Origin of the sequence: uncultured Clostridium sp., from assembly GCF_900547735.1 — a bacterium.
Taxonomy (GTDB): Bacteria; Bacillota; Clostridia; order Lachnospirales; family Lachnospiraceae; genus Otoolea.
In genome coordinates, this window is record NZ_URHZ01000003.1 from 1 (window position 1) to 57,671 (window position 57,671).

General features: G+C 50.1%; 45 protein-coding genes, 1 tRNA gene and 1 pseudogene (1 of these 47 running past the window's edge). 6 read left to right on the plus strand and 41 right to left on the minus strand.

The window, feature by feature from the left end:
* Positions 1 to 160 precede the first annotated feature (160 nt).
* The 5 genes from QZT18_RS01305 to QZT18_RS01325 form a co-directional block, all read right to left on the minus strand.
* On the minus strand, positions 161 to 1,186 hold the full coding sequence (locus QZT18_RS01305; RefSeq protein WP_294143672.1) for an ABC transporter substrate-binding protein: 1,026 nt from the start codon (positions 1,184 to 1,186) through the stop codon (positions 161 to 163).
* Between the two features lie 3 nt (positions 1,187 to 1,189).
* Positions 1,190 to 1,936: an ABC transporter ATP-binding protein gene (locus QZT18_RS01310; protein WP_294143673.1), complete on the minus strand. Its 747-nt coding sequence runs from the start codon at positions 1,934 to 1,936 to the stop codon at positions 1,190 to 1,192.
* A complete protein-coding gene (locus tag QZT18_RS01315) occupies positions 1,923 to 2,693 on the minus strand; it encodes an ABC transporter permease (RefSeq protein WP_294143674.1) in 771 nt (256 codons plus the stop codon). Before QZT18_RS01315 ends, QZT18_RS01310 begins: the two co-directional genes overlap by 14 nt.
* Before the next feature lie 5 nt (positions 2,694 to 2,698).
* On the minus strand, positions 2,699 to 3,454 hold the full coding sequence (locus QZT18_RS01320) for a hypothetical protein (RefSeq protein ID WP_294143675.1): 756 nt from the start codon (positions 3,452 to 3,454) through the stop codon (positions 2,699 to 2,701).
* Between the two features lie 110 nt (positions 3,455 to 3,564).
* Entirely contained in the window at positions 3,565 to 3,693 is a 129-nt protein-coding gene (locus QZT18_RS01325; RefSeq protein WP_294143677.1) for a hypothetical protein, read from the minus strand.
* A gap of 251 nt (positions 3,694 to 3,944) precedes the next feature.
* On the opposite strand from QZT18_RS01325, the gene QZT18_RS01330 reads away from it, so the two are divergent.
* A complete protein-coding gene (locus QZT18_RS01330) occupies positions 3,945 to 4,859 on the plus strand; it encodes a LysR family transcriptional regulator (RefSeq protein WP_294143679.1) in 915 nt (304 codons plus the stop codon).
* Positions 4,860 to 4,947: 88 nt separating this feature from the next.
* Here QZT18_RS01330 and QZT18_RS01335 read toward each other — a convergent pair whose 3' ends face one another.
* The 19 genes from QZT18_RS01335 to QZT18_RS01425 all read right to left on the minus strand — a co-directional run bounded on the left by QZT18_RS01335 (position 4,948) and on the right by QZT18_RS01425 (position 30,505).
* Entirely contained in the window at positions 4,948 to 7,533 is a 2,586-nt protein-coding gene (locus QZT18_RS01335) for an ATP-dependent DNA helicase (protein ID WP_294143680.1), read from the minus strand.
* A gap of 165 nt (positions 7,534 to 7,698) precedes the next feature.
* Positions 7,699 to 7,941 (minus strand): HPr family phosphocarrier protein, encoded by a 243-nt coding sequence (locus tag QZT18_RS01340; RefSeq protein ID WP_294143681.1) that lies wholly within the window; start codon positions 7,939 to 7,941, stop codon positions 7,699 to 7,701.
* A gap of 493 nt (positions 7,942 to 8,434) precedes the next feature.
* Positions 8,435 to 8,818 carry a hypothetical protein gene (locus QZT18_RS01345; RefSeq protein WP_125140145.1) on the minus strand — a complete coding sequence of 128 codons (384 nt, stop codon included), beginning with the start codon at positions 8,816 to 8,818 and terminating at the stop codon, positions 8,435 to 8,437.
* Positions 8,819 to 8,898: 80 nt separating this feature from the next.
* Entirely contained in the window at positions 8,899 to 11,259 is a 2,361-nt protein-coding gene (locus QZT18_RS01350) for a diguanylate cyclase domain-containing protein (RefSeq protein WP_294143682.1), read from the minus strand.
* Between the two features lie 148 nt (positions 11,260 to 11,407).
* Complete coding sequence (locus QZT18_RS01355; RefSeq protein ID WP_294143683.1) at positions 11,408 to 12,253, minus strand: leucine-rich repeat domain-containing protein; 846 nt, start codon at positions 12,251 to 12,253, stop codon at positions 11,408 to 11,410.
* 124 nt (positions 12,254 to 12,377) lie between these two features.
* Positions 12,378 to 12,448: transfer RNA gene (locus QZT18_RS01360), tRNA-Trp, on the minus strand.
* A 150-nt stretch (positions 12,449 to 12,598) separates the two neighbouring features.
* Complete coding sequence (gene radA, locus QZT18_RS01365) at positions 12,599 to 13,975, minus strand: DNA repair protein RadA (RefSeq protein WP_294143684.1); 1,377 nt, start codon at positions 13,973 to 13,975, stop codon at positions 12,599 to 12,601.
* An 86-nt stretch (positions 13,976 to 14,061) separates the two neighbouring features.
* Positions 14,062 to 14,475, minus strand: a complete 414-nt coding sequence (locus QZT18_RS01370) for an endosialidase (RefSeq protein WP_125140142.1) — start codon at positions 14,473 to 14,475, stop codon at positions 14,062 to 14,064.
* Positions 14,476 to 14,540: 65 nt separating this feature from the next.
* Positions 14,541 to 17,015: an ATP-dependent Clp protease ATP-binding subunit gene (locus QZT18_RS01375; RefSeq protein WP_294143685.1), complete on the minus strand. Its 2,475-nt coding sequence runs from the start codon at positions 17,013 to 17,015 to the stop codon at positions 14,541 to 14,543.
* 49 nt (positions 17,016 to 17,064) lie between these two features.
* The gene (locus QZT18_RS01380) at positions 17,065 to 18,099 is read right to left on the minus strand and encodes an ATP--guanido phosphotransferase (protein WP_294143686.1); all 1,035 of its coding nucleotides are present in this window, start codon (positions 18,097 to 18,099) and stop codon (positions 17,065 to 17,067) included.
* The gene (locus tag QZT18_RS01385; RefSeq protein ID WP_294143687.1) at positions 18,083 to 18,652 is read right to left on the minus strand and encodes a UvrB/UvrC motif-containing protein; all 570 of its coding nucleotides are present in this window, start codon (positions 18,650 to 18,652) and stop codon (positions 18,083 to 18,085) included. Before QZT18_RS01385 ends, QZT18_RS01380 begins: the two co-directional genes overlap by 17 nt.
* A gap of 31 nt (positions 18,653 to 18,683) precedes the next feature.
* A complete protein-coding gene (locus QZT18_RS01390) occupies positions 18,684 to 19,055 on the minus strand; it encodes a GntR family transcriptional regulator (protein WP_294143688.1) in 372 nt (123 codons plus the stop codon).
* A gap of 208 nt (positions 19,056 to 19,263) precedes the next feature.
* Positions 19,264 to 21,777: a cadherin-like beta sandwich domain-containing protein gene (locus QZT18_RS01395; protein WP_294143689.1), complete on the minus strand. Its 2,514-nt coding sequence runs from the start codon at positions 21,775 to 21,777 to the stop codon at positions 19,264 to 19,266.
* Between the two features lie 12 nt (positions 21,778 to 21,789).
* Positions 21,790 to 24,429: an SH3 domain-containing protein gene (locus QZT18_RS01400; protein ID WP_294143690.1), complete on the minus strand. Its 2,640-nt coding sequence runs from the start codon at positions 24,427 to 24,429 to the stop codon at positions 21,790 to 21,792.
* A 629-nt stretch (positions 24,430 to 25,058) separates the two neighbouring features.
* On the minus strand, positions 25,059 to 26,471 hold the full coding sequence (locus QZT18_RS01405; RefSeq protein ID WP_294143691.1) for an oxaloacetate decarboxylase subunit alpha: 1,413 nt from the start codon (positions 26,469 to 26,471) through the stop codon (positions 25,059 to 25,061).
* A 24-nt stretch (positions 26,472 to 26,495) separates the two neighbouring features.
* Positions 26,496 to 27,647 (minus strand): sodium ion-translocating decarboxylase subunit beta, encoded by a 1,152-nt coding sequence (locus QZT18_RS01410; RefSeq protein WP_294143692.1) that lies wholly within the window; start codon positions 27,645 to 27,647, stop codon positions 26,496 to 26,498.
* A gap of 47 nt (positions 27,648 to 27,694) precedes the next feature.
* Positions 27,695 to 28,126: a biotin/lipoyl-containing protein gene (locus QZT18_RS01415; RefSeq protein WP_294143693.1), complete on the minus strand. Its 432-nt coding sequence runs from the start codon at positions 28,124 to 28,126 to the stop codon at positions 27,695 to 27,697.
* A gap of 21 nt (positions 28,127 to 28,147) precedes the next feature.
* Positions 28,148 to 29,032 carry an OadG family transporter subunit gene (locus QZT18_RS01420; RefSeq protein WP_294143694.1) on the minus strand — a complete coding sequence of 295 codons (885 nt, stop codon included), beginning with the start codon at positions 29,030 to 29,032 and terminating at the stop codon, positions 28,148 to 28,150.
* Between the two features lie 21 nt (positions 29,033 to 29,053).
* Entirely contained in the window at positions 29,054 to 30,505 is a 1,452-nt protein-coding gene (locus tag QZT18_RS01425) for an acyl-CoA carboxylase subunit beta (RefSeq protein ID WP_294143695.1), read from the minus strand.
* Positions 30,506 to 30,902: 397 nt separating this feature from the next.
* On the opposite strand from QZT18_RS01425, the gene QZT18_RS01430 reads away from it, so the two are divergent.
* The 3 genes from QZT18_RS01430 to QZT18_RS01440 are packed head-to-tail and all read left to right on the plus strand — an operon-like array spanning position 30,903 to position 31,950.
* Positions 30,903 to 31,079, plus strand: coding sequence for a spore coat associated protein CotJA (locus QZT18_RS01430; RefSeq protein ID WP_294143696.1), 177 nt, complete (start codon positions 30,903 to 30,905; stop codon positions 31,077 to 31,079).
* On the plus strand, positions 31,076 to 31,342 hold the full coding sequence (locus tag QZT18_RS01435) for a spore coat protein CotJB (protein WP_294143697.1): 267 nt from the start codon (positions 31,076 to 31,078) through the stop codon (positions 31,340 to 31,342). Before QZT18_RS01430 ends, QZT18_RS01435 begins: the two co-directional genes overlap by 4 nt.
* Complete coding sequence (locus QZT18_RS01440; protein WP_294143698.1) at positions 31,342 to 31,950, plus strand: manganese catalase family protein; 609 nt, start codon at positions 31,342 to 31,344, stop codon at positions 31,948 to 31,950. Before QZT18_RS01435 ends, QZT18_RS01440 begins: the two co-directional genes overlap by 1 nt.
* A gap of 138 nt (positions 31,951 to 32,088) precedes the next feature.
* Here the strand turns inward: QZT18_RS01440 and QZT18_RS01445 are convergent, their stop codons facing one another.
* Positions 32,089 to 32,760 carry an HD-GYP domain-containing protein gene (locus QZT18_RS01445; protein ID WP_366925775.1) on the minus strand — a complete coding sequence of 224 codons (672 nt, stop codon included), beginning with the start codon at positions 32,758 to 32,760 and terminating at the stop codon, positions 32,089 to 32,091.
* A gap of 12 nt (positions 32,761 to 32,772) precedes the next feature.
* A pseudogene (locus QZT18_RS23425) lies at positions 32,773 to 34,733 on the minus strand (GGDEF domain-containing protein); the annotation flags it as partial.
* A gap of 49 nt (positions 34,734 to 34,782) precedes the next feature.
* Here QZT18_RS23425 and QZT18_RS01455 point away from each other — a divergent pair.
* Positions 34,783 to 35,289 (plus strand): MarR family winged helix-turn-helix transcriptional regulator, encoded by a 507-nt coding sequence (locus QZT18_RS01455; RefSeq protein WP_294143699.1) that lies wholly within the window; start codon positions 34,783 to 34,785, stop codon positions 35,287 to 35,289.
* 48 nt (positions 35,290 to 35,337) lie between these two features.
* Here the strand turns inward: QZT18_RS01455 and QZT18_RS01460 are convergent, their stop codons facing one another.
* From QZT18_RS01460 to QZT18_RS01480, 5 genes are all read right to left on the minus strand, one after another.
* Positions 35,338 to 36,486 carry an AAA family ATPase gene (locus QZT18_RS01460; RefSeq protein ID WP_294143700.1) on the minus strand — a complete coding sequence of 383 codons (1,149 nt, stop codon included), beginning with the start codon at positions 36,484 to 36,486 and terminating at the stop codon, positions 35,338 to 35,340.
* Entirely contained in the window at positions 36,483 to 37,289 is an 807-nt protein-coding gene (locus tag QZT18_RS01465; RefSeq protein ID WP_294143701.1) for an RNA ligase family protein, read from the minus strand. The genes QZT18_RS01460 and QZT18_RS01465 overlap by 4 nt, the downstream gene beginning before the upstream one ends.
* A gap of 301 nt (positions 37,290 to 37,590) precedes the next feature.
* Complete coding sequence (locus QZT18_RS01470) at positions 37,591 to 39,441, minus strand: GH25 family lysozyme (protein WP_294143702.1); 1,851 nt, start codon at positions 39,439 to 39,441, stop codon at positions 37,591 to 37,593.
* A 334-nt stretch (positions 39,442 to 39,775) separates the two neighbouring features.
* Positions 39,776 to 40,183 (minus strand): MerR family transcriptional regulator, encoded by a 408-nt coding sequence (locus QZT18_RS01475; RefSeq protein WP_294143703.1) that lies wholly within the window; start codon positions 40,181 to 40,183, stop codon positions 39,776 to 39,778.
* 116 nt (positions 40,184 to 40,299) lie between these two features.
* Positions 40,300 to 41,340, minus strand: coding sequence for a YeiH family protein (locus tag QZT18_RS01480; protein ID WP_294143704.1), 1,041 nt, complete (start codon positions 41,338 to 41,340; stop codon positions 40,300 to 40,302).
* A gap of 302 nt (positions 41,341 to 41,642) precedes the next feature.
* Here QZT18_RS01480 and QZT18_RS01485 point away from each other — a divergent pair, with 302 nt between their 5' ends.
* Positions 41,643 to 42,533, plus strand: coding sequence for a LysR family transcriptional regulator (locus tag QZT18_RS01485; protein ID WP_294143705.1), 891 nt, complete (start codon positions 41,643 to 41,645; stop codon positions 42,531 to 42,533).
* Here QZT18_RS01485 and QZT18_RS01490 read toward each other — a convergent pair.
* The 10 genes from QZT18_RS01490 to QZT18_RS01535 form a co-directional block, all read right to left on the minus strand.
* Positions 42,530 to 43,459, minus strand: coding sequence for a DMT family transporter (locus QZT18_RS01490; RefSeq protein ID WP_366925773.1), 930 nt, complete (start codon positions 43,457 to 43,459; stop codon positions 42,530 to 42,532). The two genes, QZT18_RS01485 and QZT18_RS01490, sit on opposite strands and share 4 nt — an antisense overlap.
* Entirely contained in the window at positions 43,449 to 44,315 is an 867-nt protein-coding gene (locus tag QZT18_RS01495; RefSeq protein ID WP_294143707.1) for an AraC family transcriptional regulator, read from the minus strand. The genes QZT18_RS01490 and QZT18_RS01495 overlap by 11 nt, the downstream gene beginning before the upstream one ends.
* 335 nt (positions 44,316 to 44,650) lie before the next feature.
* On the minus strand, positions 44,651 to 45,361 hold the full coding sequence (locus QZT18_RS01500) for a Bax inhibitor-1/YccA family protein (protein WP_294143708.1): 711 nt from the start codon (positions 45,359 to 45,361) through the stop codon (positions 44,651 to 44,653).
* 131 nt (positions 45,362 to 45,492) lie between these two features.
* Entirely contained in the window at positions 45,493 to 46,923 is a 1,431-nt protein-coding gene (locus QZT18_RS01505) for an MATE family efflux transporter (protein ID WP_294143709.1), read from the minus strand.
* A 98-nt stretch (positions 46,924 to 47,021) separates the two neighbouring features.
* Complete coding sequence (locus tag QZT18_RS01510) at positions 47,022 to 48,305, minus strand: peptidoglycan-binding protein (protein ID WP_294143710.1); 1,284 nt, start codon at positions 48,303 to 48,305, stop codon at positions 47,022 to 47,024.
* 107 nt (positions 48,306 to 48,412) lie between these two features.
* Complete coding sequence (locus tag QZT18_RS01515; protein ID WP_294143711.1) at positions 48,413 to 50,209, minus strand: aminopeptidase P family protein; 1,797 nt, start codon at positions 50,207 to 50,209, stop codon at positions 48,413 to 48,415.
* A gap of 78 nt (positions 50,210 to 50,287) precedes the next feature.
* Positions 50,288 to 51,709 (minus strand): dihydrolipoyl dehydrogenase, encoded by a 1,422-nt coding sequence (lpdA, locus tag QZT18_RS01520; RefSeq protein ID WP_294143712.1) that lies wholly within the window; start codon positions 51,707 to 51,709, stop codon positions 50,288 to 50,290.
* Positions 51,710 to 51,871: 162 nt separating this feature from the next.
* Positions 51,872 to 52,882 carry an aspartate--ammonia ligase gene (asnA, locus tag QZT18_RS01525; protein ID WP_125140116.1) on the minus strand — a complete coding sequence of 337 codons (1,011 nt, stop codon included), beginning with the start codon at positions 52,880 to 52,882 and terminating at the stop codon, positions 51,872 to 51,874.
* Positions 52,883 to 53,317: 435 nt separating this feature from the next.
* Positions 53,318 to 55,588, minus strand: a complete 2,271-nt coding sequence (locus QZT18_RS01530) for a PTS transporter subunit IIABC (RefSeq protein WP_294143713.1) — start codon at positions 55,586 to 55,588, stop codon at positions 53,318 to 53,320.
* A gap of 127 nt (positions 55,589 to 55,715) precedes the next feature.
* On the minus strand, positions 55,716 to 57,671 hold the 3' portion of the coding sequence (locus QZT18_RS01535) for an EAL domain-containing protein (protein WP_294143714.1). The gene runs 234 nt beyond the window's last position; 1,956 of the gene's 2,190 nt are visible here — the last part of the coding sequence; the start codon falls outside the window, past its right edge — the gene reads right to left on this strand; its stop codon occupies positions 55,716 to 55,718.

The window sequence follows — 57,671 nt, forward strand, 5'->3', positions numbered from 1 at the left end:
AGTGCCGATGAACTCCCAGGTTCCCTCCGGAATCTTTTTCTCCCTCCTTCCCCACAGACAGGTTATGGCCGGGACTGAAGACGCGTTTGGGTATCGCCATTCCCAGCCCCGGCCTGCGGCCGCTGATTTGTTCTATTGATTCCGTGGTGTCCTTTCGTTATCACTGTAAAAATAACGTGCTCACATCCAGCGGTTCCTCTATCATGTCGGCTTCCAGCATGAAATCGGCTGTTTTCTGGAATCCTTCTCTGTCTTCGTCGCTGATTTCCATTGAGAAATCGTAGTATTCATACATTTCACGGGCCGCCTCTTCGTCCAGGTCCAGTTCCTGGGCCGCTATTTTAAGGGCCTCGTCCTGGTTTTCTGCGATGAATGCGGCTATTTTCTGCTGGGCCTCCATAAAGCGGTCGATGACATCCCTGTGCTGTTCGTAGAAGTCTGCCCTTACCGCTACGGCAATGATGGCTTTGATAAGGCCCTCGCCGTCGGTTACGAGATTGTATCCCTGCTGATCCGCCTGATAAGCCGCAGCGCCTGCAACCAGAGCCGCGTCGACGCTGCCTCCATCCAGGCCTGCCTTGGCGTCGGGGATGGACATGTTCACATAGTTGATATCGTCAATCGTCAGTCCTCCGGAAGCCAGGTAGGATACGAGAAGTTCATGCAGATTGGTTCCCGCAGGCCCCGCTACCGTCTTTCCCTTCAGGCTCTCCGGCGTGCTTATGTCCTCATCTTTTGAATAGAGACGGAAGGCCTCGGGCGAGCGGCTGTACATGTTGAGAACCTTGATATCGGCCCCGTTTGCGGCAGAGAGTACCACCGAGGTGGCACCCACCGCATAGAGAATCTGTACGTCGCCGGATGCCAGAGCCTGTGTCTGATCCGCGCCGGAATTAATCTCCGCATACTCCACCGTGATTCCCATATCTTTAAAACTGTCGGCAAAAATAGTTTCATGCTTCTCAACGATGGTAGGAATATTGAGAGGGGACGTCACATAGGTGAGCACCAGTTTGTCAAGTCCCGAGTCTGCCTTCGCCGCCTGGCTTTCCTCCGATGAGCTCTGATTTGCCTGTGTGCCGGCCTGTGCCGTTTCCTTTGCGGAGCCGGAATCTGCTTTTGCGCAGCCGGCCAGCCCCATCGCTCCCATGCATACTGCAAGTCCTAATGCCATAAATCGTCTCATAAATCAGTTTCCTCCTGTTTCTTCTGTGTTTAGGTTATTGATTGTGTTTAGGTTATTAATAATTTCTCTTTTCAGGGAAATAAATGAATCGTCTAAAAGGTTCCGTTCCCCTGCCGTTTCAGGGACCGTACACCGGGCCTTTACAAGTCCTTTTTCGATGATTACGATCTCGTCTCCCAGGATCAGGGCCTCATCGATGCTGTGGGTCACAAACAGAATACTGCTCTTCTTATTTTTCTGGACCCGCAGAAGCTCTTTCTGCATCTGTTCCCTGGTAAAGTAGTCAAGGGCCGCAAAGGGCTCGTCCATCATAATGAAGGACGGTTCATATGCGAGAGCCCTGGCAATCGCGGTCCTCTGCTGCATTCCTCCCGATAACTGGGCCGGATATGCCTTTTCAAATCCCGTAAGGCCGACCGAGGCGATGATGTCCGCCGTCTTTTTCCTGTCCTTTTCCTTCTTCGTAAGCCCAAACGTTATATTGTTCTGCACCGTAAGCCAGGGCATGAGCCTGGGTTCCTGAAAGACGAACGCCGTCCTGTGGGATTCCCCGTATCTTATCTCCCCCTGATCCGCCTCCTCCAGACCTCCTGTAAGGCGCAGAAGCGTCGTCTTTCCGCAGCCGCTCCGCCCCAGGATGACGGTAATCTTCTTTTCCGGTATTTTCAGGCTGACGCCGTTCAGGACCCGGACGGCCCTGTCTTCCACCAGATATTGTTTATGTACGTCAATCAGTTCAATTCCAGCCATTGTCACAGGATCCTTTCAAAAATTTACTGATTACAAGGGCAAAAAGCCGATCGGTCACATACCCCACCGCCCCGATCACCAGAATTCCCACAATCACCTTGTCCGTCCTGGACATCTGCTGGGCAAACAGGATCATATGCCCCAGCCCGGTGGAAGCCGCAACCATCTCCGCTCCGATAATGGCCCGCCAGCTATAGCCCAGGCCGACCCGCATGCCGACCAGAATATCGGCCGAAGCATGGGGAAGCACGATCCTCATAAATTTGCGTCCCCGGGAATAACCAAACATATCCCCGACCTCCAGGAGTTTCCTGTCACACCCGGTAAATCCCTTGACAATGCTTAAATACATCGGGAAAAAGGAGGCCAGTACGATAATAACGGTCTTCGTAGTTTCCCCGATTCCGCACCAGAGAATCAAAAGCGGTATCATGCTGAGCGGCGGCACATTGCGGAAAAACTGCACAATATACTCATAATACCTGCCGGAACCCGGCAGCATCGCCCGCACCATCCCAAGTAAAAAAGCCAGCAGAAATGCAATAGAAAAGCCCTTCATAACACGGATAAAACTGATCGCAATGTCCTCCCGCAGTTCCCCGTTTAAAAGCATCTTATAAAAGCTCTGCAATACCCTGGAAGGCGGAGGAAGCACGTAAGAGCTAAGCAGCCCTGTCCTGCACACGGCATCCCAGAGGAGCAGGACCGCTAAAATCCCCGCCGCCGCGGCCAGTGCATTTTTCGCCTTATCTTTCATGCATTTCACTCTCCTCTTGAAATCTCCGTATCCTCTTTTATATGTTCTTTTACATCTTCTTTCACATCTTTTTTTATATCTTCTACATCTTCTCTCATATCTTCTTTTTCACGCACTTTTCTTACCACGCCGTCCCCGTTGTGGCATCCCCTGTCACAATACAACATCTCCACGAGGGCAGTTTCCCCGCCGCCCGGGCGTTCCATATAATTCTCTATGATTTCCTTTCCCGTCAGGCTTTCAACGTTTCCCTCCAAACCGCTGAAAAATCCGAGCGGGATCGGACTTGCCTCCGGCAGCCGTCCTTCGGGCCGTTCTCCCATCTCCTCAAGAAATTCATTCCAAGTTACAAAACGTGTATGTTTAAGCCCCAGGAAATTTCCCATGTCCGCAAGAGAACGGCATGGAGTCGTAATAATCTTTTCTCCATCTCCAAACTCTTCACGGCCGCTGATTTCCCTGGCACAGTGAATCAGGATAGGCTCAATATCCGCCACCTTCACCCCTGTCTCTCCGCCCATTTTCTCCCCCTGCCTCCGCTTGCTCTGCGCTTCCCTTACCAGCCCGCAGGCCATCGGGCAGCGCGCGTCGGCTATCGTTACTTCGCTCACTTCCACAAGCCTTTTATACTTCTCTCTCACAATACTCCCCCAGTCCGTTGCGCACCTCACCCGGACCAGTCCCCTCCGTTCCAGAAAACGTTCCAGCACAGTCTCCTCATACATGCTCTCCGTCACCGGGTTAATCCAAATATACGCCAAACTCATCCTCCTTTCCTCTTCTCTTTCGCGCTCTTTTACTTTCTCCTGCACCGTACTCCGCGCAAAAGTTAGTTCATGCTAACTAACTTGTAAAGCATATCAAAGGACTGTTAAAAAGTCAACAATATATTTTTCTTCCCCTGCAGCCTCCTCCCGCCGCAGTCCCTTAAAAATCTCTCCTTCAAACTTAAGCTTCTCCACACTCTTTCTGGTTCCTGCATTTTCCTGTATTCTCCCATATCAAAATCCACCCCCGTCTGAAACCGACCCTCTGCTTTTATTCCACCATTTCACTCATCTTCCATAATTTCACAGTATCCACCTGCCGCCCCTCTGTGCTATCATAAAGTATTCCTTCCTCAAGTTTTTCTTCCCAGGTATTCCTTCCCCTCACAACACCTCAACCGGGACAGAAAGCTCCCCCCTTCCCCCTTTACTTCCCCCTGAACCTGTGCTAAACTCTATACAGCATTATAAGGGGGACTAATAAATGGATATCAATTATGAATTATATAAGGTTTTTTACCACGTTGCTTCCACTCTCAGCTTTTCGGAAGCCTCAAAGCAGCTCTTCATCTCTCAGTCTGCGGTCAGCCAGTCCATCAAGGTTTTGGAAAAGAAACTGAACCAGACGCTTTTTATCAGAAGCACAAAGCGTGTCCAGCTGACACCCGAGGGTGAGATCCTGTTAAAACATATAGAACCTGCGATGAATCTGATTAAAAAAGGGGAAACCCAGCTTCTGGAAGCAAACACCCTGAACGGCGGACAGCTCCGTATCGGCGCCAGCGACACAATCTGCCGCTATTTTCTGGTACCGTTTTTAAATGAATTTCACAAAATGTATCCAAATATCCATATCAAGGTCACAAACCGCACCTCCATTGAATGCGCCCGTCTCCTTGAAAACGGACAGGTAGATTTCATTATCACCAATTACCCGAACTCCGGTCTGTCCAACACGCAGAATATTCAGGTCATCCATGAATTTTCAGACGTGTTTGTGGCAAATGAGGACTACTTCCCGCTGAAAGACAGAATTATCACGCTGAAAGAGCTTCAGTCCTATCCCATTCTGATGCTGGATCGAAAAAGTACCACCAGTGAATTTCTCCACAGCATGTTCCAGAAGCATCAGCTTGATCTCGTTCCCGAGATAGAGCTCAGCAGCAACGACCTGCTCATCGATCTGGCTAAAATCGGGCTTGGAATTGCCTTTGTTCCCGATTTCTGCATTCCACAGCAGGATGACAATTTCTTTATCTTGAACCTGGAGGAAATCCTCCCCGTACGGCAGCTCGTTGTCGTGCATAATGAGACGCTGCCTATTTCCCAGGCCGCCAGGCAGTTTATCGAACTGCTGGAAGAGCATGCGGACGCAGACAAAGAAAAACCGATTGAGTAATCACTTAACCCAATCGGCTTTTTTCTGACGCACCTCCGCCGCCGGCCTGCTGCTTAGCAGACGCTTTGTGCAGAGCCGGTTTTCCCATTCATTGGCGGGACCAGAATTCCTCCAGTTTTTTTCTGACCGTTCGAAGCGTCACCCTGCTGCAGTCGCTCCATTCCCTGGGAAACAGTTCCCGGTAGTCATTCCTCAGGAACCTGTCGTCCAGAAGCAGGATAATTCCCTTATCGGCTACCGTCCGGATCACGCGGCCCGCCGCCTGCATGACTTTATTCATGCCCGGATACTGATAGGAGAAGGCAAATCCTTCCTGTTCCTCCTCATCAAAATACCCTTTTAATATCTCCTGCTCCGTACATACCATTGGAAGTCCCGTCCCGACAATGACTGCCCCGATCAATCTCTCTTCTTTCAGATCAATTCCTTCGGAAAACAGGCCTCCCATGACACAGCACGCCACCAGGGAATGATCCCGTTCTTTCTCAAATTCCTTTAAAAAATCCTCACGCTCCGAATCGCTCATCCTGCTTCCCTGTACCAGCCACTCAATCCCGTCTTCCATTAGTTTGTCCGATGATGTCGATTGGTCCGGCTCATCCGTCTGTTCCGAAATTAAGACGGCTTCCTGTTCGCCCGCATCCTGTGTCTCCTCCACTTCGGATCCTTTTTCCGTATCAAAAACGGATTGCTCCACCTGGACAAAATCCGCAAAATCCAAGGATTTCCATCCGTTTTCCACCGTTAATCCGGCTTCCGCCATCAATTCATCGTCTCCGTCCGGACGCAGGATCCGTCCGCTGTCCACCAGCTCCAGGACACGGTTCATATATTGGTAGGATGGAAAAAACACGATATAGTTTCCCTTCTTCACTTCCGCCGCCTGGCGGATATAATCCAGTATCTTTTTGTATTCGGCCCGGTTTCTCCTCGTATAGCGGCTCGTCACATCGGTAGCCGCCAGCAGAAGGCGGTTCTCCTGCGGAAACGGCGAATTGACGTAAACCGTATAGTCTTCCTCATCATTGCTTAAAAGCTGTCTGTAATATTTGATGGGAAGGAGGGTTGCCGAGAAAAACACCGTGCTGTTTCCCTGTGCAAGGCATTCTCCGATATGGACGATGGGATTTACACAGAGCAGTTTGATCATAAAGTTCCCGTACTCCGTCAGTTCCGTATAAATACGGTAATGCTCGTCCACCCTCTCATAAATATTGAGGAAGTTTCTCACGCAAAAATAGAAATCCAGCAGCTCCTCCCGCCCGTCATTCCCCTTATAGTCGTCCATAAACTTTTCCAGTACCGAGAACAGGGAGGTCAGCGCCGTCACCAGATGATCCGCATCGGGCAGAATTTGCCAGCCCTCACTGTCGCGTTTCATCTCAAGCAGAATTTTATTGACGCGCTCCAACTGCTTTGTAAGGCCGGCGGACCTCTCCTTCACAAGGCGCTTTGCCGCCAGCACGTCTTCCTTTATCAGAGCGGCGCTGTACATCTCCCGCGCCCTCGGCACCAGGTTATGGGCCTCGTCAATCAGAAAAATATATTCCCCCTTGGCCCCGTCTGCAAAGTAACGTTTGAGCCGCACATCGGGATCAAAAACGTAATTGTAATCACAGATGATGCCGTCCACAAAACTGCTGATATCGAGACAGAATTCAAAGGGGCAGACCTGAAATTTTTCCGCATACCGTAGTATCACGTCTCTCGTTATCCCGAATTCCTTGTGGACGATCTCGTAAACCGCATCATTCACCCTGTCAAAATGGCCTTTTGCATAAGGACAGGCATCCGGGTTGCATTCCGGTTTGTCCAGAAAACAGAGCTTATCCTTGGCCGTTATGGTGACGGAACGGAAATAAAGGCCGCGCTCCCTCAAAATGGCAAAGGCCTCCTCCGCCACCCCTCTCGTGATTGTCTTGGCCGTCAGGTAAAAAAGCTTATCTCCGTGGCCCTCACCAATTGCTTTTAAGCTGGGGAATACGGTGGAAAGCGTCTTTCCAATTCCGGTCGGAGCCTGGATAAAGAGTTTCCGCCTTCTCGCTTCGGTCCTGTACACGCTGACCGCCAGCTCCCTCTGCCCTTCCCTGTAGGGAAACGGAAATTCCAGCTCTTTCAGGGATTCATCGCGGCGTTCCGCATTGTGGTGCAGATATCTGGCCCATTTGACATACTCGTGAATCAGACCCATAAACCATTCCTTCAGTTCCTCCGTGGTCTTAATCACCTGGAACCGTTTGATCTCTTCGGTATCCAGATTACAGTACGTCACCTGTATCGTCAGCTCGTCCAGGTTCTCCTCCGAACCGTAAAAATAGCCGTAACACATGGCCTGGGCCAGATGGATTTCCACCGCCTCTTCCAGCTCTCCAATATCCATGTAAACGCCCTTTATCTCATCGATCGTCGCGCGGTTTCCCTCCCGGATAATGCCGTCGGCTCTTCCTTCTACCAGAATTTCAAAGCCGTCCTCCTCCACGGTGCACTTTAACACCACCTCGGACTGATAACCGGAGCCCATCTTTTTCTGGATCTTCCGGTGGATGCGGCCTCCCGCCAGCATGGCCTCTTTCTGGTCAATTGCGGTCCTTCTGTTATCTATATCGCCGGAGCGCAGGACAAATTCCACCAGGTTCCGCACAGAAACCCGTATCTGTTTCCCTTTCATCTCCATCTGTCCTTCTCCCTCCCGACTGCGTCAATACAAAATCATACCTCTGCGCGGCATGAGCATCCTCGCGGAGCATTTTTGATTCATAGGACGTAATTTCCCGTAAATCAAGAAAAAGAGACTGCAGTCTCCTGCAATCCCTTTTCTCAAATTGTATGCAAAAATCAATTAAGCAGCTGTGACGGCTTTTACCGCCGTCCTATCAAGAAATGCTTCAAAATCTTTATTCTCTCCGTCATATTCTACTGTCAGTACTCTCGTCATATCAAGGCTCATTACGCCCAAAAGAGATTTGGCGTCAATCACGACGCGGTTATAAAATACATCAATATCGAAATCGCATTTCGTTGCAGCTGCTACAAAATTTTTTGCATCTTCTACAGTTCCTAACATAATTCTTCTCTGTTTCATAATCAAAACTCCTTTAACTGGTGCAACTTATTGCTGATTCAATTAATACTTATAGCATCAATCGCGAATTTTGTCAAATTATATTTGATGGAAAATCGTTTTTTTCCTTTGTACATTATTGACAAAACCTTCCATGTTATACAGGAATTTATAACTAATTTCACAATTCTATTCTCTTTTGTAACTTTTGTTCGCGGAAACCGTTGTGAAGATTATTTTTGATAAGGTTTGCAGTTTGCCAAAATTTATAAGATTACATAAAATTTCCAGCTAAACATATGTTCTTATTATAGTCTATTACACAGACAAGCGCAATCCTTTCCGCAGATTTTCCCTTTTCTTTTGATCTGTCTCCGTATTTTTCTGCCGTAAGCCTATGGTATTCCCCTTCCCCACTCCCCGTCCAAAGCACAGGGAGCCTGCGGACATATTACATCCACAGGCTCCCTGTATTTTCCGTTCGGGGCAGCATCATCGTATGATGTCTCCCCTCTTATTTCATTCTTACAATATGCTGACAGTAAATATAAAGATTCTTGATCTTTACCGCCTGCTGTCCTTCCTCCCCCAGAACGATCGGCTGGGTGCCGGACGGGGTGACATACAGCTTAAATGCAATCGCATCCTGGCCGACATGCAGATGTGCCTCGGGTTCATAATTAAATTTCATCTCTTCAAGCCCGAGATAGGCATACATCACCTTCTCCAGCTCAGGATTTCTGAACACCTGGACTACCTCTTCTTCCGCTTCCCCCTTCATCTCAATAATTGCTTTCGCTTCATCAAACTTCAGATTTGTAAAGCGATACTCGCCATCCCCCAAAATATAAGCTAATGTACCATTGTCAAGCAATAATAAAGGATCTGATTTCTCCATAAGTCTACCTCCTCTGCCCTGTATGTAACAAGTTGTATCTAACTATAATATAGAGATTACCAGATATTGTCAAATCACTGTCAAGAACGTGTCAATATCAGCTTTTTTATCTTCTTTTCCATCCGAAGCTGCGTCAGAAACACCCCGACCGCCCCTGAAACGGTGCTGAGCACATTAATCTGCTCCCGGGTCCAAATGCGTTTTTCCCAGCACTGGTCAAAACCGATGAAACCGCTCCTTTTCTTTCTGTCCTTTAAAAGACATTGCAGCATGGAAATGATTTCCTGTGATGCAAGCACATCCTTTGTCCTGCCGGTGAGACCGTTGATGTCGCGGCAGTAGAAAATTCCGTTCTCATCGAACAGTTCATCATACCGGTTGCCATCCGTATATTCCGTGTCCTGAAGGAAATCCTTCTGCGGCTTCACCCCTTCATTGCACCATTCAAATGTATTGGAACAGGTCGCGCCGTCCTCAGAATCTTCAAATATATAAACGCGGCTGACCCCAAACTGCCTGCCCACAATCTCCAGAACCTGTGATATGGCTTTAGAAATGTCTTCCTCCTGCTGCAGCACGGTAAATACATACTCGCCCAGCGTCTGGTTCCTGTAATCTTCCTGCCCCCTTGACTCTGCCGGAAGCTGGGCGGCGCTGCGTCTGATGCTGTTCTCCGCCTGCAGGATCGAATGATAAAATGAACACTGGTTTTTGCCCTTTTCCTTCGCCTTATACAGCGCCAAATCGGCATTTTTATAAAGCGTCTGGTAATCACAGCCATCCAGAGGCGCAAAGGCCGCTCCGGCGCTGCAGGATAGCATGTAGCCGTCGCGCTCAAGGAACTCTTCCATCCGCTCCCGGATCTGCTCAAATTTATCCAATATCACATCCTGGGAACGCGCTCCCGGCATAATCACCACGAACTCATCCCCGCCAATCCGCCCGATAATATCTCCCGAACGGAAGGTACGCTTCAGCAGCAGGGCAATATCGGAGAGCAGAACGTCTCCGCTCAAATGACCATAAACATCATTAATATATTTAAAATTATCCAAATCGATAATGACAAATGCACAGGGATAATCTGCGGTGGCTTTCTCAATATATTTGCCTCCGAGTTCCGCCGTCGCCGCCTTGTTATAAAGGCCGGTCAGCGCATCATGAAGCGCCTTCTCCACCAGCATATCCACATTTCTCTTCTCTTTGTCTATATCCGAGATGACGCCGATTGCCTTTTTTCTGCCGGCCTGTCTGGTCTCCTGCAGGGCAATCTTAATTCTGCACCAAAGATAGGCCCCATCATTCTTCGCGATCCGGATTTCTATCTCCCTGACCGCCACATCCCTTCTCATATCACGGACCGCATTCATCAGAATCGGCAGATCGTCGGGATGGACATGGCTGACGGCAGCCATCGAGCTGACATTCTCTGAAATCGGGTAATAACCGAATTTCTTCACCCAGTTGTCGGAAAAGGAAATAGAATCGTCGGCCATGTTCCACTCAAAAATTATATCATTGGTCTGTTCCATGATGATCCGATGTCTTTCCAGGCTCAGCCGAAGCTCCTCCAGGACCTTACGGTTTTCGGTGATATCGGTCAGAATGCAGTAAAATACTTCCTTTCCTTCCCGCTCCACCAACTGGCCGTGATCTAAGACCGCCATCAGGCTGCCGTCCCGGCAGATGACCCGGTACTCTATCTTCTTTGTCTTCCCCCTGGCAAGCTGTTCACAGACGGATTTCCATGTCGCTTCCAGATCATCGGGATAAATCAGACGCTTGAACTGATTTTTAAATTCCTGCTCCATCTCTTCCCTGGTATATCCAAACATATCAAGAAAGCCACGGCTGTACTGCAGCAAATCCAGATTCTCATTAAATTCGCAGCACATAACGCCGCCCGGCACATTTTCCATCAGTGCATTCAGGTTTTCGTTCTGTTCTCTCAGTAAAATCGCCTGCTCGTCCAGAAGACGTATCAAACTTCCCGTGTTATTCTCCTGCACCGTTCTCGGGAAAAATTCATTTTCCTTCTGGTTATCGCTGCCGGCAGACATATGTATCTGCAGGATCCTGAGCTCTCCGTCCTCTTCCCGGCACAGCAGGGTCATACGGATTCTCTGGCTCTCAAAAATCTCTTCTCTTCCCGTCTCCTGCACCACCAGCACGCCAAATATTGAGGCCGTATGCCCGTCCAGGATTCTCACATCATACTCTTCTTCCACAATGGCAAATGAGCCTGGAAACAACCGGTATTCCTGTTCCAGAAATTCTCCCGCGTTTCCGATTCCGCGTCCAATCTCCTGTTCTCCGGTCCCTATCCATTCCACATCTTCATCCATGCAGGATAAAACCTTCTGCACATCACGCTCCACCAGGTAGGCTCTCTGAAGCCGGCAGACAAATTCTTTTGCTTTCGTCTCAAGTAATATGTCCATGCCCCCCTTTCCCCCATTGTTTCTGTTATAACAAGCATACTGGAAAATTGGGGGCGTGTCAAGAAAGCAATGAGGGGGAAAATCGCATCATTTAGAAACAAGTTACCGTTCACGCTGCGCCCTGTAACACGCTGCGCAATATACCAGATTAGTAATCTCTTTCTCTTCCACAATTTTTACATTTCTGAGTAATAAATCCCTTAAAATCTCCTCCACAATATTGGCATAATGAATTTCTTTTCCATCTCATGATTTGTTCGTTTTGACTATACAAAAAATTCTTGACACCCAGCGCATCAGAGAATATTTTTATAAAATCATCAAAATCCACTTTTTTATCGTCTACATAAACTTCTTCAATAAAAGCATCAGGCGAAGGATGGGATAAAGAATATAAATAATCGTCAAATAATTTTAATCCATATCTTTCAGCACCTAGTCTGGTCACATATAAACGCTTGGCGCTTAAAAACACTACATCTTCAGGTACAATTTTATCAGGTATATGTAATTCATCTACGCGCGGTATAAATGCCCACTGACTGATACTCTCTAAATTTTTTGACAAAACTATTTTTTGTAGTCTGGTACAGCCGTAAAATGCATAACTACCAATTTTAACTACACTGTCGGGCATTATCACACTTTCAATCATAGTATTTAAAAATGCATAATTTTCCCTGTGTTGACTCCCCCACTGATCCCCATACTTATCCCCTATACTTGTTACTCCGTCAGGAATTATGACATTAACGGCACTTCCAAGATATTTAGTCAAAACGCCCGCTATAATTTCAAAATCATCATTTGATTTTTGAACGAAAACATTTTGAGCTGTAATATTATTCGTTATATTATATGTATTATTAAAGTTTTGAATGGCCTTTTCTACAATAAAAGGAGTATTACAATATGGACAGACCATAGCATCATTTTCTTTGTTAACCGATAAAGTTGCTCCACATTTTGTACAAATACCCGGTATCAATTTCATAACGTCCCTCCACATTGTCATTTTTACGTAAATTAATTATACCATACCCAAACAAAACAAAAAAGCTCAGATTCCCTTCTAAAATCAAAGGTTTCTGAGCTTTTCTTAATTCCTTAATCATTAGCAGGGGAAGAGGGATTCGAACCCCCATTAACGGTTTTGGAGACCGTTGCTCTGCCATTGAACTATTCCCCTAAAATTGCCTGCGCAAGTATAATACCACAGGACAGGCAGTATGTCAATCGGTTTTTCTAAAGTTGTCGAAAATTGTTTTAATTAAATAAATTGTTTTAATTATTCCTTTCAGAATAACAATATCCCCATTTTCTCATCTTCATAACGGGCCTAAATCAGGTTAATCGCTTCCCTCACATTGCTGACTCCGGCAAGCTCGATATCTTTCCTCTTTTTCAGTTTATCCAGGCTCACCTGCGGCATGATGCAGCGTGTAAAGCCAAGTTTTACCGCCTCATTCACCCTCTGTTCCGACATGGACACGGCCCTCACTTCACCCGAGAGGCCGACCTCCCCGAATATCACCGTCTTTTCATCCACCGGCCGGTCTTTGTAGCTCGAAATGAGCGCCATCACGATAGCCAGGTCAAGAGCCGGTTCATTCATTTTCATTCCTCCGGCGATATTGACATAGGCGTCGAACTGGGACAGCTCATACCGGCACCGTTTTTCCAGCACTGCCATCAGGAGATTAACGCGGTTGTAGTCCGTACCGGCCGCTGTTCTTCTGGGCATTCCGAAATTCGTCTTTGTCACAAGGGCCTGGACCTCCAGCATAATCGGTCTTGTTCCCTCCAGGGAACAGGCCGCCACCGCGCCCGACGCGCCGGCGGGGCGTCCGTCCAGCATGAATTCCGAAGGATTCTTCACCTCGGCAAGTCCTTCCTCCCTCATCTCAAATACGCCTATCTCATTGGTGGAGCCGAAACGGTTCTTAATCCCTCTCAGAATGCGGTAGGAGGCATGACGGTCCCCCTCAAAATAAAGCACCGTATCCACCATATGTTCCAGCACTCTCGGACCGGCCACCACGCCCTCCTTGGTCACATGTCCAATAATAAAGACCATAACGCCCAGGCCCTTTGCAATCTGCATCAGAATATTGGTACACTCCCGCACCTGGCTCACGCTGCCCGGAGCGGAGGTTACCTCCTCCATATACATCGTCTGTATCGAATCGATGACAACGGCATCGGGCATGGTTCTCTTAATCACTTCCTCAATTGTGCCCAGATTTGTCTCACAGAGAAATGAAAGAGGCCCGTCCACAGTTCCAATCCGGTTAGCCCGGAGCTTGATCTGCTTTAATGACTCCTCACCCGAAATATAGAGAACTTTCTGCTTCTGCCCTGCCAGATTTCTGCAAACCTGTAAAAGCAGCGTGGACTTTCCAATACCCGGATCGCCGCCCACCAGGACTAGGGAACCCCTCACGATTCCGGAACCGAGCACGCGGTCCAGCTCCTCAAATCCTGTTCTGATTCTGTCTTCCTCATCCAGCACAATCTCCGCCAACGTCACCGGCCTGGCGTCCGAGGACGCCCGCCTGGTTCCTGACGTTCCGCCCTTTCCCACTGTCTTTACCTGGGAAACGGGCTCCTCCACCATCGTATTCCACGCCTTGCAGGCCGGACACTGTCCGGTCCACTTCGCCGACTCAAAACCGCACTCACTGCAAAAAAACATGCTTGTCTTCGCTTTCGCCATTCAATTCTCCCTTTTAGTCTTAAACCGTTATCAAAAGAATGGAGGCCGATCCGCCGATCGCCTCCATTCTGTTAAATCAGTTATCTCTATCTTCCTGCAATCTTAATCTCTGTCGTTACGCCTTCGTTCAGTTCCACGCTTAAAACAAGTTTTCCGCTTACGTTAGTCGTCATACCGCCGACTGCAACACCGTCGATAAATACTTCATATTCGTGTTCGTCTTCCAGCTGTACCGTAATCTGTGCATCCTGGTTTCCCTCCACGGTGAAGGTTATCTCGGAATCATCAACTGCAAAATGGTTCACTGCCGTTCCCGGTACGGATTCATAAACGAACATTCCGTTCCTCTCCAGTTTTGTTATCTCATGAAAAGTTTTAACTTTATATAAGTCCCCTTTGTATTCAAAATCCTGCAATTTGGACTTTGCAGCTAATTCATAATTGCCAAAACTGATTGTACCGTCATCCTCGATGCGGATTAACTCGTTAACTACTGGCATAAATCTATCCTCCTGGTATTCTTCTGTGTGTTTCTTCCTGTAAACTCATTCTATCACAGTTTCTTTTACTTGACCAGTATTTTATTCTCTTTCAGAGCCTCTTTGAGCGTGAACTCCAGCCCCTCTTTTCCTTTGGTCACAAGTACTTCATCGTCCTTTTTAATGCGGCCTTCCAGCAGTTCTTCTGACAGCTTATCCTCTATCTGGTTCTGGATTGTCCGACGGAGCGGCCTGGCTCCGTACTTCTCATCGTAGCCTTTCTCGGCCAGATATTCTACGGCTCCGTCATCCACATTCAGGTTCATGCCAATCTGTGCCTTAGTCCGTTTGATAATCGTTTTCAGCATAATACCAGCAATCTCTTTGATATTTTCACGGTTCAGCGGATGGAACACCATAATCTCGTCGATACGGTTTAAGAACTCCGGTTTAAACATTTTTTTAACCTCGTCCATAACCCGGTTTTTCATAAATTCATAGTCCGTTTTCGCATCCGAATCGGACGAGAATCCAAGGCGCTTCGGTGAAATAATATTCTCCGCTCCCGCATTGGAGGTCATGATGAGAACCGTATTCTTAAAGTCAATCTTTCTGCCCTGGGCATCGGTGATATGGCCGTCGTCCAGAATCTGGAGCAGAATATTAAAGACGTCCGGATGCGCTTTCTCGATCTCGTCGAACAGGATGACGGTATACGGATTGCGGCGCACCTTCTCACTGAGCTGTCCGCCCTCCTCATATCCCACATATCCCGGCGGTGAGCCAATCATCTTGGATACACTGTGTTTCTCCATATATTCGGACATGTCAACCCGGATCATCGCATTCTCCGTACCGAACATGGCCTCGGAGAGCGCCTTGGAAAGCTCCGTCTTGCCGACACCGGTAGGTCCAAGGAACAGGAAGGAGCCAATCGGCCGTTTCGGATCCTTAAGGCCCACGCGGCCTCTCCGGATGGCTCTTGAGACGGCCGTCACCGCCTCCTCCTGGCCCACTACCCTCTCATGGAGAATTGATTCCAGTTTCAGAAGGCGCTCAGATTCCTCCTCGGCCAGCTTGCGCACCGGAATACGGGTCCAGTCGGATACAATATCCGCTATCTCATTCTCCCCGACAATCAGCTTTCTGGAATTCTTCTCCTTCTGCCACTTATCGCGGATTTTATCTATCTTTTCATGCTTCTTTACCTGTTTTTTCTTGATCTCTCCGGCTTTTTCGTACGCCTCCGCCTTGATCGCCTCTTCTTTCTGGCGTTCCAGCTTTTTGATCTCCTCCTCCAGAACCTTAATCTCCTCCGGCTCCGTATACACGGTCAGACGCAGCTTGGAAGACGCCTCGTCAATCAGGTCAATCGCCTTATCGGGAAGAAAACGGTCGTTGATATAGCGGGCCGACAGCTTGACAGCGGCCTCCAGGGCCTCATCCGTGATTGTCACCTTATGGTGCTCCTCGTACCGGCTTCTGAGTCCTCTCAGAATCGCGACGGAATCTTCCTCCGTCGGTTCTTCCACCATAACCGGCTGGAAACGGCGTTCCAGAGCGGCATCTTTCTCAATATATTTGCGGTATTCCTCCACCGTCGTTGCGCCGATCAACTGGATTTCTCCTCTTGCAAGGGACGGTTTCAGGATATTGGATGCGTCAATCGCCCCCTCCGCACCTCCGGCGCCGATGATTGTATGGATTTCATCGATAAACAGCAGCACATCTCCGTCGTCTTTGACTTCGGAGAGAACCTTCTTGATGCGCTCCTCGAATTCACCCCTGTATTTGGAACCTGCCACCATGCCGGAAAGATCCAGGCTGACAACTCGCTTTTTCGCAATTGTCTCCGGAACATTGCCGGAGATAATGAGCTGCGCCAGTCCTTCCACAACCGCGGTTTTTCCGACTCCCGGCTCACCGATCAGACAGGGGTTGTTCTTCCCTCTTCTGCTCAGGATCTGGATGACTCTTTTCATCTCAATTTCGCGCCCTATCACCGGGTCCAGCTTTCCCTCTTTCGCGAGTTCGGTCAGATCGCGGCTGAAACTGTCCAGATTCGGCGTGTTGCCCTTCTCTTTCCTCAGGCGGCCCGCCGCTTCCTCACGGCCCGCGGGAGCGTCGTCCCCCATGGCCGCCATTAAATCAATATACAGCTTCTGGATATTGACATTCATCGTGTTGAGAAGGCGCGATGCCGTGCACTTCCCCTCTTTAATCATCGCAATGAGTATATGCTCCGTCCCAATCAGAGGCGCTTTAAAAAATACGGCCTCCTCATAGCTGGCCTGAAGTACGGCCCTGGCTCCCGGCGTATATTCCGCCTGTTCCGCAATTCTGGTGGGCGCCGCCGGTGATATCAGGCGTTCCATCAGCTCCAGCACTTTTTCTTCCGTTACATCATATCGTCCGAGGATGGCGGCAGCCACGCCGCTTCCCTCCTTAATCAGCCCCAGAAGGAGATGTTCTGTTCCCACGTACCCGTGTTCCAGCTCCTCCGCGGTGTCCACGGCCAGGCGGATTGCCTCCCTGGCCTTCTGTGTAAAACGATCTATCATAAATTGATCCTCCTGCAAATTACCCTGTTTGGTTTACTTTATGCTTAGTTTATTTCAGTTCCGGAAGGTGCTCCCTGATATATCTTCCCCTCGCCACTTCCAGTTCATCCTTGCCGAGCGGCTGCCTGGAATACTTCTGAAGGTTCGCCGGCTGGATGCCTATCATGATATTGTAAATGCTGACAAATTCCTTTGTCTCCACGAGGCCGTCCGCAATGCCCGCCCGTAAATGGGAGAGAAACGTCATCGCCTCTTTCATTGAAAGCTTTCTCGCGTATTTCAGAACACCGTATGATTTGTACACCTCATCCTCACGGAGCAGCCGGTGTTTTGCGAGGGATGCCTCCCTCACCTCCCGCTCCTGGCCGGAAAGCTGGACGGCCACATTGCTCACCAGTTCCATAATTTCCTGCTCATTCACTCCCAGAGTTTTCTGGTTATATATCTCATAGAGATCGCCGCTGTTCTCCGAACCTCGTCCGTAAACTCCCCTCACCGTCGTTCCGAACCGGCTCATATCCCCCAGAAGCTCCTGAAACCGCTTGCTTGTTGAAAGGGACGGCAGGTGTACAACAACGGACGCCTTCATTCCCGTTCCCACATTAGTAGGATAGGATGTCAGATAGCCGTACTTGCTGCTGAATGCATAAGGGAACTTTTCGTTGATATAGTCATCCAGCCGGTCGGCCTCCTCATAGCATTCTTTCAGTCTCAGTCCCGGCGCAAGCACCTGCAGGCGGATGTGATCATCGCCGTTTAATACCAGGCTCACCGCCTCATCCTCCGAATAAACAATGCTGCCCGGAGTCGTTTTCTCCATCAGTGTTTTATTGAGCAGGCGGCGCTCCCGCAGTTCCATGCGGTCCAGCTCCTCCATCTTTTCCAGTGTCCTGCACTCATACCTGCGGCCGTCCGTCTCCTTCAGATTCTTCAGTTCCTGGGTCATCAGGCCTACCATATATCTGGCTTCATCCTCCTCAAGCCTGGAGGGGAACTTGTATTCTTCCCAGTTTCTTGAAAGACGAATCCGGCTGGATACGATATTGGACGGATCATTTTTCACTTTTTCAAACCATCTCGTCATTCTTTTCTTTCTCCTCTTTTAAGGCTTTTATTTTATCCCGGCACACGGCCGCTTCCTCGTAATCTTCATTCCTGATTGCTGCCTGCAAATGTCTCTCCAGTTGTTTTATCTGCTCATCCGCAGAGAACTCCATCACGCCACCGCTAGTGACCTCTGCCGACGTCTTCCCCATCCGGCGTATCTTCGGCTGTTTGCCGGTGTGGCTTGCACTCTCCTGGAGCTTCTTAATCTTCTCTCCAATCAGCAGATCAAACACATGGTAACAGTCCGCACAGCCGAAACGGCTGTTTTCCACGAATTCCTCGTATGTGGTCCCACATGTGGGACAGGCCACCTCATCCATCTTCTGCTGTCTGGCCGCGGAAGACTGCAGTCCCAAAAGACTCGACAGAAGCTTGCCAAGGGGGAATTCCCCCTCAATAATTGCGGAATAAGGCCCAAAGTCCATTTCCTGCGCACATTGGGAGCAGAGGTTATGCTCTGTCTTTACCCCATTGATTACTTCTGTGTATTTAATATTTGCTTCGCGAATTCTGCATTTCTCACATAACATTATCTAACCCTCCATTAAAGGATACCCGGTTTTATCCGGAAAAAGCGTCAAAAATAGAATCTACCAGCCGGTGTACTTCTTCGCGGCTCACATTCTTGCAGGCTCCCCTGGCAAGAATGACGCTTAAGTCGCGTTCCAGTTCCTGTATCGCCCTGATCTTATCTGCATCCAGAGAGATAACGGCGCCCCTGCGGCGGTCCAGTTTGACAAAGCCTTCCTGTTTTAATACAGAATATGCTTTGTTTACCGTATGCATGTTAATCCCTATATCATCGGCCAGTTGGCGCACCGATGGGAGCGTCTCTCCCTCGCGGAGCCGCTCCGTCGCTATTCCTATAATAATCTGGTTCCTAAGCTGAATATAAATCGCTTCATCGCTGTTAAAGTCGATCTCTACAATCATAATCCACCATCTTTCGTCATTTTGTTATAGCGATTATATAACAAAGTGAACATGAAGTCAACCTGCAAGTGGAATACGCAAAATTTCAACTTCCAGGGAAAATATACAGGCGGACCGGACATGCACACTGCAGTTCTCCCTGCTTTCGTGCATGTCCGGTCCGTATGCCGGTGTTAAGGAAATCTCAGCGAGACTTCCACCGTATCATTTAGTTCAAATCAAGAAATTCAAAATCGTCGTCATCGCGCGGAGCGGGTTTTCTGGTTCTTTCCCCGGTTCTGGCGGCGCGGGCGCGCCTCTCGTCTTCCTGGCGTTCCCTCTCTAATCGTTCCCTGGTTCTTCTGGCCCGCTCGGCGCGTTCCATCTCCCTCTGGCGGATGGCCTCTTCCATTCCCGTATCCTGGCTTCTGACGGGCTTTGCCGCATATCGCTGCTCGGGATAACCCTGGGCGCTCCGACCGGATTCCTGACTTCTTCTTTCCGGATAACCCTGGGTGCTCCGGCCCGGCTCCGGATTTCTTCTCTCAGGATAGCCCTGGGCGCCTCGCCCCGGCTCCGGATTTCTTCTCTCAGGATAGCCCTGGGCGCCTCGGCCCGGCTCCGGATTTCTTCTCTCGGGATAGCCCTGGGCGCCTCGGCCCGGCTCCGGACTTCGTCTTTCAGGATAGCCCTGGGCGCTTCGGCCCGGCTCTGGATTTCTTCTTTCAGGATAGCCCTGGGCGCTTCGGCCCGGCTCCGGATTTCTTCTCTCAGGATAGCCCTGGGCGCTTCGGCCCGGCTCTGGATTTCTTCTTTCAGGATAGCCCTGGGTGCTTCGGCCTGGTTCCGGGTTTCTTCTCTCAGGATAGTTCTGAGCGTTCCGGCCTGATTCCGGATTTCTTCTTTCAGGGTAACCCTGGGTGCTCCGCCCTGATTCCGGATTTCTCCCCGCCGGATTTCTCCCCGCCGGATTTACCTGCTCCGGACGTCTCTGGGATGTGCGGTTCTGCTCGGAACTTCTCGGTTCCGGGCGTCTCTGAGCCGGATAGCCCGGTTCTGCCGTTCCCGCCATTCTGCGCACTGCAGCATCCTGATATCCCGCATTCTGGCCATATTTCGCCGCCCTTGCAGGCTCCTGTCCTCTTCTTTGCTCTGCCTGAAGACGTTCGTCTCCGGCAAGGCGTCTTCTCTGTTCCATGCCGTCCTCGGCAATTCTGCCCGTCCTGGCTGCCTGTCCCTGTCTCTTCCTGTCTTCCTCTTCCTGCATCGCCCTGCGCTTTACCGGTGTCGGCGCTTCATCGCGCTCCGATCTTCCCGCATGTTCTCTCCTGCGCATCAGCAGGTTAATCACCATAAAGAAAAGAATCAGGCAGACTACAATCAGAACCACAATAACAATAAATCTGAGATCGTAATCCTTGCAGAGTGCATTATAATCATCCAGAAGCTTTGTAACCTGTGCTTCGTCAAACTGACTCTCCAGTGCAGGGTCTTCAAAGTAACGCTGGAATGTTTTTTCTGCTATATCGTAACGGTAAAGTCCCTTTTCACCGCTCTCATTCATACCGTAAATAACACAGTACTTTTGTTCCTCATCGGTCTTCCATACCCATCCCTTGACTTTTGCGTCTCCATTCAACTGGATGGCGGTCTGGGCAAATCCTTCCGGAACTTCGATGGTATCATCAATCGGCAGGACCACGATTGCCCTTGCCACACTGTCGATCGTCACATAAGGCGACAATGCCCCCGATTCCGGCACATAGATATAGAATGAACCGTTTCCGTCGCTTCCCTGGAGATAAATCAGGGTAAGTCCGTTGCCTGTCCCTGCCATAATCTCCGTACCGTTATAAGTGCAGGTAGACTGGGTATATCCCGCCGGAAGAGCCGCAGGGTCAAACGACGACGCCACGCTGTATTCCACTCCGTCAATATCGGCCTTCAGTTCACCGACCACAGCACTGCCCGTAACCATGGCCTCTCCGGCCTCCGTGGCCGGTACTTCCGAAGATTCAGATTTATTGACTGTAATCGTATAGGATTTTACAGTCTGGCCGTCCTCCGCGGTAACTTTACATACCACGGTGTTGGCTCCCGTCTTGAGGCCGGAACCTCCGGTGACCTTTGTTTTTGCCTTGGCATCCTTGGCATCGGCGCTGACTGCGATTTTATCCACATCGCCGCCGACATTTACCGTATAGGACATTACGTCCGGTGAAAAAGCCGGTGACAGCTGTCCCGGCGATACTTTCAGTGAGGCAAGGGCCGCTTCGCTGGAATACGTCGCAGGAGCCTTGACTTTTACCGCCGATGAACCCACCTTTGTAACATTGACGGCCTGGGTATCCGCATCGTAAACCTCATGGCTTGCTACGGATATCGACGTGTCGCCCGCCTGTACCGCCTTGAATTTAAGCGTATAGGCAAATTCCTTTGTCGTATTGGAATCCATCGTTCCCACAAGGCGCACGGAACCGGCGCCTCCATTGGCATTATTCCCGCTGACAAACTCAATATGCGACTGATCATAAGATAAAACCAGATCGGAAGCCCCGAGGTTTCCGTCTGTGGCCGTAACCTTGACCGTCACATTAAATTCCTGTCCCACCGTCGTACTCGGATCGGAAAATGATATCTTTGCGCTGGCTGCAAAAGCCTCAAAGCCTCCAAACGGCATGGCCAGACAAAGGGCACATGCAGCAATCAGGCTGGTAACTATATTTCTTACTCTTCTGTTCATAATCTCTCCCACCTAGTTCAGTTTCTGACTCCCCAGAATATCCTTCTGCATTGCCAGGATATCCATGATGTCGACTTTCCCGTTGCCATTGACATCGGTGGCCTTCTCAAACGAGCCCGTAAGGGTTTCAAGCCCGAGGATATGCCTCTGTGCTTTCAGCACATCCAGAATATTTAATTTACCGTCACCGTTATTATCCCCCTTCACGATCACTTCATAGCGGACCGTGGGAGAACCGTCGGAACCGAAAGCCTGGACAAGGTTGCCCGTGCCCACGCCTCCGGTGACTTCTCCGCCCGATGAGTTATAAACCTTTACAATACTTCCCGCTCCCGCCGCGGTCAGGGATGCTGCAAGCTGTGCCGCAGTTACGCCGGCGCTGACGGTCTGTGTTCCGCCGCTTCCCGTGCCTGAAGAACCGCTCCCGCCGGGCGTAGAGCCGGGTGTTGTTCCTGACGTTGGGCCGGATGTTGAGCCCGGTGTTCCTGAGCTTCCCCCGGGACCCACCAGATTGGAGGGATCCGACGAGGTGCCGAAGCCGGATACATTGCTGCCCGGAGCCATCGGCCCATTCGTATTGCCCGACTCTATCCCGGAACCGGAGCCGTCCGGAGCAATAATCTGTACATCCGATCCGCCTCCCGAATTGCCGGAAGAACTGCCGCCCGGACTACTTACCGTACCGCCTCCCGGGCCTGTTCCAGGTCCGCCCCCGGGGCCGGAACCCGAACTGCCTCCCGAACCGGAGTTCACTCCGCTGCCGATAGAATTAGAATAGGTCGGACCATTGTCCTGACGCACAACATGAATCACATAATTTCTGATGCTTCCGTTCTGTGCCTTGACAGCCACGGTAATATCATTGTTGCCGCTCTGCAGATTAATATTTCCCGTTCCGCTGACGGTTGATTTGGAATCGATCACGGAAGCCGCCACCGTCACACTGCTGACGGAATGGTCCACAATCAGATCATAGGATTCCGTATCCCTGTTAAAAGTAGGGGTAAGGGCAAATCCGTCCACTCCAAGGCCGGACAGCTTATTGTTCGGGCTGCCGTCAATCGTTGGCTTTACACATGCCGTAGCCGGCATATTCTTATAAACCGGAATGGAGAACTCCAGAGCCGTTGTCTTGAGCGCACTGATTTTAGCCAGGGTGAGCCCCTCCGCCGCCGCTGCGAGGACGTTGGTCATATACTGGTGTTTATAGAGGTTGTCCCCCTGTACGTTGAATTTTTTCAGATAAAGAGTATCCTGTCCGCGTTTTACATAATTATTTCCATAGTAAATAGATCCGCCGAGTATGGACTTTTCCACGCTGTTCCATGGACGTTCATAGCTGCCGGACTGTGATGCCCACCAGAGTCCTCTCTCGACTGCTCCCATGGAGCCGGACTGATAGGCTTCAATGTTAAAAAAGTTATAATATCCCTGATATCCTGAAACGGTACCCGATATACTGCGGCCGGTTCCCTGGCTGCCCTGCTCCTGGATAATCATCGAGGCCAGGATATAAGGATTTACGCCCGACTGGGCTGCCGCATTCATGATAATATCAATATAGGAACTGCTGCCCGACACCGGAGCCGTACCGCCGGAATTACCGGAATTACTGCCGGAATCGGAAAATCCCGAGTTTCCGCCCATTCCCGGTCCGTAAGCCGTCATAACACGGTCCACCTGATGGTCGCTGATCGAGGCAAGCGGTGAAATCGGAGAAACAACCTGACCGTTATCCCCTGAACCGGAACTGCCTCCCGGGCCGGAACCCGACTCCGAGCCGGGGCCTGAACCAGGTCCTGAGCCGGGACCGCCCCCGGAACTGCCGGAGCCGGAGGAATCCCCGGAAGAACTTCCTCCGGACGGCGCCGTGCCTCCTCCTGCGCTGCCTGCGAGGAAAGTACCGGCCACCATGCTTTCCAGTCCTTCTCTCGTATGGATAGAGCTGTCATAGGACTGCTTCATGAACTGGAAAATATATTTTTCATTTAAAAAATTTCTCGGATCCATATAGTAGCGGATGATATCCTCCGACGCCTGGACCCAGGAATTGCCGTCAAAACCTGGCCATGAACCGGTATCCCAGTCATAGGCTCCCGTTGCGGTCGATTTCCAGGAAGAAATATTCTCTCTTCCCACCAGGTTTCTTCCGATTACGCTCTCGTTCTCTACCGCGGTATTCCAGTCCAGGTTGGTCTGAAGGGCCGTAAACGTCCATTTGGGATACATGGCGTGAAGTTCACGCAGTCCCGGCTTGTAGCTTTCCGGAAATCCCTGGCTGTTCATATAGCTCTCAAAGTCACCGTCGGATGTAATTACCGTTGGAAATTTTATGTAGTCACTGGATGCATATCCGACTGTCTCGGCTCCGCCGCCTCCGCTGAACCGTATCTGATACCACAGTTTCCCGTCTGTCCCGGTCTGCTCACCGATTACGGTAACCGCCGCCCCATGAGACAGTTTGGCCACTGCCTGATAGGAAGTGCCCGGTCCGCTTCGCACATTCAGATTCGTCGCATTGACCGAGGCAGTCCGCTCACTTGCCATGCTGACCATACCGGATAATCCCGTATGTCCCGCCTGCCATGGGCTGAAGGCCATAATACAGCCAAGCAGCAGAGCAACCACCCTCTTATATCCCTTTTTTTTCATTCGTGTCTCTCCCCGTAATGCCTGAAACGGCATTTTCCTCTATATTTTCAAAACCTGCGAATTCTTTTCAATCCCTTCCGGGTCAAAAAAGCGATTTGCCTGATTAGGCATTATGTACATTATAATGAAAACTACCATTATATGTCAACCTCATGAACAAAAGTTCACAGAATATCCAGTAATTTACAGGAATTGTAAGATTTTCTTAACAAATTCTGCCTAACAGGATTGTGATGAGCATCAGAAGGATTAACACGGCCTGTCTTACCGTATCCTTCCTGCACCACTTAAGCACTCTGACTGTCATATCCTCCTCCGTCTCCGGATCTGTTTTGGTATTTTTGCAAAACAGTCCCATTATCTATAGTATTATATGCAGACAAGGGGGAGATGTTGACAGAAATTTTGAAAAAGTTGAGCGCGGACGGGAAGGGGAGGGGTGGAATAAGGGGGAAAAGGTGAGTCTTCAGTCCCGGACGGGGATGGCTGGCGGGGTGAAACTCCGGAAGAAAGAAATCTGCTGCGGGGACCGCTTTCGCTGATGGAGTGCGGAGCGGCTGCCAGGACGCCATATTTATAGGCAAAAAAAGAGCAAAGACTCCTGTCCCTGCTCTTTTCCAAACTACCTTTTATACAGGATATGCCCTGTTCAGCCTGTCGGCCTTTGCAGGATCAATCCCGGTTGACTGTGCCTCACGGTACTCGAAGAATTCCTTCGCTACCTGTGGGAATAATGCATAGGTCAGCACATCTTCATCCTGTTTCTTCCACTGGGACATCTCTGCTTCCAGTTTCTGAAGCTGCGGCTCGATCTTGTCGGCCGGGCGGCAGGTGATTGGTGTTGTGTCTCCGATTGCTTTCTTCTGGACCTCGGCGTTGAACGGTTTAACGGTCTGGCCGAATTCGCCCATAAGAAGTTTCTTGGACTCTTTTGTAAACATCTTGTAGCGCTGTCCCATCAGTACGTTTAATACGGCCTGCGTTCCCACAATCTGGGAGGACGGTGTAACAAGCGGCGGCTCTCCGAAATCCTTGCGGACTCTCGGGATCTCCTGAAGTACGGCATAATATTTGTCTTCGGCATGAGCCTCTTTTAACTGGGATACCAGGTTGGAAAGCATTCCGCCCGGCACCTGGTAACGGAGGGTATTGATATCCACTCCCAGAACCTTTGTATTCATCAGTCCGCTTGCGAGAGCTTCCTCGCGCAGAGGTCTGAAGTATTCGGCAATCTCGGCCAGGGCTTCTTTGTTGAGTCCCGTGTCGTAACGTGTGCCGCTGAATGTCTCAACCATAACCTCTGTTGCAGGCTGGCTGGTTCCAAGTGCAAACGGTGACATAGCGGTATCAATGATATCGCAGCCTGCCTCTACCGCCTTTAAATATGTCATGGAAGCTACACCGGAGGTGTAGTGTGTGTGAAGATCGATCGGAAGCTTCACGGATTCTTTCAGGGCTGTAACAAGCTCCTCTGCCGCATATGGGGTCAGAAGTCCGGCCATATCCTTGATACATAAGGAATTGGCACCCATGTCCTCGATCTCTTTCGCAATATTTTTCCAGTAGTCAAGGGTGTAGGCATCTCCCAGAGTATAGCTCAAAGCTACCTGTGCATGGCCTTTTTCCCTGTTGGCTGCTTTCACGGCCGTCTGAAGGTTTCTGATATCGTTTAAGCAGTCAAAGATTCGGATAATGTCAATACCGTTGGCAATTGACTTCTGTACAAAATATTCTACAACGTCATCCGCATAGTGGTTGTAACCGAGGATATTCTGTCCGCGGAACAGCATCTGCAGTTTTGTGTGTTTGAATCCGGCTCTCAGTTTTCTCAGTCTGTCCCACGGATCTTCTTTTAAGAAACGTAAGGAAGCGTCAAAGGTAGCGCCGCCCCAGCACTCTACGGCATGATAACCCACCTGATCCATCTTGTCGATAATCGGGAGCATCTGCTCTGTTGTCATTCTGGTTGCGATTAAGGACTGGTGAGCGTCACGAAGGACGGTCTCCACAATCTTAACCGGCTTTTTCTCTATATTAGCCATTTTGTGACCTCCTGAATTTTTCTATTATTTCACTCCAAAGATTGCCATGAATGTTCCGGCTGCTACTGCGGTACCGATAACACCAGCAACGTTTGGTCCCATTGCATGCATCAGAAGGAAGTTGGTCGGATCTGCTTCCGCTCCCACCTTCTGGGATACACGGGCTGCCATAGGAACTGCGGATACGCCGGCGGAACCAATCAGCGGGTTAACCTTTCCATGGGTTACCTTACACATAATCTTACCGAAAATAACGCCTGCTGCAGTACCAAGGGCGAATGCAACCAGACCCAGAATAACGATCTTAATTGTATTCATGTTCAGGAACGCTTCTGCACTCGTCGTAGCTCCCACGGACGTACCGAGCAGGATAACTACAATATACATAAGAGCATTCGAAGCTGTCTCTGTAAGCTGTTTTACAACACCTGATTCGCGGAACAGGTTTCCAAGCATCAGCATACCAACCAGGGGAGCTGTGGTAGGAAGAATCAGGCAGACAACAATTGTAACAATGATTGGGAAAAGAATTTTCTCCAGTCTTGATACAGGACGAAGCTGTTCCATCCTGATCTTTCTTTCTTCCTCTGTAGTAAGAAGTTTCATAATCGGCGGCTGGATAATCGGAACCAGCGCCATGTATGAATATGCGGCTACCGCGATCGGACCCATCAGTCCCGTCTGTCCAAGCTTACCAGCCAGGAAAATGGAAGTAGGGCCGTCTGCTCCGCCGATGATGGAAATAGCAGCGGCTGCCTTATCATTAAATCCAAGAAAAATAGCCATAAAGTAAGCGCCGTAAATACCGAACTGGGCGGCTGCCCCCAGCAGGAAGCTCTTCGGGTTGGCAATTAACGGACCAAAGTCGGTCATTGCACCTACGCCCATGAAAATAAGCGACGGCAGGATACTCCATTCATCCAATAAATAGAAGTAGTGTAAAAGTCCGCCGACACCACTCGACGACTCTTCAACAGTTTTCATAATATCCGGATAGATATTAACGAGCAGCATACCAAATGCAATCGGAAGCAATAAGAGCGGTTCAAACCCCTTCTGGATAGCCAGATAGAGGAAAACAAGCGCTACGATAATCATAACCATGTTTCCGATAGTAAGATTCAGAAATGCCGTCTGTTGAAGAAGATTAGACAATGTAGTTGTAATGTATTCCATATTAATCCCTCCAAACGGAATCTTTCATGACCCGTATTTACCAGTTTTTAGTTTAATGTTGCAAGTGTTGCGCCTGGTTCTACCATATCGCCTACCGCTACATTAATGCTGGCAATTGTTCCGTCCTGAGGTGCTACGATTTCGTTCTCCATCTTCATTGCTTCCAGAATCAGGATAACCTGGCCGCGTTTTACTGCTGCGCCGGCCTGCATTTTAACACCGAGGATTTTGCCCGGCATTGGAGCTGTTACAGGTACGGAACCTGCTGCCTGTGCCGCCGGGGCTGGCGCTGGTGCCGGAGCCGGAGCTGCCGGGGCTGGTGCTGCTGCTCTTGGTGCTGGAGCTGGTGCTGCCGCTCTTGGTGCCGGTGCCGGTGCTGCTGCTCTTGGTGCCGGTGCTGCCTTAGCTGCTCCTGTAAATCCTTCTTCTACCGTTACTTCATATGCATTGCCATTTACTGTAATTGTATAATTCTTCATCTGATTTTCCTCCTGATTCAATTAAGCGTTTTTCCATTTTGAGCCAGACTTCCGTCTGATTGAGCGTACTACCAATCCTTCCACCGGAACACAGGCGGCAGCCGAAATTGCTGCTGTAATTACCGCCACCAATTCCATATCATCCGCCAGGTTTTCTTCCTCGCAGAGAACAGGTTCTGGATCAGGTGCGGGAGCAACGAGCGCCGGAACCGGGGCCGGAACTGGAGCTGCAGGCGCTGGAGCCGGGGCAATGGATGCCGGGGCCGGGGCCGCGGGCGCCGGTTCTGCTGCTGCTTTCGCCGCCTCTTTCTTTGCCTTATAATTCGCTTCCAGTGTGTTTACATTCTTCAGGCTTGCAATAATAAAGCTGATAAAAATAAGTACCAGGAACACGGTTCCCATACCCATCAGAGTATTCATTGCCGCTCTCTCAAGCTTTTCGCCTGTAGTAAAAATTGGAGTAAAGACCATCTCGGTCGCTGCAAGAGAAGTGCCGCCGTAATTATCACTGACCACCTCTTCCGCAGTGAGGGCAAAATCCAGTTCCCTCTTTTCATAACTTGCTCTGACTGTTACTTTGTAGCTGTCCTCGCTCACACGCTCAACATCCTCAGAAAGAATGGATACCAGTCTTCCTAAATCAGGTTTTGAGCTCTGCCAGGAAGAAATTGCACTTTCCATGACAGTATTCTTTTGTTTCTGTACTCTCTTTAATGTAGTTGCCAGCGCTTCATCGTCGTAGCTGTCAAACTCCTTCAGATAATTCTCAGCCCCCGTCTTCATCGTAGACACAATCGTCTCGGGAACCGGCTCTGAATCCTTATTGCTGCCGGAGCAGGCGGTAAGGGCAAAGAAGCTGACTGCCATACATAACACAAGCAATACCTTTTTAATATTCTGTTTCATATATGCGTCACCTCATCATAATCAGACCGTTCCATGCTTTTTAGACGGACGATCCTCTCTCTTTGTGAATAACATCTCAAATGCGGCGATAACACGTTTTCTGGTCTCGCCGGCCTCGATAATATCGTCCACATATCCTCTTCCTGCCGCTGCCTGAGCAGAGCTCTGAAGTTTTTCATACTCGGCAGCCTTCTCACTGATGAGAGCTGCTGCATTCTCTGATTTGCCAATCTCTTCCGCGTACATAATCTTAACGGCGCTCTGGGCATCCATCATTCCGATCTTTGCCTGCGGCCATGCATAGACAATGTCTGCTCCGATGGACTTGCTGTTCATCGTCACATAAGCGCTTCCGAATGCGTCGCCAACCACTACCGTTACCTTCGGCACATCGGCGTTTGCAAATGCATACGTAAGGCGGCCTGCCGCTCTGGCAATCTTCTTCTCCGTGCATTTGCACTGTTTGTATCCTTTTACATTTACAAGTGTAAGGAGCGGGATATTAAATGCATCACAGAAGTTTACGAATTCCGCAGCTTTCTCACAGCCTCTGGCTGAAAGCGCCGCTTCGAATTCTTCTGTCTTCTCGTTCTCTTCATTATAAATCTCAGTACGGTTTGCAACACAGCCGACCGTAGATCCGTTCAGGCGGATAAAACCGGTTACCATAGAAGGATCGTACTCTTTCTTCACTTCCATAAAGAAATAGCCGTCTGAAATCTCGGCAAGCGCTTTGGCCGTATCGCCGGTCCATCCCGCAAGCTCTTCAGAAACCCTGTTTAAATCGTCTTCACACTCGTCGTAGGACATATCATCCTCGTTGTTTGCCGGAAGGATGGATACAAGAGTCCTGATCTGTGATAAGATCTCCTCCTCGCTTCCAACTGCATCAACAAGCCCTGTCTCTTCACTCTGGAATGCCGCCGATGCCGTATCGCATTTTGTGACATCGTTGCCTGCCAGTGCGTTGGGAGAATTAACAAATAATTTTCCGTTATCTGCCATGAATACAAAGTCTGCGATTGCAGAAGATACTGCCATTCCTCCGCCGCAATTTCCAAATACCGCACAAATCTGCGGAACGACGCCGGATGCCATGGTCTGCTCCAGGTACATCTGGCCAAAACCGTCAAGCGCGTCTGTCGCCTCCTGAAGGCGAAGGCCTGAACAGTCTAAAAGCCCGATGACCGGCGCTCCCATCTTCATCGCCATCTTATAGATATTGGAAATTTTCTTTGCGTGCATTTCGCCGATGGAGCCGCCCATTACAGACGCATCCTGGCTGTACACATACACAAGATTGCCTTCGATGGTACCATATCCGGTAATCACACCATCAGCCGCAGTCTCCTGTGCCGTCATGTTGAAATTTGTGCTCCTTGCCGTGATATAAGAACCTACTTCAACAAAACTGTTATCGTCAAGCAGGGAATCAATTCTCTTGCCTGACAATGTTTGTGCAGAATTACTCATTTTGCTGTCCTCCATTTGAATTATTTCGACAACGGATACTACCTACCGTGACCCCATAAAAGTTCACTTTTTAGTAAGTCCAACTTTTGCCTAGTGCCATTGTATAATGGGTTTTGTCAAATTGCAAGTTCTTTCAGAGAGTTTTTATTCACCTTTTCTAAATTATAACAACTTTTTTTCACGGATTTTTATTTTTTCTTATAATTATGTGTGAATTGCTCTGCCGCCTCTTTCATTTTTTATTCCCGTTTTTTTCTTCCTCTTCACATTCTCCCTGATTTAGCAATATTTTTGCAATTTATTATCCGGCTCAATGTCCAATACTAAATAGTGAACTTCATCAGAAAATCAACTTCCTATGAATTTCATCAATTCAATCATGAAAGGAGGACTTATCATGAGCCCGGCAAACGACTATAAGGCAAAAGAATGCAACTGTCAACAGATACTGGCCATCGCATCCGTTCCAATGCAGCCCTGGATTCAGCCGAGGGAAATTTCCCTTGCCCTGGAACGCGGAACCATTTTTGAAAACCTGGATTTTCCTTTTTATATAGGAGGTGAGCAGAAATGACCGACAGAACCACACTCTTAAAACAAATCGACGAAGTCAGCTTCGCCATCAACGATGTCACGCTCTACCTGGATACCCATCCGGACTGTGCGGACGCCATCTCCTATTTTAATGAAATGGCTCCGAAACGCGCCGGCCTGATGCAGGAATTTGCCGCTAATTATGAGCCGCTTACAATCGACTGTATCAGCAAAAACGGCGGACTTACCGATCATTTCACCTGGCTTGACGGCCCGGCGCCCTGGGAAGGAGGTGCTCTCTAATGTGGAATTATGAAAAACGGCTTCAGTTTCCTGTCAGCATAAAGACCTGCTGTCCGAAAACGGCACAGCTTATCATCAGCCAGTTCGGCGGACCCGACGGCGAGCTTGCCGCATCCATGCGTTATCTGTCCCAGCGTTACTCCATGCCATGTAAAAAGACGGCCGGACTGCTGACCGACATCGGTACGGAAGAGCTGGCCCATATGGAAATGATCTGCGCCATGATTTACCAGCTTACAAAAAATATGACAACCGCAGACGCCAAAACGGCCGGTTTTGACGCCTACTATGTCGACCATACCAGTGCCCTGTGGCCAACAGCGGCAGCCGGTGTGCCGTTTAATGCATGTGAATTCCAGAGTAAGGGAGACGCCATCACCGACTTGACGGAGGATCTGGCCGCCGAACAGAAGGCCAGAACGACCTATGATAACCTGCTGCGGATTATCACGGATCCCGACGTACGCGCTCCGCTCCAGTTCTTACGCGCCAGGGAGCTCGTCCACTTCCAGCGTTTTGGAGAAGCTCTGGAAAACTTAAAAACTACGATGGATTCCAAAAACTATTACTATTTTAACCCGGAATTCGATAAAAAATTTGTCCAGTAGCAATCAGTTAAATAAATAACCGGCGGCAGCCAGTTATCTCACCCGGCAGATCGAAAAAATACTCACGGAAGCCGCTTCTGCATCAGGACATTTCTGTCCGCGCTGCGGTTACCGTGAGTATTTCTTCGCTGCTTTTATTTATTGAACCATGATGTTCCCCAATCTGACGCCTTCCACAAAGACATCGGCCAGTTCCGGATCGAACTGCGCTCCCTTTTCTTCTATTAATATAGAGATTGCTTTCTCAAGCGGATACGGTTCTTTGTAGGAACGTCTGGAAACCATCGCATCAAAGCTGTCGGCAATGCAGAGGATACGCCCCGACAGCGGAATGTCCGTTCCCGCAACCCGCCTTGGATATCCTTTTCCGTCATATCTCTCATGGTGGCAGATGACCGCGGGAATCACATAGTTCAGGGACGGGAGATATCGGATAATGCCGATGGAACTCTCCACATGAGACTGCATCACCGCATACTCCTCATCGGTCAGCCGTCCCGGCTTGTTCAGGATATTCTCCGGTATTCCGATTTTCCCTATGTCATGCAGCAGAGCCGCCTCGCGGATCACTTCAATAAAATCGGTATTCTTATTCAATAGCTGTGCCAGTCTCGTGGCATAATAGGCCACATTCTTAGAATGGTTGAAGGTGTAATGATCTTTCGTATCAATGGCAGCGGTCAGTGCAAATATAGCGGAGGCATAGGAGGAATATATCTCCTCTTTGCCTTTTTCTTCAATTACGGTTTTGCCTTCCCGGTAAATCATCACATCATTTTTTCCATGCTGTTTTACATGGTACACCGCCATCTCCGCATGGGTCAGCAGCGTTTCCGCCGTATCCGCCCCATCTGGAAAGGAACAGATACCGCAGCTTGCCGTCAGGATATTGAGTTCCTGCCCGCCGCGTCCCGTATTTACCTTTCCGAGGCTGAACATCAGGCTGCGTGCCATTCGTTCCGCTTCCTCCGCCGCCTTTTCCGGCAGGATCACCGCAAATTCTTTTCCGCCGTATCTGGCAACCTGACTTTCTTTCCCCGCTTTTTCGGCTAAAAGCTGTGCATGGCCCGGATGGCCGTGTCTCCGCTTGACACTCCGTAGAGCTGGTTATACAGTTTAAAGTCGTCCAGATTAATGAGAAGCAGGGAAAACATTGCTTTCTTCTCCGCACATTTTTCATCAAGAATCTCATAAAATGCCCTTCTGTTCAGAATTCCGGTCGTCATATCGGTTCTGGCCTCAATCCTGGCTTTTTCGTATAATTCGGCGTTTTTAAGGGCCATGGATGCGATGGATTCCACCGATTCCAAAAATGCAATTTCCTCATACCGGTAGTATCTGAAATCCGTTCCCACTGATTTTGTGCAGAGTGCCAGGAAACCGGCATACTCATCATTGCCCAGCGGCACCAGACAGCCGATCTTCTTTTCCTTCAGTGACCGCTTCTCCTCTTCGCTTATCTTATAAAAGGCGTTCATGCGCTCCAGTTCCCTGACGGACATGCATCCCGGATGATTTTGAAGATCCGTTACCAGTCTTCCCGAAAACTTTATCCCTTTCTTAATCTCTCCCGTCCCGCTGTCATAGATATGGTATCCGTCCTCTTTCAGCATACATGCGTATACGCGCTCCGTCGGCGTATTATTGAGAATAATTCTGAAAATATGCCCCAGTATTTCGGTCTCATTGAATGACTGTGATACATCAAAGCAAAATTCCCTCAGCTTTTCTGCACGCACCGACTCATCCCAGACAAACGTCCTGTCGATCACGAATCTGGTAAGCTCATAGATAATAAGCGTCATAAGCACCGATGATGCACTGATTAAAAGCGTCATATTCCCCGCCTGAGGGAAAAACCGTAAAAGTGTTTCTTCTATCGCCTCAAACCAGGTAAACAGCGCCAGCATCGTCAGCCCGGTAGCCAGAAGATAACAGTTGTTCCTGGACAGAAGCAGAGTCAGACGCACCAGATGTTTTCTCCGGAATACCCAGAAAATACAAAGCGCATTCAATATGCCGGACAGGATATCCAGCGGAATTCCTGCGAATACGGGAAGACAGATTAAAAGATGTCCCACCAGCATGGCTCCGTATCCGGCAAAAAGCGGAATAAGCTGTTTCTTCACCCTGCGGTCGGCATGGCTTTGATAATACAGTCTGAGCGCATCCCCGATTATAAAAAGACAAAGCAGGAAAAGCAAAATAACGGCCGGAGACATCACATAAATAAAGCTCCTCCCTCCATCCGGTAAAAACTGCACCGTGGGAGCAGGCACAAAACAGCCGGTAGCCGCATTGGAGATGCCGGCCGCCAGTATGACGGCTAACCACAGCCACAAATGCGGCGGCTTCTCTATCCCAACCAGAACGCTGACACAGTAATAGAATGAATATACCGTGAAAAGAAGGCCGAATACAGAAGCATGATACCAGAATTCATATCCCGGCCAGGACATAAGACGCATCATTAGAGAGCCTTCCGTCCAGCATGTCATTGCACAAAGTAAAATAATAAATGATTGGATTGCCCTGTTTTTCTTTGCTGCCAGCAGGGACAGCAATAAGTACAGGTAACATCCCAATGCCGTATACGGCACCCAAATCCAGTTGCCTGTCATCACGCAGCTCCTTCTTCGACAATTTTCGACCCCAGATTTTCCATTATAAATGTAATTTTCCATTTTTTCAATAAAAAACTGGTGAATCCTGGGAAATTGGATTCTGAGAAATGATGAATTGTATCTGAAAAATACATTGCAAATTTGACAAACCGGTGTCATTCATATTATACTTGCAGAAACAGAATCTATAATGTGAGGACAAATTACAATGGATGAGCGATGCAAAATTTACCATGAAATGATTGACGAGCTGGATGAATCATATCGCCTGATGCATGAATATGATTCGATGATTCACGATTACGGGACGGCCGTACTCTATCAGGCGGAATCCAAGATCATTCATCTTGTCGGTGAAAAGCCGGGAGTGACAGCCGTTGAACTGTCTGCGATCCTCAGGAAAACTCCCAGCGCCTGTTCCCAAATCCTGCGCAAGCTCCGCCGCAAAGGCTGGATCGAACAGACGAGAAACGTCGATAACAACCGCGAGTATAACTTAAACCTCACCCCGGAAGGCTGGGCCATCTACGAGGGACATAACCAGTTTGAACAGCGCTGCTATAAGCGCACCTATCACAATCTCGGTTCCTTCAGCGATGAGCAGCTTCAGACCTACGTGGAGATCCAGAAGAAACTGAACGAAACCTTTATCCAGGATGTCGAAGAGAGCCGTGAGACATCCGCCAATAAAAAACCGGAAAGCAGCCATAACTGATGCTGCTTTCCGGTTTTTTACCGCTTCGGCGGCCGCCTTTCATGAAACTCAGACTCCAACGGAATAGATAACCCCGTAACCCTCCGACGGCTCCACCATATCCATCTTTTCAAGCATCCGGTCAATCACCGCCTCGGGCACGCTTCTGTCCCGCTTCTTATTTCTCCTTAAAAGCTCCTCATACGGAGCCTCCACGTAGACCGTGATTACTCTGGCGCCGTAATCCTCAAAAAGGCGGCGCAGCTTCTGCCTTGTACTCAGCACGGTATTTGTGGCATCCCATACAAAGGATTCTTTTCTGCGCAGGAATACCCTGGCCCTCTTCCGCGCCTCATCGGCCACCGCGCCGGAACCGTCCGCGGGGCTTACTCCCCACTCCTGTCTGATATCATCCAGCGAGATAATGGGAATTTCCTTTAGATGCTCCCCGATATAGGTATCCTTTCCCGCGAGGGGCAGACCGGCCATCAGGAAAACGGTAAATTCCGTCTCGTCAAATAGCGGTGTGCCGCGGCCGATCCGGCTGCTCCCTTCGTCAAAACCGGCATTATAGTATTTAAATCTGGTGTAATCACACGCAAACTCCGGTTTTCCTTCATAGCAGTTAATTTCCCTGCCGTATTCCCGGAAACACTCCACATTGCAGAGCAGATCCTCCGTATCCTCACAGATCCGGCCCAGGATATCGGCCTTGGACAGCATATAAAGAAGCGGCAGACGCACGCTCTCGGCAGCCCGGCACAGCCTGGCCTCCGCCCTGTCCCGGTCCCAGAAATGAAGGGGCAGGCCATGATACCGTATCAGCCAGGCAATTTCCTCTCTCTCACGGAAGGCCGCCTCATATTGGGAGGCGTATTTTTTATAAATCATCCGCCGGAATATTTTGGAACCCGTGACCGTGTGCTTCGGGGAGACAAAAACTCCGTTCTCAAGCTTTGTACAAACCGGCTTTCCAATGTCGTGGAACAGGGCGGAGAGATAAAGAATTCCCCGCTCCTCCCTTCCCAGTCCGGCCCATTCCGGAAGTTCCGTCACAGCCCGGCACACGAGCCTGGTATGTATTTCGGCATTCCCCTCCCCGTGGTAGGCCGGGTTTTGTTCCGCCTCTTTCATTGCCTCAAGTTCCGGAAACAGGGTTTTCATCCTGTCGTAATCGTAATCATTTTCCTCCGGGAGGTCAATCAAACGTTTCTTCATCGTTCCCGCACCTCCTCTGCAAAGAGATCGGCTCCGTCTCTCAGGCCGTTTGGAATAATCGGGCGGTCTGCCCAGTGGGTTTCGGAATCCAGGATGGTATTTAAAAAGGAACTCCTGACATATTTTAATCGGCCGGTTGTCTCCTCCCCCTCCTCGATTTTAATATAGATTCCCTCCATCAGGTCGCTTGCGTCCGTCTGGCGGGCCGCCAGCTCAAAAGATAAATTCCTTTTTCCGCACTCTTCCCGCAGTGACGCAAGACAGTCCTCAGACTTGAATGCAGACCTTCCAAGACGTGAGGTAAGCTCCTCCGCCCTGTCGAGACACCCCTCAAAGAGCACCGGAACCTGTTTAATAAACGGGTAAGGCAAAAGCCGTCTGCGGCGCTCTTTTGTACTGAGGAACACCTTCCTCTCCTTGTCGTAAATATCAAACTCCATAAAATAGTGGGACAGCCTGTCATAGTACACCGTATGTTTGGCGTAGAGCCACTCCCCGTACATAATATATCTGTTTCCTAAAAGGCCGTAAAGCTTCTCCTGAAAACAGCCCGCCCATGTTTTAAGAAGGGCAAACTGCCGCTCGCCATATCCTCCGTTCAGGTAATGGCCCCTGCTCTGCAGGAGCAGTTTCCCATTCCCGTCAAAGGAAATGCCGCAGTTGGCGCCGTCGACTTTCTCTTCCAGCACCACAAAACGTCCCCTGATTTCGGAAAACGGCACACTGTTTAAATCTTCATCCCCGGCCTGAATCCTCGATCCTTCTATGTGCCGGGTTCTTGGGTATTTTATAATATCTTCCATATGATATCATCCTCACTTTCTGAGGTGATACGGATAAGGCGGCTCCCCGGAAATGCCGAGGCACTCCAAAACACCATCAAAGAGGCTGCGGGGTATAGAACTCCCCGCAGCCTCTGCACCGAGCCCCATGCCTTATGTATCACAGTTGTCGGGTAACAGCGCGGCAGAAAGGTATACGTTGTAAACCTTCCATCACTTTTACATGATAGAAGAGATACGCTTCCTTTTGCTGCGGTCCGTTTTACTGCGATACGATTACATGGTTCTCATTCCCTTCTGTTTGATTTATCTATCCTGGCAATCAGTGTCCAGGTCCCTGTTGTGATGGTGTCTCTTCCGTCTGCTGCGCCGCCTGCTGTGTGGCAGCGTCTGCGCCGTCCGCGGCGATCTGGTTGCAGATTCCGTCGGCTCCGGCCTGATAGGAAACTCCGTTAAAATCCAGAACCGCATTCACGGCCATGGCTCCGCTCGTCTGGTCAAAGTAATATTTGGCTCCGCCAATATCCTGCCAGCCCGTCAGCACGGCTCCGCTGTCGCTTAAGTAATACCGGGTTCCGCCGATATCCTGCCAGCCGGTCTGCATGGCCCCGCTGTCGTTCAGATAGTACCGGGCTCCGCCGATATCCTGCCAGCCCGTCAGCATGGCTCCGCTGTCGTTCAGATAGTACCAGCTTCCGTTTATATTCTGCCAGCCGGTCTTCATAATGCCCGCTGCATCCATATAATAATACTGGCCGTCCACGGTCTGCCAGCCGGTTAACATCTTTCCGTCGCCGCTTAAGCAGTACCAGTTTCCGTCCGGATTCTGCCAGCCCGTCTTCATGGCTCCCGAAGGACTGAAATAGTATCTGGCTCCGTCAATATCCTGCCAGCCCGTCTTCATAGTTCCCGAGGCATCCAGATAGTAGCGTTTGCCTTCCACATCCTGCCAGCCGGTCTGCATCTTTCCTTCGCCGTTCATATAATACCAGGCTCCGTTTACTTCCGCCCAGCCGGTCTGCATCTTTCCTTCGGCTCCCATATAATAGCGGACTCCGTCCACATCCTGCCAGCCGGTCGTCATCCTGCCCGAATTGTCGAGATAGAATCTGGCTCCGTCTATGTCTCTCCAGCCCGTCTGCATTCTGCCTTCGCCGTCCAGATAATACCTGGCTCCGCCCACATCTCTCCAGCCGGTTGCCATTGTGCCCGACGGGTCAAAGTAATACCAGGCTCCGTCCAGGTTCTGCCAGTCCACGGCCATCTTTCCGTTGGAGGCGTCCAGATAGTAGCGCCCCTCCGGGAACGTCATCCAGCCTTTGGCCGGAGTTCCGTCCGCATTCATATAATAGTGTCCCTGGCCGTCGTTGATCCAGGTGGATTTCTGCATTGTATAATTCTGATAATAGTACGTATTGCCGCCGATTGTCCTCCATGTGTTGGCGGGAATGAGGCTTGCAAAATCCCTGTAGAGGAAGTTGATGTCCACATTACCATTGACGCCGTTGATGGAGCCGGTGTTGGTGGCCTGCCACATCGCCGGATTGTCATATGTATACATGACACCGTACCGCGCCACCCACATGTCATAATTGAGAGCCGACATGTCAATCTTGTTCTTGATCCAGTATTCGTTGGCATAAACCATCGGACGGTACCCCGCCGCCTCAATCTTCCGGCAGAACGCGTTGATTACGGCGCTGACCTCGGACGGTGACAGTGTTCCAAGCGTGTTGGTGTCCTCGGCGTCGAATACGACCGGATAGGAGATCGGATAGTCTTTAATGATATTTAAAATAAAGTCGGCTTCCTGCTCGGCCATCTCCACCGATGTGGCATAGGAATAGAGATAGGCGCCTATACTGATTCCGACGCTGGTCGCTCCCCTTGCATTGATGCTGAAGAAAGGATCCTCTTCCCCTCTGAACCTGGTCGCAAGCATCGCAAATTTCACATCATCCGCGGCTACCTGGTTCCAGTCTACATTCTGATTCCAGTAAGAAAGATCAATTCCTCTTGCAAGAACGCCATGGATGGGGGTTCCATCCACCATCTGATACACATTGCCTACCCTGTCCCACTCCTTTGCATAAGCGGTGAATGGCTGTGCGCATACAGAAAGCCCCAGCAGTCCTGCTATTGTATATGCAGTCAAACGTTTTCCATATTTCATAAAGTAAATACATTCCTTTCCGAAGACCTTCCATCACACCGGTGCCTTACCGCTGATAATCCACGGGTAAGGGGCAATGAAATTTATCTTCCATCCGTATTTTCAAAGAAAAGCCCGTTTTCTCTGTCTACGTAAAAAGCCCCGGAGGGCATCTGGATAATAGTTGCTCCGCCAACATTATACCAAATCCCCTCCGGGGTAAGTCAATATAGAAATTGTGAATTTTTCTGACACTTTTCTTACAATAATACCAATATGTAGCAATCGGCGGCCAAAACGCCCCCTGTCGGAACCGCCGCCGTAAGGCGGAACGGGCCGCGATGCGCTCCTGTTTTCAGGCTCCCTTTTTAGTCTCGATCTCCGCCGGTTTCCTCAGGCTTTCCTCCACCTGCCGGAGCCCCTGCTCATAATGTTCAATCTTGCTGTCCAGCCGTTCCAGGGATACCTTCAGATCCTCCATTCTCAAAAGGAGCTGCTCCCTCTGCTCAATGAGGATATTCTTCCGAGCCTCCGCAGTCTCCTCCCCCTGTTCAAACAGGGCCACATACTCGACAAGAGCCTCGATCTGAACTCCCGCCTTTCTCATACACTTCATAAGCTGGATCCATCCGAGGGAACTCTCGTCATAATCCCTGATTCCGCTCTTTGTGCGCGGCACCGGAGGAATCAGGCCGATTCGCTCATAATAGCGGAGTGTATCGGCCGATATTTCAAACATTTTACTTACCTCTGCAATCGTCATGGCATCTCCTTTCGCCGGACTGTCCGGCACACGGCTCTCCGCCTCTTTTGCCGGGCGGACTTGTCATGATTATTGTATACCACGCGGAGCGGGTTTGTAAAGTTTAAGTTCGCTTCCTACCAGATTCCCAGCATTCTCTGCATCACCAGGCTGACTCCCGTGATTCCGACCCAGCAGCAGAACCCCATGATAATCGGCTTGCCTCCCGTCCGGATCAGCTCCACAATATTCGTATTCAGGCCGATTGCTGCCATCGCAAGGACGATGAAAAACTTGCTTAACTCTTTGACGGGATTAAAAATGCCCACCGGAGCTCCCATCTGCAGCGCGATCGTCGTGATAACGGACGCCCCGATAAAATAGAGGATAAAAAATGGGAATATCTGTTTCATGCTGACTTTCTTTCCCTCAGCCTTATCCTCCTTCTCCTCCTTTTCCGCCCTGATAAAGGCAAGCACCAGCGTAATCGGTATGATTGCCAGCGTCCTGGTCAGCTTAACCGTAACCGCCTTGTCGAGCGTGGCCGAACCCAGGTTCCACATGCTGTCCCAGGTGGCGGCCGTGGCCGTTACCGAGGAGGTGTCGTTGACCGCCGTACCGGCGAAAATACCGAAGGCATTGCCCGTCGTCGTATCAAAGCCCAGAAATTTGCCGAAAACAGGAAACAGGATGGCGGCCAGGACATTGAAAAAGAAGATAACGGATATCGCCTGGGCCACCTCCTCGTCATTGGCGTCGATGACCGGCGCCGTGGCCGCTATCGCCGATCCTCCGCAGATGGAGGAACCGACTCCAATCAGCGTTGAGATATTGGACGGAATGCGCATCGTCTTATGTAATATGAATGCTATTACAAGTGATGTGGTGATTGTGGAAATGATAATCGGAAGAGACTGTCTTCCCGTTTCCAGAATCACGTGAAGGTTCAGCCCGAATCCCAAAAGGATAACGGCCCACTGCAGAATCTTCTTTGAGGTAAAGCGGATGCCTCCCGCAAAAGGTGATTTATCCCTGATGAACATGGTAATCAGCATTCCTGCAATAATCGCAATAACGGCTCCTCCGACCACCGGGAATAACTTTCCTGCAAACCAGGACGGAATCGCAACCGCCAGGCAGAGAAGCAGGCCCTTTCCATTCTTTTTCATAAACTCCATTTTATTTCCTCCTGTTATATCTGTAATAAGTAATGCAGACGCCTGTTTTCCACTCCCGTCGCGAAAAAGCATCTTCTGCGGGCTTTTCAGCGCCAATTCATAAAACTCTCAGGCTGAAGCATCTGTTTTATTATGAAATATATGGTAACTCTCCAATTCAATAATGTAAAATTATATATATTTATGTTACAATAAATATACGTTATCGTACATGTTTCATGATCCGATTACAGGAATATAAAAAACAGCAGGAACGCATTCCAAAAGCGGAACGGCTCTGCTGATATCAGGAGGAATCTATTATGTTGGACTTCAGGGTCAATACGTTTCTGTCCGTATGCGAACATATGAATTATACAAAGGCCGCCGAGGCGCTCCACATCACGCAGCCGGCCGTTTCCCAGCACATTCACTATCTGGAAAGCCTGTACCACGTCAAACTCTTCCGGTACGAGGGAAAGAAGATCCATCTCACCCCTGCCGGTGAAATACTTCTCCGAACGGCGACAGCCCTTAAAAACGATGAACAGTTTATGCTGGAGCAGTTTTCCCAGCTCTCATCCCACGGGCTTGCACTGCGGTTCGGAACAACGATGACCATCGGGGAATCCGTTATTTCCGCTCCCCTGGCCTCCTACCTGACCCGCCATCCGGAGGTCAGCCTGAGCATGATCATCTCCAATACGGACGACCTTTTAAAGAGGCTCCACGCGGGGAATATCCACTTTGCCCTGGTGGAGGGCAATTACGATACGGCCGAATATGATTCCCTGATTTACCGCACCGAACCGTTCATCCCCGTCTGCTCTGCCCGCCACGTCTTTTCAAAGGAGCCGGGCTGCCTCCGTGATCTGCTGAACGAACACCTGTTACTTAGGGAAACCGGTTCCGGCACCAGGGATATCCTGGAAAAGCACCTGGATATGAAAAATATCCGCATCACCGATTTTGCCCATATTACCGAGATAGGCAACATCCACGTCATCCTGGAGCTGCTGAAAGAGGATTTGGGAATCTCCTTCCTCTATCAGGCCGCGGCTCTTCCGGGAATCGAAGCCGGAACGCTCCGCCCTCTGAACCTGAGGGATTTTCAGTTGGAGCATGACTTTACTTTTATCTGGAACAAGGGGAGTGTTTTCTCCGATATTTATAGGAAGGTATATGAAGAGATGCGGCCTGTGAACAGTAACTAAAAATCATCCTGTTCTCCCCGGCTGTGTTCCTTTTGCTTTCTCCCTGCTCCTCTTCTGTCCTCCGACAAAAACAGGCCCAGCAGCGTCAGGGCAATGCCGCCGACTATCGCTTTCGTCATCTTCTCATGAAGAATCAGGGCCGATGTAACGGCCGTGATAACGGGTACCATGTAAATATAGATGATGGTCTTCACCGAACCCACCATCTTTACGGCAAAGTTCCACGTTACAAAACAGAGGGCCGACGCGCCGAGCCCCAGGAAAATCAGGTTTAAAAACATTTTCATATCATAGAACTGCCAAAGCTCCACGTGGAAGTCCATAATAAACAGGACGGGGATCATCAGGCCGATTCCGTAGAAGAAAATTCTCCGCGTCGTCTGGATGGTATTATAGCCATACCCCGTAATTTTTTTCATCAGTGTAGAATAGGCCGCCCAGAGCACCGCCGCCGTCACAGCCAGGATATCTCCCAGCGGATTGAGCTGCAGCTTCGTCTTACTGTCAAAACTGATGAGGAAGATTCCGGCCATGGCAATCAGAAAACCGCAGAAAAACCGCGGGCCGGGACGCCCTTCATGCAGAAACAGGCAGGTAAAGATTACGGTAAAAAATGGGGCAATTGAGATAATAACGCCCACGTTGGACGCCAGCGTATACGTCAGCGCAATGTTTTCAAACAGGTAGTAAAGCGTCACGCCCAGCAGGCCCGCCAGTGCAAAGTATCCCTCCTGCTTCCGGTCGGACAGGGTCAGCCTGCGGGGGCAGACGCACCAGAGCGCCGCATATCCGATGACAAAACGGATAAAGAGTATCTCGATCGGTGAAAAGGACTGAAGAAGCACTTTGGTGGATATAAATGTCGTCCCCCAGATCAGAATCGTGACAAAGGCGGCAATATGACCCGCCAGAGATTTATTTTTCATTTTCATCCTCCTCCGTCTTAGCGGCGGCCTGCGGCGTGCCGGTAAAGATTTTCTGATATTGTTTCGGCGTCAGGCCAATGAACTCCTTAAAGAAATTCGTAAAATGGCTCTGATCCGAGAACCCGGCCATGTTCGCCGCATCAATCGGCAGTATCCCCTGTTCCAGAAATTTCTTCGCCCGGTCCAGTCTCACGGTCTGCAGATAGCGGTAAGGCGAAACCCCGACCTGTTTTGTAAAGGAACGCAGCAGATAGGATTTCCCGAAATTCGTCATGGACAGCAGCTCATCAAGGGTGATATTTTCGTCGAAGTGATCCTCCATATAGGTACAAAGCGTCTTGATCTGCTGATCCGGCTCCGTTACGTCCGCCTCCTCAAAGGGCTGCACATATTCCTGCAGTACCTGCTGAAGCATAAAAAAGAAGGCCTCCTCCTTTTTCATCACGGGCGCATGCGACAGAATCGCATCATACAGTTCTCCCACCGACTGGGCCAGTTCGCTGTGAAAAACAACATTCTGTGTGAAATGAGGGACAAATTCCCGGCCGGTAATCTCGCCGACCGCCCTCACCATCACATCACGGTCGATATTGATCCCCCTGTAATCCAGCAGTTCCCCATTGACCGGCGCGCAGAAATGATTGTCACGCGGGTTAAACAGCAAAAGATCGCCCGCCGTTAAATCGTACTCCCGGCCCCTGCACCAGAGATGCCTGCTGCCGCCCTCCACAAACCCTACCACATAATATTCATGGAAATGGTTGGGGAATTTCTGGACAATCCCTCGTAAATTATACGCTTCTAATTTCAAATCACTGTCATAATAAATATGACGCTGCTCCCCCTCATGAGGCATTTTCTCCCCCTCCTTCTTCCTGTATGATTGCGCCGGAAAAACCGCGGAGTATCTTTTTTCCGCTGCCCCGGGCATTTTTGTCATTCTACCACCGAACAGGAAAAATTTCTTGCATGATATGACACCGCGGCGCCGCCGGAATCATGCGCCGAGCGCGGCCGCATAGCGGCATATTACATCTTCACGTGAGTGCGCATCCTGCCCGGAGGGCTTTTTATATCATAGGAGCATTTTCCTATGATATAAAAAGCCGGCGCACCCGTGATGCCAGCCAGGATTTTACCTGTCTGTCATCGCGGGCCGCCGGCCGGACGGGCTGTTATGAGACAGCCTCCTTAATTTCTGCTTCTGTTCAAAAGTCTTAAAATGTAAAGGAACAGATTGATAAAGTCAAGATACAGGGACAGTGCGGAGAAGATGGATGCTTTCTCCAGTACCTCCTGGTTTCCTGCAAAGTAAGTATAGTTCGTTCTGATCTTGCCCGTGTCATATGCGGTAAACCCAAGGAAAACAGCGATTCCCACATAGCACATAACGGTTTCCATGGCTCCCAGGTTCAGGAACATGGACAGCACGCCGAAGATGATCAGGAAAAACAAACCGCCCACAAGAAGTGGTCTGATTCCGCTGATGTCAATCTTAAAGATCAGGCTGACGCCTGCCATAATTCCGAAGAACAGGGAAGTCGCCACAAATACGAGAAGAAGCTGCACTGCTCCGAATACCAGGAAGTAGGCCGAAAATACGATTCCGTTTAAAGCCGCGTAAAAAAGGAACATTCCCCTTGCCGCGCCCACCGACATCTTATTGACTCTGGCGGACATCCAGAATACGGTAAGCAGTTCCAGTCCCGATATGACAATCAGTCCGTACGGGATTGCAAAGACAAATAAAATCGCTCCCGATAAATAACCTGCAATCGCGACCGCAAAGGTGAGCATCAGTCCTGCAAACATCCAAAGGTAAGTCTTTGCCACATATTGTCCCAGTGTCTCCCGGCCATATCCTTCCGCCTGGTAAACCTGATTCATCTGTTCATAATCCATAGCTTTCATCCTTTCTTATTCACCACGGTGAAAAAAACAATAAAATGAATTTTTCACGTTAACTTGATAATTTCGTTCTCTTATAGACAGATTACCACAATTAACCTGAAGTGTCTACCATTTGTTGCTGCTTATTCCAGCCTTCTTCTCCTCTTCCTGCGCAGTCTCGGCAGCGGCACATTGAACTTTTTCAGGGTGCTGAAACAGTAATAGTAAATGATGAAAAGCACCGTGGTAATTCCCCATGTCAGCGGATAGCTGAATATAACGGTGATAATACTCGGCCGGAGCGGAACTGCGATGATAATCCATACAACACGGAGCGTGCAGACGCCCAGGGCCGTCATGATCATCGGGATCCAGCAGTCTCCCACGCCGCGGAGCGCGCCCGAAAAAATCTCGATGCAAATATAGAGGATAAATGTCGGCACCAGGAAATAAAGGATTTCCATGCCCTTTGCTATAACATCCACGTCCGTTGTAAACAAAAGATAGACATATCCTCCGAAAAGATACAGGACCGTACAGAGAATCAGGGTAATGATTACGGTAACTCCAAGACAGACATTGACGCCTCTCTTGACTCGCGTAATCTTCCCCGCCCCGTAGTTCTGTCCGACAAAGGTGGTAATGGAAATTCCAAGGGCGCTGATAATCATCCAGTACACGCTGTCAATCTTACTGTAGGCAGTCCACGCTGCAATGGTGTCCGTACCCAGGGAGTTGACGCTGCTCTGGATAATAATATTGGAAAGGGCGTACATAACCGACTGGAGTCCGGCAGGAAGCCCGATCTTGATAATACGCTGTACCATGAAAAGATTTAAACGTATTTTTTTGACAATCAGCTTGTAAGAGTCCGTCGCCTTCATCAGGGCGGCCACCACTAAAACCGCGCTGACCAACTGGGAGAATACGGTCGCAATCGCCGCTCCCCTCACTTCCATCTTAAGAATAACTACCAGCAGAACATCCAGCACAATATTAGTGAAGCAGCTGGCCATCAGGAAATAGAGAGGGCGTTTGGAGTCACCGATCGCCCTCAGGATACCGGCTCCCATGTTGTAAATCAGGTTCGTAATAATTCCCACAAAATAAATGTTCAAATAAGAAAGAGAATAATCCATAATCTCTTCCGGAGTTCCCATTGCCTCCAGGGCTGTCCGTCCGAAAAGCAGGCCGATTACAGTCATTCCTAAGCCGCAGACAAGAGAAAAGGCCATGGCGGTATGGACCGCCTCACTGACCCTATTCTCATTCTGCGCACCATAAAATTGGGATATAATGACGGTTGCTCCGGAAGAAAGGCCGACGAAAAAGCCGACCAGCAGGTTGATCAGCATTCCCGTGCTGCCGCCTACCGCCGCCAGGGCCTCCTTCCCCACAAACCGTCCTACAATAATAGCATCTACCGTGTTATAGAGCTGCTGAAAAAACGTTCCAAACAGAATCGGAAAGAAAAACAGCAGAAGCTGTTTCCAGATTACGCCCTCCGTGATGGAGCCCGCACCGTTTTTTTTAATCTCTTTCTTCTTCTGCTCCCTGGCAGACAGGCTGTTCATAGCACTTCTCCTTCTTATCTTTCGTTATATTTAACAACGAAAAGCACGCTTCGCGAACTTTTCATTGCCACCAATAAAAATCCATGCGGATTTCCGCTTTAAGAAAGCTCGGCAATCCGTGTAATGCCGACATAAATATGTGAAATCTTATACCAGGTGGCAAAATCCACCACTCCGGTCTGAGGCAGGCCGAAAATAGACTGGAACACCTTTACGGATTCCGCCGTAGAGGGCCCATAGATTCCGTCCACCGCCACGCGCGGAATGGATGTATACACAGAGGCAATCGTGTCGAGCTGCTCCTGCATCTGTCTCACCTTATCACCGCTGGAACCGACGGTCAGGCTGGTTCCCGGGAATGATGCCGGAATCCCCGATATCATCTCGGCGGTGTTGATGTACATGTCGTTTCCATAAAAATGCCTGAGTATCTCAATCGGGCTGTATCCCTGCTCTCCCAGATCACAGGATCCCCACTGGGTCATCCAGTTCGGGCAGGTTACCTGCCTTCCGTCACAGTACTGGGTCAGGATAGGCTGTTTCACGCCCGGCCTGGAAAGGTAGCTGTCAAATATGTCGTCCACCACCACATTGATGGTGTCAAAAGTATCCCTGCCGTAAATCCACTTATGATCAAACGCCGTGGAGGAAGTGATTGTAAAATCATATCCCTGGTTCCTGTACCACTCCGTATAGACACGGTTCAGCGTAAAGGACATGATTGCAAGGACATTGGCTACAATCGTCGCCTGGGGCCAGGTTGCATAAATCTCGCTGGACGCCACATTTTTGATATAGTCCCTGTAGGGAACATAATAGTTCTTGGCTGAAGCGTTGGACGGCACTCCGTCATGGACGACAATCGTCTGGGGCACCACCACACGGCTTAAAACGATCTCGCCCGTCTCATTGGTCGGTTTAATCTCATCCTCTGCAATCTTCGGAGGATAGGTTCCATAGAGCGTGTGATCCGGGATATCTATCTCTTCCCGCGTCCCCTGCTCATCGGCCAGAGGAATCAGCCGTATCGGCTGAATTGCCGTCACCCCCGCCAGCACCTCGGTTCCGTTTACCGTAATCGGTTCGAATCCCGGAGCCGTTACAGACACCGTATATTCGGAATAGGGCCTGATCAGGTTATCCTTATTCAGGCTCAGTTCAACAGGGGGAGCCGTCACGGAAATGGAATCCGTCTGTCCGGAGTTGTTGGTCCGGACTACCTCCTCCGGTCTCTCCGTACCCTGATACCGAATCGTAACGTCTGCCCCCTGTACGGGAAAATTATTCTCACTGTTTACTACGTTGACCTGCAGATAGCCCGGCTCTGTTCCTATTGCTTCACAGGCGCGCAGATCTCCATAACCACGTCCATATCTCTGCATTATTTTGTAACCTCTCATTACAGTTGGTTACTATATCATATATAAACAATGCGGATGTTATTCCTGTGGCATTCAGATTTGTTATTGTTCTGCCTGCTTGCGGTAACTTAGATTTCTCTTGTTGCCGTCTTGAGCCATGCCGCCTCTTCAGGATTCAGATACGGGGAAATTCTTGCATAAACTTCTTTGTGGTACTCATTCAGAAGTTCTCTGTCACGCGGTTCCATATACTTTACGTCGATTGCATCCAGGTCGATTGGAACCCATGTCAGGTTCTCAAATTTCATAAACTGGGCAAACTCGTTCTTCTCCGCTTTTACGCACAGCATCATGTTCTCCGTCCTGATTCCGAATTTGCCTTCGAAATACAGGCCCGGCTCGTCGGAAGTGACCATACCCGCCTCAAATACTGCGTTATCCTGGCGTTCCGGCACAACACGCCAGCGCACTCCGTTCGGGCGCTCGTGGACGCTTCCAAGGAAGCTGACGCCGTGGCCCGTTCCGTGGTTGAAGTCCAGGCCGCGTCTCCACAAAAGCTCCCTGGCGGCAAAGTCAAAATTATATCCGTGGCAGCCGTATGGGAATTTAATATTCAGCAGCCTGAGCATACAGGAGGCCACGATGGTGAAATATTCTTTCTCCTCCTCGGTCACTTCTCCCAGTGCAAAAGTCCTTGTAATATCCGTGGTGCCCTCGTAGTACTGTCCGCCGGAATCGACCAGATACAGTCCCCTCGGCATCAGTTTCTTATTGCTCTCCTCGGATACTGCATAATGGCACATGGCCGCATTGTCGGAATAAGCGGAAATCGTGCCGAAGCTGAGTCCCAGATTTCCCTCCTGCTCACTTCTCAACTGATCCAGGTAAGCGGCGGCCGTGATCTCATCCATCTCGATTTTTCCGATGTTGTTCTTCAGCCAGTACATGAATTTGACCATGGCAACGCCGTCCTTGATATGCACCTTCTTCATGTTCTCAATCTCGACCGGATTCTTTACGGCCTTTGCCGAAGCGGTCGGATTCATCATATCAATGACCGTGACCGTGCTGTCGAGGCTCTGGCAAACCGCATAATTGACATGGGCCTTCTCCAGCATCACCGTTTCATTTTTAAAGGTCGGAACAAACTGGTAAATCTCATTGTAATCGTAGATCTTGACTCCCAGTCCGCCCAGATAGGTTCTTACCTCTTCATTCACCGTCTCCTGGTTGATAAACAGGAATATTTCCGTCCTTGTGACAATCAGATAGGAAAGCACAACCGGAGTGCATGGTACATCGTTGCCGCGGATATTCAGCAGCCAGATGATGTCGTCGAGGCTGGTCAGGATATGGGCCGTTGCGCGGTTTTCCTCCATGGCTTCGCGCAGCTCGGCAATCTTTACCGAAGCCGGTTTTCCCGCATATTTATCTTCCAGAATCCATACCGGTTCTTTCGGAAGCTGTGGACGGTCTTCCCAAATTTCACCCACCAGATCCTCATAAAAAGCAATGCAGATATCCTTGGATGAGAGGCTGTCCTGCAGTTCCTCACCCATCAGGTCATTTACCACACGGCCGTCAAAACCCAGGACGCCGCCCGGTTTCATGGTCTGCTCCAGATATTTTTCAACGGTGGGAACGCCCTCCTCACCCATCTTAAACAGTTTTACTTCTCCTCCGGCCAGCTCCCTGCCTGCCTGCACAAAATACCGTCCGTCCGTCCAGACTCCGGCTTCCTCCATTGTAATTACAGCAGTTCCCGCAGAACCGGTAAAACCGGTCATAAATTCACGCGCTTTAAAATACCCATCCACATACTCAGAACCGTGAAAATCTCCGGTAGGAATCAGATAGGCGTCCATTCCCCGTTCTGCCATTAACTTTCTGAGTGCTGCAATTCTTGTGCTGACTGCATTTTCCATTTTCGTTCCTCCTGCATTTTTTCATACATTTATATCAGCCGGTCTTAACGGCTGTCTGATACCATTCTCCGTCCCCGGTCACCCGTAGCTTTTCAGGGCATCCTCAATGGCGAGTGATATAGTCTCACTGTAGGTAGGGTGCGCCCTCATTGCCGTGGATAGCTGGTAGGCCGTCAGTCCGTTGGCGATAGCCGTGGCCATCTCCCCGATCATGTCGGTCGCTCGCGGGCACATAATCTGTGCTCCCACCAGGGTATCCGTATATGCTTCAAAGATAAGGCGGATAAATCCGGCCTTCTTCCTCGCCAAAATCGCCTTTCCGTTGATTCCCATAAAGGCCTGGCCGCATTTTACCTTCATATTATACTGTCTTGCATCTTCTTCGGTAAATCCAACCGCCGCTATCTCCGGATCCGTATAAATACAGGTCGGGACGACCGGAAGCACGACAAACATTCCGTTGGGCACGACGGTGAGCTGCATCCTGTGCCCCTTCCCGGTCAGATGCTCGATCACATAGGTAGCCTGGGCCGCCGCCACATGGGCGAGACGCATCTTCGCAACCGTATCGCCGATGGCATACACGTTCTCCTGCGTCGTCCTGTAGGTCCCCTTAACCACCGGTCTTCCGTCTTTTAATTCCACCTGACAGTCCTCCGCCAGGACCTTCTTCATATCGGGCCTCCGGCCGACCGCCAGAAGAATGCGGTCCGCCGCAATTTCCTGCCACGAGCCCTCCTCGCGGTAGCTGACCGCCACGCTGTCGTCCCCGCGGCTGCGTATCTCCATCACGGAGGCATTGCATATCACGTCGATTCCCTTCGAGCGCAGGGATTCCTCCAACTGGTCGGAAATCATCGGGTCCATGGTTTCGAGAAGCTTACTGCTCTTTTCAAGTAACGTCACCCTGGAACCTAGCGCCGAGAAAATCGTTGCGATCTCGATGCCGATTACGCCGCCTCCGATGATGACGAGACGGTCAAAATGCCATTCGTCCGCCCGGAGAATATCACGGCTTGTCAGCACCTGTGGCAAATCGACGCCCGGGATATCCGGAATCGCCGGCTCCGCTCCCGTAGCCAGGATCACATTCTTTCCAACACAGGAAAAGGAACCATCCGTTCCCTCCACTTCCACAACATTGCCCTTATGTAATTTTGCGGTTCCCTGAATCAGCGTAACATTCTTCCGGTTCAGAAGGGAGCGGATCATGCTCCTGTACTCTTCCACCGATTCATCTTTGTACACCTGCATTCTTTTTAAATCAAAGCCGACCGAATTCACGCTGATCCCAAATCGCGATGCGTGCTTCAAATCTCCGTAGACAGCGGATGCCTGCAGCATGGCCTTGGCCGGGACGCAGCCTGTGTTTACACAGACTCCTCCCAGCTCTCCCTGTTCTATCAATGCCACATTCATGCCAAAACCGGCTGCTTTTGCCGCAGCCGTGTAGCCTCCGGGGCCTGCTCCGACTATGATTACATCGTACTGGTCCGTCATTTGCTCCCCCTAACTCTGCTGTTACGTAACAGTTCAAACAGTATGAACTGTTACGGCATTCGGCTAATGAAATCGCTACGCGATGAGCCGAATGCTTGCTGCCACTACCTTTTTGTACGGTCAGCGCAGTAAATGCGCAGACCTATCTGAACTGTTACGCTGTTACAGCAGATGTATATTGTGTTTCTCCGCTTCCCTGCGTATTCCATCCGGCCAGATGGACGCCTGAACCTCGCCAATATGCGCTTTTCTGAGGAAGAACATACAGATTCTGGACTGTCCGATACCGCCTCCGACCGTGTACGGAAGTTCTCCGTTTAAAAGGGCCTTCTGGAACGGCAGTTCCGCCCTCTCCTCGCATCCGGCCTTTTTAAGCTGCTCTTTCAGAGCCTCCTCATCTACCCTGATGCCCATGGAAGAAAGCTCCAGCGCAATGTCCAGGACCGGATAATATACGATAATATCACCATTCAGTTTCCAGTCGTCGTAGTCCGGCGCACGTCCGTCATGTTTCTCACCCGAAGCCAGCTTATCGCCGATCTGCTCGATGAATACCGCTTTATGTAATTTCGCAATTTTGTACTCCCTTTCCTTCGGGGTACTGTCGGGGTACATGTCTTCCAACTGCTGGGTGGTGACAAATTCAATGTGATCGGGCAGGTATCTTCCGATATACTCGTACTCGTAAGCCATGTAATCTTCCGTCACCTTCAGCGCTTTATAAACCGCTTTCACGATCTGTTCCAGATTTTCCCTGGTTCTTTCTTCCTTATTAATAATCTTTTCCCAGTCCCACTGATCGACATAGATGGAATGGATATTGTCCGTATCCTCATCCCTTCTGATGGCGCTCATATCGGTGTACAGGCCTTCTCCGTTGCCGAAGCCGTAATCCTTGAGGGCCATACGTTTCCACTTGGCCAGGGAGTGGACGATCTCCGCAAGGCGGTCCTCCTGCTCCAGAATCCCGAACTGGACCGGACGTTCCACACCGTTTAAGTTGTCGTTAAGTCCCGATTCGGGCAAAACGAACAGAGGGGCGGACACCCTGGTCAGATTCAACTGCTTTGCCAGCTCCCTCTGGAAGAAATCTTTGATAATCTTAATTGCAATCTGGGTTTCCCTAAGGTCGATCGCCGGTTCATATCCCGCCGGCACAATTAAATGCTCCATGTTATGTACTCCTGTTCTCTGTTTCTAATATTTTCCACTTTATTATTGTATTAGCCGTCACATGCAAATATCAATCGCAGACACCTTTCAGACATTATAGCACCTATATAAAAAAATGGGAATACGGCAGAAATCTTTTTCTTTTGTGAATAGGGGCGCAGGTTACTGTTCACAGGTAGTATTCCGCGAGGTGTTTTTTGTGAGTGGAGCGTAGCGAAAGTCACAGACAGCGGGCCCCCTTGGGTCAAACCCGAGGGTTGCGGCGCGACGCAACGAAAAGTGCGCGATGCGGACTTTTCATTACAATCAACGGCGTTTTTTGCCGTTTCTGTGCATCGCGAAGCGTGTTATTGTTCGCAGCACAGCTTCTTTTAGCTGGGGTGTGAACAGTAACGGCGCAGGGTTTTCTTTCCCTGCACCGCCGTTATCAGAATATCAGAGCTTCAGTTCGGCCACCGCCTGTGCGGCCTTAACCTGTCCCTCTTTCACATTCACAATTTCCTGGCCGTCTGTGAGTCCGGTGAACACAACAATACAGTGTTCGGATGACGCGTGTTCTCTGATGTATTGTAAGTCAAACCTCATCAGTTTGTCACCCTTTTTCACAAAATCTCCGTCCTTTACGAAAACTTCGAATCCCCTGCCCTGAAGTTTTACGGTATCAATGCCGACATGAATCAGATATTCAATGCCGTCCTCCGTCTTCATCCCAATCGCATGACTGGTCGGGAATACAAATGCCACCTGCCCATCCTCCGGCGCAATGACTTCGCCGTTCTCCGGAACCACCAGATATCCGTCTCCCATCATTTTATCTGCAAATGCAGGATCCGGGGCTTCCGTGATCGGGAGCGCGCGCCCGTTAAACGGGGAATATAATCGGCGGATCTTCTGCGTTCCGCGCTTCTGTTTTTGATTACCATGCATCTGATTTCCGTTGGTTTGATTCCTGCCGGTTTCATTCCCGCCGGTCTCATTCTCACCGATTTCGCCCCTGCCGGTTTCATCTCCGCCGGTCTCATTCCCACCGATTTCGCTCCTGCCGGTTTCATCCTCATCGGTTTCATCCAAATTCCTCAGGTATTCTTCGAACTCTGCTTTTATCACCGTAACATTAGGTCCGTAAATAATCTGGACCGCATTTCCCCGTTTAATGACTCCGGAGGCACCGGTTGCCTTTAAAACGTCCTCGCGCACCCTGGCGGAATCTAAAACCGTGCAGCGCAGTCTGGTGGCGCAGCAGTCCACATCGGAAATGTTATCTTTTCCGCCCAGGCCCTTCGCAATCATCCTGTTACGTTCGGAAACGGCGCGGTCTTTTTGTTCTCTCTTATTGCCGGCGTTTTCTCCCCGGCCGCTCTTACCCGCATTGACGTCCGCCTTGGTATACAGCCTGGTTTCTTCGCCCGTATCCTCCCGTCCCGGTGTCTTCAGATTGAATTTTTTAATAAGGAAACTGAAGATAAAGTAATACAGGAAGAAATAAACCACTCCCACCGGTATAATCCACAGCCAGCTCGTTTTTGCATTTCCTTGCAGAATTCCAAATAAAAGCAAATCCAGAAAACCACCGGAAAATGTAAGGCCCACGGCGATATTCAGGATGTGGGCAATCATATAGGCCGAACCCGCAAGGATCACCTGAACTGCGAACAGCATCGGCGCCACAAAAAGGAAGGAGAATTCAATGGGTTCCGTGATACCGGTCAGCATACAGGTCAGCGCCGCCGACAGCAGAAGGCCGCCCGCCGCTTTTTTATGCTCCGGCTTTGCCTGTCTGTACATCGCCAGGGCAGCTCCCGGAAGTCCGAAAATCATGAAGATGAATTCTCCGGAGAAGTATCTCGTTGCGTCCGCGCTGAAGTGCACCACATCGGGTGAGGCAAGCTGGGCAAAAAAGATATTCTGGCCGCCCTGGATCAGGCTGCCGTCCACCATCATCGTCCCGCCGACCGCAGTCTGCCAGAATGGCAGGTAGAAGACGTGGTGAAGACCGAACGGAATCAGCGCCCTCTTTACAATACCGAACACCAGCGTTCCCAGGTATCCCGTCCCTGTCACCAGTCCGCCCAGCGCAAAAATCGCATTCTGAACCGGAGGCCAGAGAAAGTAGAGTGCAATTCCGACGAATACGTAAACAAGTGTTGATATAATCGGAACGAAACGCGAACCACCGAAGAAAGACAGGGCATTCGGAAGCTGGATTTTGTGAAACCGGTTATGAAGAGCCGCCACTCCAAGTCCCACGATAATTCCGCCGAACACTCCCATCTGCAGTGTCTGAATGCCGCACACGCTTGCAATCGTTCCTTCCAGCACATCCGGTGAAATGCTGCCGTCGGGAAGAATCTTCCCCGCAACTTCCAGCACGGCGCTGATCGATACATTCATAACAAAGAATGCGATAGCCGCCGAAAGAGCCGCCACCTCCTTCTCCGCCCGCGCCATTCCAATGGCGACGCCAATGGCAAATATAATAGGAAGGTTATCGAAAATAGCACTTCCGGCCTTACTCATAATTACAAGAAGCCCGTGGAGAATTGTGCCGTTCCCCAGGAATGCACCCAGCCGGTAGGTGGCTATCGTCGTCTCATTGGTAAAAGAACTGCCGATTCCAAGCAGCAGACCCGCCACAGGCAGAACTGCAATCGGCAGCATGAAGCTGCGTCCGATACGCTGAAGCACACCGAAAATTTTGTCTTTCATTCGTCTTTTTCCTTTCGTCTGAATCGTTATCATTTGTAGTATTGCCATTATCTGCAATAAAAAAACACCGGCGGCCCCGGGATACGGTCTTCCGTATCCTGAGGCTGCCGATGCAGCGAAACAGATATCATTGACTAAGCCATTTCTCTTCGAACTCCCCGGCCGGGACGGGACGGCCGAAATAGAACCCCTGTATCAGTTCCAGTCCCGTATCGCCGACCGCCCTGTACTCCGCTTCCGTCTCCACTCCTTCCAGGCACACCTTCTTATCCACGTTGTGGCAAAGTTCCGTGATGGCCCTGATGAATATCACATTAAACCGCTCCTCCGTAATTCCCTGCACGAATCCCCGGTCAATCTTTACAAGGTCGACGGGAATATTTTTGAGAGATAAAAGAGAGGAATATCCCATCCCGAAATCATCCATGGCCAGCCTGAAACCGGCTTTGTGAAGCTCTTCCAGGACATTCTCCCTGTTTTCTTCCTCTTTCATGAAATAGGATTCGGTCAGCTCCAGTGTCAGGTTGGAGGGATCCATATCCAGCATTCTGAGCTCTTCCAGCGCGTCGGGAACAATGTCTCCTTTCCTGAGCTGGTGGTATGACACATTGATGCTCATCCTGAAATTTGGTATAATCCGGCACCATTCTTTGCACTGTCCGGCCGCCTTTCGGAAAATCCACCGGCCCATCTTATTAATCAGGCCGTTGTTTTCCAGAAGAGGAATAAATTCACCCGGCGAAATATTGCCGTATTTTCCACAGGTCCATCTCGCCAGGGCCTCCGCCCCATATAGTTCTCCTGTGGCGGCATCCACCTGAGGCTGGTATGCCACGGAAAAACCGGCAAAGCCGCGCTCGATACTCTCCCGCAGCAGCTCGGTCAGTTCCAGCCGTCTCTCCTTCTCCGGCAGAATATCGGGCGAGAAGCAGGTCAACCTGTTCTTCCCGGCCAGTTTCGACTGCTCCAGCGAGTAGTTTGCGCATTTCAAAAGCTCCAGGTACTGGCTGCCATGTTCCGGGTAGGACGCATAGCCGGCGGAAATCGTGCAGTAATATTTTTTGCCCTCGTACTCCTGCTGCCTGTGCATCCTGGAACGGATTTCATTAAATATCTCTATATGCTCATCCCACGCCTCGTTCAGAATCAGGATGGCGAATTCATCGCCGTCCAGCTTGTATATCCTTGCGTTCACCGGCAAAAGGGATGCAATCATCTGGGCCGTAATCCGAAGGACTTCATCGCCGAAGGAACGGTCGTAGAGATCATTGATATTCTTAAACTCGTCCATGTCAAGCACCATCAGGCCGAATTTTCCCCCGACGTCCACGAGATGCCTTTTAACGGCTCCTTCCAGTTCATACCGGTTATAGAGTCCCGTCATATGGTCCACCAGATTTTTCTTACCCAGGTTTGTTATGAATCCGGCAAAGAGATCCGGTTCCCCGTTTTCGTCACGTATCATCTTACCGCGGCAGCGCAGCCAAATCCACTCGCCATAAATATTCTTCGCCCGGTACTCGATGCTGTGATGTTCCGTTCTGCCGTCGGCGATCTCCTGGTTGCTCTCCAGAAATCCCTTTTTATCATGGGGATGGATCAGTTTCCCCCAGACGGCCGCCGCATTCTCCACCACCTCACCCGGCAGGCCGAACTCCTCCACCATGGACGGAGGATAGCGGAAAATCCCCGACTTCATACTCCCTATGTACACATAGTCGTCCGTACTGTCGGCCAGCGCCTCATAGAGGTGTTCTTTATTATAATCGAGTTCAGGCAGCGGACCGCCGCTGCCCGACGATTGAAGCAGTTCCCTTCCCGCATTGGCAATATGGTAGCTTCTCTTCTGAAGGTACATCTGCTCATCCGCCCTGTCGATGATATCCGTTACGCAGTACCGGTCCGTCGGATAGACGGAGGTCACTCCATAGCAGAAAGAGGCCTCATAACCGATGGCGAATTTCTCCCGGTTCCTCTCCAGGCGTCTCAGAGCCTCATTAATCCGGATCACGGCTCCGTCTTCCGTCTCGGCATACAGCGCCAGGACAAATTTATCTTCGTCCAGCCGGAACAGTATGTCATG

Coding starts and splice junctions, on each gene's coding strand:
- QZT18_RS01480 (WP_294143704.1), bottom strand. CDS start 41,340: ATGGAGTTTATGAAAAAGAATGGAAAGGGCCTGCTTCTCTGCCTGGCG.
- QZT18_RS01460 (WP_294143700.1), bottom strand. CDS start 36,486: ATGAAGAAACGTTTGATTGACCTCCCGGAGGAAAATGATTACGATTAC.
- QZT18_RS01340 (WP_294143681.1), bottom strand. CDS start 7,941: ATGAAACAGAGAAGAATTATGTTAGGAACTGTAGAAGATGCAAAAAAT.
- QZT18_RS01455 (WP_294143699.1), top strand. CDS start 34,783: ATGGATGAGCGATGCAAAATTTACCATGAAATGATTGACGAGCTGGAT.
- QZT18_RS01475 (WP_294143703.1), bottom strand. CDS start 40,183: ATGACGATTGCAGAGGTAAGTAAAATGTTTGAAATATCGGCCGATACA.
- QZT18_RS01325 (WP_294143677.1), bottom strand. CDS start 3,693: ATGGGAGAATACAGGAAAATGCAGGAACCAGAAAGAGTGTGGAGAAGC.
- QZT18_RS01465 (WP_294143701.1), bottom strand. CDS start 37,289: ATGGAAGATATTATAAAATACCCAAGAACCCGGCACATAGAAGGATCG.
- QZT18_RS01495 (WP_294143707.1), bottom strand. CDS start 44,315: ATGCCTCATGAGGGGGAGCAGCGTCATATTTATTATGACAGTGATTTG.
- QZT18_RS01330 (WP_294143679.1), top strand. CDS start 3,945: ATGGATATCAATTATGAATTATATAAGGTTTTTTACCACGTTGCTTCC.
- QZT18_RS01430 (WP_294143696.1), top strand. CDS start 30,903: ATGAGCCCGGCAAACGACTATAAGGCAAAAGAATGCAACTGTCAACAG.
- asnA (WP_125140116.1), bottom strand. CDS start 52,882: ATGGAGCATTTAATTGTGCCGGCGGGATATGAACCGGCGATCGACCTT.
- QZT18_RS01380 (WP_294143686.1), bottom strand. CDS start 18,099: ATGACGAGATGGTTTGAAAAAGTGAAAAATGATCCGTCCAATATCGTA.
- QZT18_RS01335 (WP_294143680.1), bottom strand. CDS start 7,533: ATGGAGATGAAAGGGAAACAGATACGGGTTTCTGTGCGGAACCTGGTG.
- QZT18_RS01305 (WP_294143672.1), bottom strand. CDS start 1,186: ATGAGACGATTTATGGCATTAGGACTTGCAGTATGCATGGGAGCGATG.
- QZT18_RS01440 (WP_294143698.1), top strand. CDS start 31,342: ATGTGGAATTATGAAAAACGGCTTCAGTTTCCTGTCAGCATAAAGACC.
- QZT18_RS01355 (WP_294143683.1), bottom strand. CDS start 12,253: ATGAAATTGATACCGGGTATTTGTACAAAATGTGGAGCAACTTTATCG.
- QZT18_RS01515 (WP_294143711.1), bottom strand. CDS start 50,209: ATGGAAAATGCAGTCAGCACAAGAATTGCAGCACTCAGAAAGTTAATG.
- QZT18_RS01420 (WP_294143694.1), bottom strand. CDS start 29,032: ATGAAACAGAATATTAAAAAGGTATTGCTTGTGTTATGTATGGCAGTC.
- QZT18_RS01500 (WP_294143708.1), bottom strand. CDS start 45,361: ATGGATTATGAACAGATGAATCAGGTTTACCAGGCGGAAGGATATGGC.
- QZT18_RS01510 (WP_294143710.1), bottom strand. CDS start 48,305: ATGCAGAGATATGGACGTGGTTATGGAGATCTGCGCGCCTGTGAAGCA.
- QZT18_RS01505 (WP_294143709.1), bottom strand. CDS start 46,923: ATGAACAGCCTGTCTGCCAGGGAGCAGAAGAAGAAAGAGATTAAAAAA.
- QZT18_RS01470 (WP_294143702.1), bottom strand. CDS start 39,441: ATGAAATATGGAAAACGTTTGACTGCATATACAATAGCAGGACTGCTG.
- QZT18_RS01410 (WP_294143692.1), bottom strand. CDS start 27,647: ATGGAATACATTACAACTACATTGTCTAATCTTCTTCAACAGACGGCA.
- QZT18_RS01395 (WP_294143689.1), bottom strand. CDS start 21,777: ATGAACAGAAGAGTAAGAAATATAGTTACCAGCCTGATTGCTGCATGT.
- radA (WP_294143684.1), bottom strand. CDS start 13,975: ATGGCGAAAGCGAAGACAAGCATGTTTTTTTGCAGTGAGTGCGGTTTT.
- QZT18_RS01375 (WP_294143685.1), bottom strand. CDS start 17,015: ATGATAGATCGTTTTACACAGAAGGCCAGGGAGGCAATCCGCCTGGCC.
- QZT18_RS01405 (WP_294143691.1), bottom strand. CDS start 26,471: ATGGCTAATATAGAGAAAAAGCCGGTTAAGATTGTGGAGACCGTCCTT.
- QZT18_RS01390 (WP_294143688.1), bottom strand. CDS start 19,055: ATGATTGTAGAGATCGACTTTAACAGCGATGAAGCGATTTATATTCAG.
- QZT18_RS01385 (WP_294143687.1), bottom strand. CDS start 18,652: ATGTTATGTGAGAAATGCAGAATTCGCGAAGCAAATATTAAATACACA.
- QZT18_RS01425 (WP_294143695.1), bottom strand. CDS start 30,505: ATGAGTAATTCTGCACAAACATTGTCAGGCAAGAGAATTGATTCCCTG.
- QZT18_RS01445 (WP_366925775.1), bottom strand. CDS start 32,760: ATGGCGGTGTACCATGTAAAACAGCATGGAAAAAATGATGTGATGATT.
- QZT18_RS01415 (WP_294143693.1), bottom strand. CDS start 28,126: ATGAAGAATTATACAATTACAGTAAATGGCAATGCATATGAAGTAACG.
- QZT18_RS01435 (WP_294143697.1), top strand. CDS start 31,076: ATGACCGACAGAACCACACTCTTAAAACAAATCGACGAAGTCAGCTTC.
- QZT18_RS01350 (WP_294143682.1), bottom strand. CDS start 11,259: ATGGACATATTACTTGAGACGAAAGCAAAAGAATTTGTCTGCCGGCTT.
- QZT18_RS01315 (WP_294143674.1), bottom strand. CDS start 2,693: ATGAAAGATAAGGCGAAAAATGCACTGGCCGCGGCGGCGGGGATTTTA.
- QZT18_RS01345 (WP_125140145.1), bottom strand. CDS start 8,818: ATGGAGAAATCAGATCCTTTATTATTGCTTGACAATGGTACATTAGCT.
- QZT18_RS01490 (WP_366925773.1), bottom strand. CDS start 43,459: ATGAAAAATAAATCTCTGGCGGGTCATATTGCCGCCTTTGTCACGATT.
- lpdA (WP_294143712.1), bottom strand. CDS start 51,709: ATGACGGACCAGTACGATGTAATCATAGTCGGAGCAGGCCCCGGAGGC.
- QZT18_RS01370 (WP_125140142.1), bottom strand. CDS start 14,475: ATGCCAGTAGTTAACGAGTTAATCCGCATCGAGGATGACGGTACAATC.
- QZT18_RS01310 (WP_294143673.1), bottom strand. CDS start 1,936: ATGGCTGGAATTGAACTGATTGACGTACATAAACAATATCTGGTGGAA.
- QZT18_RS01485 (WP_294143705.1), top strand. CDS start 41,643: ATGTTGGACTTCAGGGTCAATACGTTTCTGTCCGTATGCGAACATATG.
- QZT18_RS01400 (WP_294143690.1), bottom strand. CDS start 24,429: ATGAAAAAAAAGGGATATAAGAGGGTGGTTGCTCTGCTGCTTGGCTGT.
- QZT18_RS01530 (WP_294143713.1), bottom strand. CDS start 55,588: ATGAAAGACAAAATTTTCGGTGTGCTTCAGCGTATCGGACGCAGCTTC.